Raw genomic sequence first — 43,834 nt, forward strand, 5'->3', positions numbered from 1 at the left:
CGATCCGACAACCGCTCACCCGCAGGCGACTTGACCTGCCCCACCCTCGCCACACCACAACCAACGAGGATCGGAGGACAAAGTCACTGGCATTGGACCTAGGACCCGAGGCCGGTGGGCCCACCCGCCCCGGGCACCGGGTCCGAGCGGCCCGGAGGCGAGCGGGCGAATAGCCACAGGGCGGCCCTCCCCTCCCGGGGAGAGCCGCCCTGTGCGGGGCGACGGGCGTCAGCCCTTCTGCATGACCTCCGGCTCGTGCCGGCGCTGCAGCCGGGTCACAATCACGCCGATGATGATCGAGATGACCACCAGTACGCTCGCGTCGATCGCCCACTGGGCGACGGAGTGCTTCCACAGCGGGTCGTAGTTCGGGTGCTGGAAGTCCTTGTTCCAGGGGCCCATGAGCTCCGACAGGTTGAGCGTGGTGGAGACGATGCCGGTGCCCCAGCGGGCGGGCATCAGCCAGGCGACCTGCTCCAGGCCGGGCTTGCCGAAGATCTGGAAGAGGCAGCCGGTGAAGACGACCTGGACGATGGCGAACATGACCAGCAGCGGCATGGTCTTCTCGGCGGTCTTCACCAGCGCGGAGATCATCAGGCCGAACATCATCGCGGCGAAGCTCAGCAGGATCATGCCGATGGTCATCTCGATCATCGGCATGTTCTGGACGATCAGGCCGTGCTCGGGGAGCTTGCGCGGCAGGAAGCCGACCGCGGAGATGATCGCGCCCTGGATCACGGAGAAGATGCCCAGCACGATGATCTTGGACATCATGTACGCCGAGCGGGACAGGCCGGTGGCCCGTTCCCGTTCGTAGATCGCCCGTTCCTTGATCAGTTCGCGGACCGAGTTGGCCGCCCCGGAGAAGCAGGCGCCGATCGCCAGGATCAGCAGGATCGTCGCGGCCCCGTTGTTGAGGTGGAGTTGCGTCTTCGGGTTGGGTGCGAGCCCCGGTTCGTTGGGGATCAGCACGCTGACCGCGCCGATGACCGCGGGCAGCAGTACCGACAGCGCCAGGAAGCCGCGGTCGGAGGCGAGCACCGACATGTAGCGGCGCATCAGCGTCCACAGCTGCGAGCCCCAACTCTGGGGCTTGGGCGGCTTGATGGCCTCCTGGGAGACCTGGACGTGCTGCACCTCGCCGGCCTCGACGGTCGCGGCGGAGTACTGCTGGTAGTGCACCGAGCCTCGGTAGCGGCCGGCCCAGTCGTGGTCCGGGTAGTTCTCGAAGGCCTGGAAGACGTCCGCCCAGGTCTCGTACCCGAAGAAGTGCAGGGCCTCGTCCGGCGGGCCGAAGTAGGCCACCGAGCCGCCCGGCGCCATGACCAACAGCCGGTCGCAGAGCGCGAGTTCGGCGACCGAGTGGGTGACGACCAGGATCGTGCGGCCGTCGTCGGCGAGGCCGCGCAGCATCTGCATGACCTCGCGGTCCATGCCCGGGTCGAGGCCCGAGGTGGGCTCGTCCAGGAAGATCAGCGAAGGCTTGGTGAGCAGCTCCAGCGCGACCGAAACGCGCTTCTGCTGACCGCCGGAGAGCGCGGTGATCTTGTTGTCGGCGCGCTTGTCCAGACGCAGCTCGTACAGCACCTCGTCGATCCGGGCCTCGCGCTCGCGGGCCTCGGTGTCGCCGGGGAAGCGCAGCCGGGCCGCGTACTTGAGGCCCTTGCGGACGGTGAGTTCGCGGTGCAGGATCTCCGACTGCGGCACCAGGCCGATGCGGGAGCGCAGCTCCGCGAACTGCTTGTAGAGGTTGCGGCCGTCGTACAGCACCTCGCCGCGGTCGGCCGGGCGGTAGCCGGTGAGAGCGCGCAGCAGGGTCGACTTGCCGGAGCCGGACGGGCCGATGACGGCCACCAGGGACTTCTCCGGGACGCCGAAGCTGACGTCGTTGAGCAGGATCTTCTTGGCGCCCTTGTGCTCGACCTCGACGGTCAGGTGGCGGGCGGAGAAGGAGACCGCGCCGGTGTCGACGAACTCCTGCAGCTGGTCGCCGACCAGCACGAAGCTGGAGTGGCCGACGGTCAGCCGGTCCTGCGGGCCCATCAGCTGGCGCTGCACCGGCTGGCCGTTGAGGAAGATGCCGTTGTGGCTGCCGAGGTCGACGATCTCGTAGCGGCCGTCCGGCAGCTGGCGCAGCTCGGCGTGGTGGCGGGAGACCTGGAGGTCGGACACCACGATGTCGTTGTCCAGCGCACGACCGATCCTGACGGTACGCATGCCGGCCGTCAGGTTGCGGATCATCGTCGGCTGCGGGCCGCCGGCCCCGCCGTGCTGCGGCGCGGCCGGGAAGCCCTGCTGCTGCGGGGGCGCGAAGGCCTGCTGCTGGGGGAACCCGCCTTGCTGCGGCGGCTGCTGGCTCTGGGGCTGCGGCGGGTACGGCTGCTGCGGCGGCGCGTACTGCTGCGGGGGCTGGGCCGGCCAGGCCTGTTGCGGCTGCTGGTACGGGTCCTGACCCGGCCAGGGCTGCTGGGGGGCGGACTGCTGGGGCGTCGGGCCGGGACTGCGGCTGGTGACGGCCTCGTGCACCGGGGAGGGCTGCGGGGCGGCGGCGTGCGCGGGCGCGGAGAAAGCGAGTCGGGGCCCGTTCTCCGGGTTGCCCAGGTTGACCACGCCACCGGGGAACAGCTGGGCCTGCATCGTGCGGGCACCGGCCACGTACGTGCCGTTGGTGCTCCCGTGGTCGTCCAGCTGCCAACCGCTGCCGTTGAAGCTGATGGTCCCGTGCTGCCAGGAGACCCTGGCATCGTCGAACGGGAAGTCCGACTGCGGGTTGCGTCCGATGGTGTAGGACCGCCCGGGCTCAAGAGTCCGCTGCTGTCCGTTGATCTCAATGACGAGTTGCGGCACTGCTCGCCTGCCCCGCTCTCTCGGTTCCCCCGAATTCGGCCCCCGGCCGGGGTGCGCTGTTCCTCTGACTGACGGGGGGAATCATTCCAGTCCGCCGTCCGCCGATGAAAGTCACCCCGGGTGACTGTGACCAGCCTGCTACCGGCGGCCGCCGACCGGACTCTCGGGCGCGCGCGTCCCGCGACGTGGGACGGGTGCCCTCGGCCCGGCGACCGACGGGTAGCGTGGGAGTCACCATGAACGCATCGCCCTTGGCCGCTGAGCCCCTCCCCGCCGCCCAGCCCCGGACCGCGGACGAGCGCACCCTGCTCGTCAAGGTGTTCGGCAAGGACCGCCCCGGCATCACCGCCGGCCTCTTCGCCACCCTGGCCGGCTTCGGCGTCGACGTGATCGACATCGAGCAGGTCGTCACCCGCGGCCGCATCACGCTGTGCGCCCTGGTCACCCCGCCCCGCGCGCCCGGCGCCGAGGGCGGCCTGCGGGCCACCGTGCACCGCTGGGCCGAGGAGCAGAAGCTGCAGGCCGAGATCCTCTCCGGCATCGGCGACAACCGGCCGCGCCGCGAGGGCCGTTCGCACGTGACGGTGCTCGGCAACCCGCTGACCGCCGCCGCCGTGTCCGCGCTGACCTCCCGGATCACCGCGGCGGGCGGCAACATCGACCGCGTCTTCCGCCTCGCCAAGTACCCGGTGACGGCGGTCGAACTGGCCGTCTCCGGCGTGGCCACCGAGGAGCTGCGGGCCGAGCTGGCCCAGGAGGCGGCCACGCAGCGGGTGGACGTCGCGGTGGTGGCCGCCGGGCTGGAACGCCGGGCCAAGCGCCTGATCGTGATGGACGTGGACTCCACGCTGATCCAGGACGAGGTGATCGAGCTGTTCGCCGCCCACGCGGGCTGCGAGGAGCAGGTGGCCGAGGTGACGGCGGCGGCGATGCGCGGCGAGCTGGACTTCGCCGAGTCGCTGCGCGCCCGGGTCGCGCTGCTGGCCGGACTGGACGCCTCGGTGACCGAGAAGGTCCGCGCCGAGGTCCGCTTCACCCCGGGCGCGCGCACCCTGATCCGCACGCTGCAGCGCCTGGGCTTCCAGGTCGCGGTGGTCTCCGGCGGCTTCACCCAGGTCACCGACCACCTGGTGGAGCAGCTGGGGCTGGACTTCGCGGCGGCCAACACCCTGGAGGTGGTGGACGGGAAGTTCACCGGCCGGGTGGTCGGCGAGATCGTGGACCGGGCCGGCAAGGCCCGCTGGCTGGCCCGGTTCGCCGAGCAGGCGAAGGTGCCGCTGGAGCAGACGGTGGCGATCGGCGACGGCGCCAACGACCTGGACATGCTGAACGCGGCCGGCCTCGGGGTCGCCTTCAACGCCAAGCCGGTGGTGCGCGAGGCCGCCGACACCGCGGTGAACGTGCCCTTCCTGGACACCGTGCTCTACCTGCTGGGCATCACCCGCGAGGAGGTCGAGGCGGCCGACGGCCTCCCGATCGAGTAGGTCAGCCGATCGAGTGGTCCGGCAGGGCCTGCGGACGTACGCGAGGGGCGTTTGGATCGATCCGCGCGCCCCTCGCGTGCGTCGGCCGTCAGTCCTGCGGCGTGTGGTACGAGACCAGCTCGGCCACGCCGGGCTCGACGCCCTTCCAGGAGCCGCTGAAGCTGAGCACCGCGATCGCCGCCGTCGGGAAGCCGCCCAGGCGCAGCCGCTCCAGCGCGTCCTGGTCGCCGGCGTCCCCGGCCAGCACCTGGGTCAGCCCCAGCACCCCGGGGTTGTGGCCGACCAGCACCACGTCCGGGTACTCCTCCGGGGTCTCCTGGAGCACGGTGATGATCTCGCCCGGGCTGGCCTCGTAGATCCGGTCCTCGTACACCGTCTTGCGCGGCCGCTTGGGCAACTCGTGCGCCGCCAGCTTCCAGGTCTCCCGGGTGCGCAGGGCGGTGGAGCAGAGCACGAAGCCGGGGTTGATCCCGGAGTCGGCCAGCCAGCGGCCGGCGTCCGGGGCCTGGTGGCGGCCCCGGTCGGCCAGCGGCCGCTCGTGGTCGTCCACGCCGTTCGGCCAGTCGGCCTTGGCGTGACGGAGAACGATGATCCTGCGGGGCGTGTCGGCGCTCATACCCAGCAAGCTTGGCAGAAAAGCGGCCCGGGGGCGCGGTGCCCCCGGCCGCCGCCACTCCCCGGAGGGTCAGCCCATCGAGGTGGCGACGGTGGCGACGATCGCCACCAGTACCACGATGGCGCCGAAGGCGAGGGCGATGCGGCCGAGCTGCTTGCGGCCGTCGGTGGGATTCGGGTCCAGAACGGGCATGTCGGGAATTCTCCCACCCCGAACACACCCGCCCTCCGCCGGCCCCACCGCCTTGGCCGGGCCTTGACCTTGCCGGTCAGGCCTTGCCCCGGGGCCGTCCGGGGGAAGTCCGGCGGTCAGGCCTCGACCCGTCGCCCGGCCGGGTGGACGGCCTCGTCCTCGATGTGCCGGGCCCGCGCGGCCCGCAGGCCGAACAGCATCTGCGGCACCAGCAGCAGCACCAGGAAGCCCAGCGGCCCGTACCACCGGCCGGTGGCCTGGTAGATCCGGCCGACCAGGATCGGGCCCGGGATGGAGATCAGGTAGCCGACGCCCTGGGCGAAGGCGGACAGCTGCGCCACTCCGCCCGCGGTCCGGGCGCGCAGCCCGATCATGGTCAGCACCAGCGGGAAGGCGCAGTTGGACAGGCCCACCAGGACCGCCCAGACCCACGCGCCCCCGGCCGGGGCCAGCGCCAGTCCGGCGTACCCGGCGATGCCGCAGGAGGCCAGCACCACCACGAACAGCCGCTGGTCGCCGCGCCGGGCGGCCAGGTTGGGCAGCACGAAGGAGACCGGCACGCCGATCACCATGGTGACCGCGAGCAGCACCCCGGAGGTGCCCTTGTCGACGCCGGCGTCCTGGAAGATCTTCGGCAGCCAGCCCATCACCACGTACGCGCCGGTGGCCTGGAGGCCGAAGAAGCAGGCCATCGCCCACGCGGTGCGGCTGCGGGTGATCGGCAGCCTGGCGGGGGCGGCGACGCCGCCCGCCTGCTCGCCGCGTTCGCGCTTGGCGACCAGCACCGGCAGCCAGAGCAGCAGCGCGAGCGCGCCCAGGGCGGCCCAGACGCCCAGGCCGTAGCGCCAGTCGCCGCCCAGCGTGCTGGTCAGCGGCACGGTGACGGCGGCGGCCAGCGCGGTGCCCGCGGACAGCGCCATGGAGTACAGGCCGATCATCGGACCGACCTTCTCCGGGAAGTACCGCTTGATCACCACCGGCAGGAGCACGTTGGAGACCGCCACGCCGGCCAGGGCGAGCGCGGTGAGCAGCAGGAACACCGCGGTGCCGTCGGCGAAGGAGCGGGCCAGCACGCCCGCGGTGATCGCGCCCATGCCGGCCGTGACCACCGCGATCGGGCCGATCCGGCGGGCCGCCGCGGGGGCCGCGAAGCCGAACAGCGCGAAGCACAGCGAGGGGACGGCGGTGAGCAGTCCGGCCAGGGTGGGGTTCATCCCGAGGTCGGCGCGGACCTGGTCGAGCAACGGCCCGAGGCTGGTGACCACGGGACGCAGGTTGACGGCGGCGGCGGCGATCGCGACGGCGAACAGCACGCCGAGGTACTTGGCGGGGGCGGAGGGCCGCTCGGTCTGCGGCCGGAGCTCGGTCCGTGGGGAGGCGGTGGTGTCTGCTGCGGGAGGCATGTGGGCCATCATAGAATGATGGGATGAATTGATGCACCTCGGAATTGGCATGATGGGCCCACCCGTTCATCCACCGGTCACCTCCCTCCAGGGGCCACCCACCCCGTAGTCGCAAGGAGTCCCCGTGGCGCTGTCCTCGCCGAGGCGCACCCCGCTGTCCGACCAGGTGATCGCGCAGCTGCGCGCCCAGATCACCTCCGGGGAGTGGCCCGTCGGCTCGCGCATCCCCACCGAGGCCGCCCTGGTCGAGCAGCTGGGGGTGGCCCGCAACACCGTCCGCGAGGCCGTCCGCGCCCTCGCCCACAACGGGCTGCTCGACATCCGCCAGGGCTCCGGCACGTACGTGCTCGCCACCAGCGAACTGGCCGGGGTGATGCACCGCCGCTTCGCCGACGCCGACCAGGCGCAGGTCGCCGAGCTGCGGGCGGCCCTGGAGACCTCCGCGGCCGGCCTGGCCGCCGTCCGCCGCACCGACCGCGACCTCGAACTGCTGGAGGCCGCGCTGGAGCGGCGCGAGGCCGCCTGGCGCTCCGGCGACGCCGAGGACTTCGTCCAGGCCGACGCCGCCTTCCACCAGGTCGTGGTGGCCGCCGCCCACAACGACGTGCTGCTGGCCGTCTACTCCGACCTCGGCGAGGTCACCCGCGAGCACCTGCGCAACGACGTCGGCCCCGAGCTGATCGCCGAACGCTACATCGGCCACGACACCATCCGGGACGCCATCCGGGACCGCGACGCCCAGCGCGCGTCGGTCGAGGCCGGCCGGGCCATCGGCGCCTGCGCGACCTCCGAGGCCTGAGTCACTGTGACTCGCCCGCCCCCCGGGCGCTCCTGACCCGACGCCGACGGGCGGCGCGCCCTCGGTCCTCCCCTGCGGCGCCGGCGCGCCCTTCGGCTCGGGACGGGGAAACGCCGCTGCCCGGCACCCCCAGGAGGGGATGCCGGGCAGCGGCGGTCTCAGCCGATCAGGCGCCGATGGCGTGCAGGCCGCCGTCCACGTGGATGATCTCGCCGGTGGTCTTCGGGAACCACTCCGACAGCAGCGCGACGATGGCGCGGCCGGCCGGCTCCGGGTCGCTCAGGTCCCACTTCAGCGGGGAGCGGTGGTTCCAGGTGTCGGCCAGGTCGCCGAAGCCCGGGATGGACTTGGCGGCCATCGAACCGAGCGGGCCGGCCGAGACCAGGTTGCAGCGGATGTCCCGCTCGCCGAGGTAGCGGGCCAGATAGCGGTTGGTCGCCTCCAGCGCGGCCTTGGCCGGGCCCATCCAGTCGTACTGCGGCCAGGCGAACTGCGCGTCGAAGGTCAGGCCGACGACCGCGCCGCCGTCCTGCATCAGCGGCAGCAGCGCCATGGTCAGCGACTTCAGCGAGTACGCCGAGACGTGCATCGCGGTGGCCACGGACTCCCACGGGGTGTCCAGGAAGTTGCCGCCCAGCGCGTCCTGCGGGGCGAAGCCGATCGAGTGGACGATGCCGTCCAGGGTCGGCAGGGTCTCGCGGACCTGGTCGGCGATGCCGGCCAGCTGCTCCGGGTTGGAGACGTCCAGCTCCAGCACCTTGACCGGCTTCGGCAGCTTCTTGGCGATCCGCTCGGTCAGGCTCGGGCGCGGGAAGGCGGTGAGGATGATCTCCGCGCCCTGCTCCTGCGCGAGCTTGGCGGCGTGGAACGCGATGGAGGACTCCATCAGCACGCCGGTGATCAGGATCCGCTTGCCTTCGAGGATTCCACTCATGATCAGTGACCCATGCCCAATCCGCCGTCGACGGGAATGACGGCTCCGGTGATGTACGCGGCCTCGTCCGACGAGAGGAACCGCACGGTGGAGGCGACCTCGGCGGGCGCCGCGTAGCGGCCCAGCGGCACGCCCGAGACGATCTCCGCGCGGCGCTCGTCGCTGAGCACGGCGGTCATGTCGGTGTCGACGAAGCCGGGGGCGACCACGTTGACGGTGATGTTGCGCGGGCCGAGCTCGCGCGCCAGCGAGCGGGCGAAGCCGACCAGGCCGGCCTTCGAGGCGGCGTAGTTGGCCTGGCCCGGCGAGCCGGAGAGGCCCACCACGGAGGAGATCAGCACCATGCGGCCCTTCTTGGCCCGCATCATCAGCTTCGACGCGCGCTTGACCACCCGGAAGGTGCCGGTCAGGTTGGTGTCGACGACGGAGGTGAAGTCCTCCTCGGACATCCGCAGCAGCAGGGTGTCGTTGGTGATGCCGGCGTTGGCGACCAGCACCTCGACCGCGCCGTGCTTCTGCTCGATCTCGGTGAAGGCGGCGTCGACCTGGGCGGCGTCCGTGATGTCGCAGCGCACCGCGAGGACGTCGTACTTGGCCAGCGCCTCGGGCACCTCGCCCGAGCGGCTGGTGACGGCCACCTTGTCGCCCGCCTCGGCGAAGGCCTGGGCGATCGCGAGGCCGATGCCCCGGTTTCCTCCGGTGACGAGAACCGAGCGGCTCAACGATCCACCTCTCTCCGTGTGTGAGCGGGTACGTCGGAATGCGTACGCAGTGTGACGCTATCGGGCGGTCGGCGGCGGCGGCGAATCGGGCTCCCACAGCGCCGCACCGGCGGAACTGTCGCAATCCGACAATCCGTACCCGTGCCACCGGGCGTCCCGGGGCCGTCCGCCGCAGGCCGGGGCCCCGCCCCGATCGGGGTGGGCTGTCCGGGAACAACACGGGCGGGCGTGCCCGTTGCCCCCCTGGTGCGAACCGCCCCGGGGCCGGCCGTACCCTTCCCCGAAGAGTCCCGGCGAGGAAACGAAGGCAGGGCGCATGACCAAGGTACGGCCCGGGAGCACCCACCGACGCGGACGACTGCTCGCGCTCACCGCCCTGGCGGCGGGCCTGGGCGCCACCGCCTGGTCGCTGCGCGACCTGCCCGCGGCGTTCGGGCGCCGCCCGGACGGCGAGCGCGAGGAGCGGGTGCGCAACTCCCCCCAGTACCGCGACGGCGTCTTCCACAACGCGCCCTCCACCCTGGCCCGGGCCGGCAGCACCCCGGACCTCGACCGCGACACCGTCCGCCGGATGCTGTTCCAGCGCGAGGGCCGCGTCCCGGCCAACCCGGTGCCCACCGTGCGCCCCGCCGCCGCGACCGGCCCGGCCGCCGAGGGCGTGGAGATCACCTGGTACGGCCACGCCTCCGCGCTGGTGGAGATCGAGGGCTCGCGCGTCCTGCTCGACCCGGTCTGGAGCGACCGCTGCTCCCCCTCCGCCCATGTCGGCCCCAAGCGGCTGCACCCGGTGCCGGTCGAGCTGGAGGAACTGCCGCCGGTCGACGCGGTGCTGATCTCGCACGACCACTACGACCACCTCGACATGGCCACCGTCAAGCGCCTGGTGCGCAGCCAGTCCGCGCCCTTCGCGGTGCCACTGGGCATCGGCGGCCACCTGCGCCGCTGGGGCGTCCCCGAGCACCGGATCATCGAGCTGGACTGGGACGAGACCTGCACCCTGGGCGAGCTGGTGCTCACCCTCACCTCCGCGCACCACTTCTCCGGCCGCGGCCTGACCCGCAACACCACCCTGTGGGGCTCCTGGGTGATCGCCGGCCCCCGCCGCAAGGTCTTCTACACCGGCGACTCCGGCTACTTCGAGGGCTACGCCCGGATCGGCGAGCAGCACGGCCCCTTCGACGCCGCCCTGGTGCAGATCGGCGCCTACGACGCGGCCTGGGCGGACATCCACATGACCCCCGAGGACGCCGTCCTCGCCCACCGGGACCTCCGGGCCGGACTCCTGGTGCCGGTCCACTGGTGCACCTTCAACCTGGGCCTGCACCCGTGGGCCGAGCCGATCGAACGGCTGGTCAAGGAGGCCAAGACCCAGGCCGTCCCGCTGGCCGTCCCGCGCCCCGGCGAGCGGGTCGACGTGGACAACCCGCCGGAGCTGGACGGCTGGTGGGAGGCCGTCGCCTGACGGCAGCGGCGCACTCTGGCCGAAACGGCCACGCATCGGGCCGAATACGCTGGCCGGAAGCCCTGTGGACGGGAAATGATGCGGTGCGGACGCCCCTGCGGCGCCCGCACCGCCACCCTCCGCGACCTGGGAGCCCGATTGCCTCCGATCCCTCCGGCCGACACCGTCGGCGCCGCGCACGAGCGCGCCGTCGACCCGCTGTTCCTCGCCCTTCCGCTGCGCTCGCTCGCCGACGCCGCCCTCACCCGGGCCCGTGAACTGGGCGCCGGTCACGCCGACTTCCGCCTGGAGCGGGTCCGCAGCGCCTCCTGGCGGCTGCGCGACGCCCGGCCGGCCGGCACCTCCGACAGCGTGCAGCTGGGCTTCGCCGTCCGGGTGCTGCTGGACGGCGCCTGGGGCTTCGCCGCCGGGGTGGACCTCACCCCCGAGGCCGCGGCGGAGGTCGCCGCCCAGGCCGTCGCGGTGGCTCGGCTGTCCGGCGGGATCAGCCGGGCGGCCGGCTCCACCGAGCGGGTCGAGCTGGCCGACGAGCCCGTCCACCGGGACGTCACCTGGGTCTCCGCGTACGAGGTCAACCCCTTCGAGGTGCCGGACGCCGAGAAGACCGCCCTGCTCGCCGAACGCAGCTCCCGGCTGCTGGCCGCCCCGGGCGTCTCGCACGTCCGGGCCGCCCTGCTGACGGTGCAGGAGAACAAGTTCTACGCCGACACCGCGGGCACCATGACGACCCAGCAGCGGATCCGGCTCTACTCCGACCTGGAGGCCACCTCGGTCGACGAGCGCACCGGCGCCTTCGACTCGATGCGCACCCTGGCCCCACCGGTCGGCCGCGGCTACGAGCACCTCACCGGCGGCGGGTGGGACTGGGACGCGGAGCTCGCCGAACTGCCCGTCCTGCTGGCCGAGAAGATGAAGGCCCCGAGCGTCCGGGCGGGCCGCTACGACCTGGTCGTCGACCCGTCCAACCTCTGGCTGACCATCCACGAGTCGATCGGCCACGCCACCGAGCTGGACCGCGCGCTCGGCTACGAGGCCGCCTACGCCGGCACCTCCTTCGCCACCTTCGACCAGCTCGGCAGTCTCCGCTACGGTTCCGACCTGATGCACGTCACCGGCGACCGCACCGCCGAACACGGCCTGTCCACCATCGGCTACGACGACGAGGGCGTCGCCACCCAGTCCTGGGACCTGATCAGGGACGGCGTCCTGGTCGGCTACCAACTCGACCGGGGCATGGCCAAGTTGAAGGGCTTCGAGCGCTCCAACGGCTGCGCCTTCGCGGACTCCCCCGCGCACGTCCCGGTCCAGCGGATGGCCAACGTCTCGCTCCAGCCCGCCGCCGACGGCCCCGACACCGAGGGCCTGTTCGCCGGGGTGGAGAACGGCCTGTACATCGTCGGCGACCGCTCCTGGTCGATCGACATGCAGCGCTACAACTTCCAGTTCACCGGCCAGCGCGCCTACGCCATCAAGAACGGTGAACTCGCCGGCCAGGTCAAGGACTTCGCCTACCAGGCCACCACCACCGACTTCTGGGGGTCGATGACGGCGGTCGGCGGCCCGCAGACCTACGTCCTCGGCGGCGCCTTCAACTGCGGTAAGGCGCAGCCCGGCCAGGTCGCGGCGGTCAGCCACGGCTGCCCGTCGGCACTGTTCCGCAACGTCAACGTGCTCAACACCCAGCAGGAGGCGGGTCACTGATGACCGCGACGCAGCCCCACGAACTCGTCGAGCTGGCACTCGGCCTCTCCCGCGCCGACGGCTGCGTGGTGATCGCCGACGAGGAGTCCACCGCCAACCTGCGCTGGGCCGGCAACGCCCTGACCACCAACGGCGTCACCCGCGGCCGCCGCCTCACCGTGATCGCCACCGTGGCCGGCGCCGAGGGCACCGCCTCCGGAGTGGTCTCCCGTGAGGCCGTCACCGCCGAGGACGTCGAAGGCCTGGTCCGGGCCGCCGAGGAGGCCGCCCGCGCGGCCGGTCCCGCCGAGGACGCCCAGCCGCTGGTCACCGACCGGCCGTCGTCCCCGGACTTCGCCGCGCCGCCCGGGGAGACCTCGATCGAGGTGTTCGACGCCTTCGGCCCGGCCCTCGGCGAGGCCTTCGCCCGCGCCGCCGCCCAGGGCGAACTGCTCTACGGTTTCGCCCGGCACGAGGTCACCACCAGCTACCTGGGCAGTTCCACCGGCCTGCGGCTGCGCCACGACCAGCCCACCGGCACGGTCGAGATCAACGGCAAGACGGCCGACCTCACCGGCTCGGCCTGGGTCGGCGCCGCCACCCGGGACTTCACCGACGTCGACGTCCCGGCCCTGCACGCCGAGCTCACCAAGCGCCTCGGCTGGGGCGCCCGCAGGATCGACCTGCCGGCCGGCCGCTACGAGACCCTGCTGCCGCCCTCGGCCGTCGCCGACCTGATGATCTACCTCCACTGGTCCTCCGGCGGCCGGGACGCCCACGAGGGCCGGACGGTCTTCTCCAAGCCCGGCGGCGGCACCCGGGTCGGCGACAAGCTCGCCGGCCTGCCGCTGACCCTGCGCGCCGACCCGGACGAGCCCGGCCTGGAGGCCGCCCCGTTCGTGCTGGCGCACAGCTCCGGCGGCGACGTCTCGGTCTTCGACAACGGCGCGCCGATCACCGCCACCGACTGGATCCGCGAGGGCGTGCTGACCGACCTGATCACGAGCCGCCACGCGGCCGGCCTCACCGGCCTGCCGCTGCGCCCGGCGGTCGACAACCTGGTGCTGGAGACGGCCGACCAGGAGTCCGCGCCGACCCTGGACGAGATGATCGCCCGCACCGAGCGCGGCCTGCTGCTCACCTGCCTCTGGTACATCCGCGAGGTGGACCCGGCGACGCTGCTGCTCACCGGGCTCACCCGGGACGGCGTCTACCTGGTGGAGAACGGCGAAGTGGTCGGCGCCGTCAACAACTTCCGGTTCAACGAGTCCCCGGTCGACCTGCTCGGCCGGATCACCGAGGCGGGCCGCACCGAACGCTGCCTGCCCCGCGAGTGGAGCGACTACTTCACCCGCACCGCGATGCCACCTGTGCGTGTCGCGGACTTCAACATGAGTTCGGTCAGCCAGGCCTCATAGCCGCTGGCCGACGGGGGGATACCAAGAACATGATGGACGAGAAGCGGCTGGTCAGGTCGAGCAAGATGCTGTCGCGCATCCTGCGCCACGAGCCGGAGCTGGTGGGCATCACGCTGGACGGCTCCGGCTGGGTCCGGGTCGAGGTCCTGCTCGACGCCCTCGCGGCGAAGGGCAGGCCGCTCACCAGGGCCGAGCTGGACCACGTCGTGGCCACCAACAACAAGCGCCGCTTCGGCTTCTCGCCGGACGGCCTCTCCATCCGCGCCAACCAGGGCCACACGGTGGCGGTCGACCTCGGTCTGACCGCCACCGTGCCGCCCCACGTGCTCTACCACGGCACCGCCGACCGCCACCTGGCGTCGATCTTCCGCGAGGGCCTGCGCCCGATGACCCGGCAGGACGTGCACCTCTCGGCGGACACCGAGACCGCGACCCGGGTCGGCGCCAGGCACGGCCGCCCGGTCGTGCTGACCGTGAACGCGGCCGCGATGGCGGCGGCCGGCCACGAGTTCCGGCTCAGCGAGAACGGCGTCTGGCTCACCGACGCCGTACCCCCGCGGTACCTCTCCCGGCGCTCCTGACGGCGGATGGGCCCGTACGGCCCTCCCACCACGTCCGACCGGGTGGGCCCCGCCCACCCGGTCTCGTCGTCCCCGGCGCCCGGGCGTACCGTGAGGAGGCCGCGCGGAACGGCGCGCGGGTGCGTGGACGAGGGCGGTAGGACACATGGGCAAGAGCGCCGAAGGCGGACGGGTCTACCGGATCACGGGGGCGCGCAGCAGCCTCACCGAAGACGTCCGGGGACGCCAGCGCCGCTACGTCATCTCGATGCTGGTCCGCACCCTCTGCGTGCTGCTCGCGGTGGCGCTGTGGGACGTCCAGCGCTGGCTCGCCTTCGCGGCACTGGCGGGCGGCGTGCTGCTGCCGTACTTCGCGGTGCTGGTCGCCAACGCGGGCCGGGAGCGGGCGCCGTCGCTGCCGAGCACCTTCGACTTCCCCTCCGAGACCCCGCTGATGCTCGGCCCGGGTGGTACGGGTGGGGCTGGCGTGCCCAGTGGTACAGGACAGGCAAAGACCGCTGGCACCGAAACTTCACAGGGCACGGACTGACCGCCCGGTTCACGGCGGTTGAGCCCGAATCAGCTGGGCGAAAGCTCAAAAGAAGCTCAGATTAATCATGCAAGACCTCCCCATCCGGGGGTCCCGGCGTGACATACTGCGTACGCGCTCCGCATCCCCCGTCGGAGCGACGGACCGACGCCGGGCGGCTCCCCCCGTGGCTGCCCGGCGTCGCCATGCCCGGATCCGGGCGGCCCCGGACGACGCACCGCAGCGGCGTGACAGACTGGCGGTGACGACGCGCCCGCCGAGCACCGAGGACGGCCCCCGATGGACACCCCGCAGACCCCGATCTGCTCCGCCAAGGGCTGCCGGGCGGACGCCCGTTGGGTGCTGGTGTGGAACAACCCCAAGCTGCACACCCCGGACCGCCGCAAGACCTGGCTGGCCTGCGAGGAGCACCGCGAGCACCTGTCCCAGTTCCTCGGCGTGCGCGGCTTCCTCAAGGAGGTCGTCGCCTTCGCCGACTGGGCGCCCGAGGAGGACTAGCCGCCGATCGCCGACATCGGCCGCTCGGGCTGGTGGAACTCCGGGTCGTCGATCCCGGCCCCGGCCTTCTTGCCCCACATCGCCGCCCGCCACAGGGCGGCCAGCTCCGCGTCGTCCGCCCCCGAGCGCAGCACGGTGCGCAGGTCGGTCTCCCCGGTCGCGAACAGGCAGTTGCGCACCTGCCCGTCCGCGGTCAGCCGGGTCCGGTCGCAGGCCCGGCAGAACGGGCGGGTGACGGAGGCGATCACGCCGACCCGGCCCGGGCCGCCGTCCACCACCCAGCGCTCGGCCGGGGCCGCGCCCCGGCGCGCGGAAGGCTCGGGGGTGAGCTCGAAGCGGGCGCCCAGCAGGTCGAGGATCTCGCCCGCGGTGACCATCGACGAGCGGTCCCAGCCGTGCTGGGCGTCCAGCGGCATCTGCTCGATGAAGCGCAGCTCGTAGCCCCGCTCCAGGCACCAGGCCAGCAGGTCGGCCGCCTCGTGGTCGTTGACCCCGCGCATCAGCACCGCGTTCAGCTTCACCGGCGCCAGCCCGGCCGCCTCGGCGGCGGCCAGCCCGTCCAGCACGTCCTGGTGGCGCCTGCGGCGGGTGAGGGTGAGGAACACCTCGGGGTCGAGAGTGTCCAGCGAGACGTTGACCCGGTCCAGCCCGGCCTCGCGCAACGCGGCGGCCGTCCGGGCCAGCCCGATGCCGTTGGTGGTCAGCGACAGCTCGGGGCGCGGTTCCAGCTCCGAGCAGGCGGCCACGATCGCGACCAGTCCGGGGCGCAGCAGGGGCTCGCCGCCGGTGAAGCGGACCTCGCGCACGCCCAGGTCGCGCACTGCCACGGTGACCAGCCGGACGATCTCCTCGTCGGTCAGGAGGTCGGGCTTGGCCAGCCACTGGAGGCCCTCCTCCGGCATGCAGTACGTGCAGCGGAGGTTGCACCGGTCGGTCAGGGAGACCCGCAGGTCGACGGCCTGTCGTCCGAAGGTGTCGAGCAGCACGTGGCTTCCCTTTCCCGAGTAGCGGCCGGCTTCCGGGGAAAGCAGCCGGCCCGGCCACCGTCGCGGCGGAGCCGGGCCAGCATAGTCATGCCGCAACGATCAGTGGGCGCCCAGTCCGGTGAGCGAGCGGACCTCCAGTTCAGCGTACTTCGCCGGGTCGGGGCGTTCCTTGGACAGGAGGGTGCCCAGCCAGCCGGCCAGGAAGCCGATGGGGATGGAGACCAGGCCGGGGTTCTCCAGCGGGAACCAGTGGAAGTCGGAGTGCGGGAAGAGCGAGGTCGCCTTGCCCGACACCACTGGGGAGAAGACCACCAGCAGCACGGAGCTGATCAGCCCGGCGTAGACCGAGCTGACCGCGCCGGTGGTGGTGAAGCGCTTCCAGAACAGCGAGTAGAGCAGCGTCGGCAGGTTCGCCGAGGCCGCCACCGCGAAGGCCAGGGCGACCAGGGCGGCGGTGTTGAGCTTGTCCGCGTAGAGGCTGAGCACGATCGAGACCGCGCCGATCCCGACGGCCGCCCACTTGGCCGAGCGCACCTCCTCCCGCTCGCTCGCCTTCCCGCGCCGGATCACGTTGGCGTACAGGTCGTGCGCGAACGAGGCGGAGGAGGCCAGGGTTAGCCCGGCGACCACGGCCAGGATGGTGGCGAAGGCGACCGCCGAGATCACCGCGAGCAGGATCGCCCCGCCGGTGCTGCCGCTGCCGCCGCCGAGCACCTCGGCCAGCTGAGGGGCGGCCGTGTTGCCGGCCGCATTGGCCGCCTTGATCTGCTTGGAACCGACCAGCGCCGCCGCGCCGAAGCCGAGCGCCAGGGTCATCAGGTAGAAGACGCCGATGATGCCGATCGCCCAGAGCACCGACTTCCGGGCCGCCTTGGCGGTGGGCACGGTGTAGAAGCGGACCAGGATGTGCGGCAGGCCGGCGGTGCCGAGGACCAGCGCGATGCCGAGGCTGATGAAGTCGAGCCTGGCGGTGCCGGTGCCGTACTTCTGCCCGGGCTGGAGGAAGGCCTCGCCCTTGCCGCTGGCGCTCGCCGCCGCGCCGAGCAGTTCGGAGGGGTTGAAGTGGTACTTGGCCAGCACCAGGACGGTCATCAGCGCGGCGCCGGCGATCAGCAGCACGGCCTTGACGATCTGCACCCAGGTGGTGCCCTTCATCCCTCCTATCACCACGTAGATGATCATCAGCGCGCCGACCGCGACGACGGTCCAGCGCTTGGCGGCGCTCCCCTCGACCCCGAGCAGCAGGGCCACCAGCGTCCCGGCACCGACCATCTGGGCCAGCAGGTAGAAGATCGACACCACGATGGTGGACACGCCCGCGGCGGTGCGCACCGGGCGCTGGCGCATCCGGAAGGCGAGCACGTCCGCCATGGTGAACCGGCCGGAGTTGCGCAGCGGCTCGGCGATCAGCAGCAGCGCGACCAGCCAGGCGACCAGGAAGCCGATCGAGTACAGGAAGCCGTCGTACCCCGCGAGCGCGATGGTGCCGGCGATGCCGAGGAAGGAGGCGGCGGACATGTAGTCGCCGGAGATGGCCAGGCCGTTCTGGAAGCCGGTGAAGCCGCGGCCGCCCGCGTAGAAGTCGGCGGCGCTGCGGTTCTGCCGCCCGGCCCAGAGGGTGATGGCCAGGGTCGTCAGCACGAAGAGTCCGAACAGGGCCATCGTCAGGCCGCGGTGATCGGTGGCGGAGCTGGCGAGCAAGGTCATTCGGCGGCCTCCCGGGGAGCGTGGACGACGGCGCCGCGGGCCTCGCGGATCGCGGCGGCGGGCGGGTCGATCCTCCGGTCCGCGTAGCGGGCGTACCAGCCGGCGATGACGAAGGTGGTGGCGAACTGCAGCAGCCCGAGCACCAGGGCCACGTTGATGTGCCCGAGGACCTTGGTGCCCATCAGGCCGGGGGCGTAGCAGGAGAGCAGGACGTACAGCAGGTACCAGAGCACGAAACCGATGGTGACCGGGAAGGCGAAGCTCCGGAACGAGCGCCGCAGGGTGCGGAACTCCTCGCTGTCGTCGATGAGTTGGACTTCCGTGGCAGTAGTGGTGATCGGCGGCGAATCCACTCTGTCTCCTCACTCCTTCGGCGTAGCGGTCACACGAGGGGAAGAATCGAACGTGAGGGGCGACACATTCCTCGTGCGCGCCGCGCAATGCTAGGAGCGTCGCGCCCACCCCGGAAGGGGTTGACCGCGATCAGCCGGTCGTTCACCCCCTCGCACTATCCAATTGGCTGAAAAGCATCCTTCCCGTCACTCATGGATCCGGGCCCGACAACCGAAGAGGGCGGCACCGTCCAACGGTGCCGCCCTTGTTGACGAAGCGTCAGAACGCGATCCGGACCTTCAGCGCGGAGCGGTCGTCCATCGCCCGGTAGCCGTCCGGCACGCCGTCCAGGTCCACCGTCCGGTCGAAGACCAGGCCGGGCTCGATCGCGCCCGAGAGGACATCCGGAAGGAGCTCGGGAATGTACGCCCTGGCCGGAGCGACGCCACCGTTGAGCGAAACGTTTCGGCCGAACATCTGACCGATGTCGACGCCCGCGCTGCCGCCGTGCGGCACACCCACGTAACCGACCGCGCCGCCGTCCCGGGTGATCGAGATCGCCGTCCGCATCGACTCCTCGGTGCCCACCGCCTCCAGCACCGCGTGCGCGCCCAGACCGCCGGTCAGCTCCTTCACCGCCTCGATCGCGGCCTCGCCGCGCTCGGCCACCACGTCCGTCGCCCCGAAACGCCGGGCCAGCTCGGTCCGGGCGGGGTGCCGGCCCAGCGCGATGATCCGGCCCGCGCCCAGCCGGTTCGCCGCCAGCACGCCGCACAGGCCCACCGCGCCGTCGCCGACCACCGCGACCGTCGCACCGGGGCGCACCCGCGCCGACACGGCCGCGTGGTGCCCGGTGGACATCACGTCGGACAGCGCCAGCAGCCCCGGCAGCAACTTCTCGTCACCCGCCGCCTCCTTGGGCAGCTTCACCAGCGTCCCGTCCGCGAACGGCACCCGGACCGCCTCCCCCTGACCGCCGTCCGAGCCGACCTGCCCCCAGAACCCGCCGTGCGGGCAGGACGTCTGCAGCCCTTCGAGACAGAACTCACAGACGCCGTCCGACCAGACGAAGGGGGCGACCACCAGGTCGCCCTTCGCGAAGCCGCGGACCTCGGCGCCGACCTCCTCGACCACGCCCAGGAACTCGTGCCCGATCCGCTGCCCGGCCACCCGCTCGGCCACTCCGCGGTAGGCCCACAGGTCGCTGCCGCAGATGCAGGCGTTCACCACCCGCAGCACCACGTCCGTCGGGTGCTGGATGACCGGGTCCGGTACCTCTTCGATCCGGATGTCGTTCGGTCCGTGGATCACCGTGGCGCGCATGCGTTCTTCCTCACACAAATCCGACCGAGCGGCCGGAAACGATCTCGACCAGATGTACGACACCCCCGCCGCCCACTCTATTCCGGCCGTCGGGCCGGAACATTCCGACCGGACCCCGCCGGCCCGCCCCTTATCCTGTTGGACCATGCAACCGATCCAGCCCGAGACGTACGGCGCGCCGCGGACCGCCCCGGTCCCCGCCCAGCGCTCCGCCGCCCCCGCCGAGGGCTTCGCGGTCGTCGACGTCGAGACCACCGGTCTCGGCCGCTCCGACCGCGTCATCTCGGCGGGCGTCTACCAGCTGGACCAGGACGGAGAGGTCACCGACCACTGGTACACCCTGGTCAACCCCGAGCGGGACCCGGGCCCGGTCTGGATCCACGGCCTCACCGCCGAACTGCTCTCCGGCGCGCCTACCTTCCCCGAGATCGCCGACGAGTTCGCCGCGCGCCTGGAGAACCGCGTGCTGGTCGCGCACAACGCGCTCTTCGACTGGAACATGATCTCCCGCGAGTTCTCCCGGGCCGGCCTCCGCGCCCCGGTCGAACAGCGGCTGTGCACCATGGTGCTCTCCCGCGACCTGCGCCTTCCGCTGCCCAACGGCAAGCTCGCCTCGCTCGCCGCCCACTTCGGCGTCCAGCAGCGCCAGGCCCACAACGCCCTGGACGACGCCCGGGTGCTCGCCGAGGCCTTCCGCCCCAGCCTCCGCCTGGCCCGCCTGGCCGGCCTCCCGCTGCCGCTGCAGACCTGTGTCGCGGTCACCGACCTCGGCGAGGACGAGCCCGCCGCCCCCGGCCGCGGCAACTGGACCGGCTCCCAGTACCGCCAGGCCAAGAAGCGCCCGCCCTGCCCCTACCCCAACCCGGGGCGCTGGGAGGACGGCAAGCCGCTGGTCCAGGGCATGCGGGTGGCCTTCACCGGCGACACCGCCACCGACCGCGAGGTGCTGGAGGACCGCGCCGTGGAGGCCGGCCTGCACATCGCCACCTCGGTCAGCCGGCTCACCAGTCTGCTGGTCACCAACGAGCCGACCAGCTGGAGCGGCAAGGCCCGCAAGGCCCGCGACGTCGGCACCCCGGTCGTCACCGAGGACGCCTTCCTCCAGCTGCTGCGCGAGGTCGCCCCGCACCCCGGTGCGTGAGCCGGTTGTGAGGTCGGCGTACCGTTCCCATGTGTACCGATTTCTGCTGACCCGCCAGTGGCTGATCACCATGCTGATCGCGCTGCTGCTGATCCCCGCGACGATCAAGCTGGGCTTCTGGCAGCTGCACCGCCACGAGGCGCGGGTGGCCCGGAACGAGCTGGTCGGCAGGGCCCTCAAGGCGTCGCCGGTGCCCTTCGACACCCTGTCGCCGAGCCCCGGCGCCGCGGTGCCCTCCGCCCTCACCTGGCACGCCGTGACGGCCACCGGACAGTACGACCCGGCACACGAGTTCGTGGTCCGCAAGCGGACCGACTCCAACGGCACCCTCGGCTACTTCGTCGTCACCCCGCTGAAGCTCTCCGACGGCAAGGGCACCGTACTGGTCAACCGCGGCTGGGTCCCCTCCGGCGACGGTGCCACCGAGTACCCGCCCGTCCCGGCCGCCCCGGCTGGCGAGGTCACCCTCACCGGCCGGCTGCGGGCCGACGAGACCACGGGCAGCAGCGGCGGCTGGGTCAAGGACCGGGCCGGCCTCCCCGCCCGCCAGTTCAACCTGATCAACACCGAGCAGCAGGCCAAGGAGAGCGGCACCACCCTCCTCGGCGGCTACCTGGAGCTCACCGCCACCACCCCGGCCCCGGCCGACCAGCCCGAGCTGGTCCCCGAGCCCAACCACTCGGACATCGGCCCGCACATGGCCTACGCCGTCCAGTGGTGGCTGTTCACCGCGATGATCCCGGTCGGCGTCTGGGTGCTCGTGCGGCGCGAGGCCAAGGACCGCGCCAAGCAGGCCGCCGAGCCCGAGGCCGAGCTCGACGCCCTGCCCGCCTGAGGGCCCGGCGGCGCCGGCGGACGTCTGGCTAGAGAACGTCCTCCAGCTCCCGCAGCAGCCTCGCCTTCGCCCGGGCACCCACCACCGACCGCACCGGCAGCCCGCCCCGGAACAGCATCAGCGTCGGCATCGACAGCACGCCGTACGCCGCCTGGGTCCGGGGGTTGCGGTCCACGTCGACGCTCACCACCCGCAGGCGGTGGGCCTCCTCCCGGGCGACGTCCGCCAGTACCGGCGCCATCATCCGGCACGGCGGGCACCAGTCCGCCGTGAAGTCGACCAGCACCGGCCCCTCGGCCGCCAGCACCTCCGCCGCGAAGGTCTCGTCCGTCACCGCCGGCACACCCGCGATCCGCACCATCGTCTACTCCTCCGTCAGTTCACACAGGGGCGGCTGCTCGGAGACCGCGAGTTCGTCCCGCGCCCGGACGGCGCGGGCGAACTGCCCGGCCACCTGCTCGCGCACCTCCTGGAGCCGCGCGATGCACTCGTCCAGTTCGGCGAGCTTGCGGCGGTAGACCTCCAGCGAGGCCGGGCAGGAATCCCCGTCCGGGTGCCCGGCCCGCAGGCACTCCACGAACGGCCGGGTCTCCTCCAGGCCGAAGCCGAAGTCCTGGAGCATCCGGATCTCCCGCAGCAGCCGCAGGTCCCCCTCGTCGTACGCCCGGTACCCGTTGCCCGCCCGCCGGGCCGGCAACAGCCCCAACTGCTCGTAGTACCGCAGCGCCCGCGTGGTCGTCCCCGCCCGCTCCGCCAACTCCCCGATCCGCACGCCGAACCACTCCTCCCGAACAACCGGCACCGACGGTAAACCTTCCCCCGGACGTCAACGCCAGTGCGAACCCGCGGGCCCGGGGCCAGCCGGACGTACCCTCGCCCGGCAAGATGTCCCCATGGATCTCGGACTGAAGAACAAGGCCTACATCGTCACCGGCGCCACCCGGGGCCTCGGCCTCGCCGCCGCCCGCGAACTCGTCGCCGACGGCGCCCACGTGCTCGTCAGCGGCCGCACCCAGGAGGCCGTCGACGCCGCCGTCGACGAGCTCGGCACCCTCGGCACCGCCCACGGCCTGGTCGCCGACAACGCCGCCCCGGACACCGCCGAGCGCCTGGTCGCCGAGGCGAACCAGCGCTTCGGCCGCTTCGACGGCATCCTGATCAGCGTCGGCGGCCCCCAGGCCGGCCCGGTCGAGACCACCCTCGAATCCGCCTGGCGCGACGCCTTCGAGTCCGTCTTCCTCGGCGCCCTCCGCCTCGCCCGGACCGCGGCCGCCGCCCTGCCCTCCGGCGGCGTGATCGGCTTCGTGCTCTCCAGCTCCGTCCGTCAGCCGATCCCCGGCCTCGGCATCTCCAACGGCCTGCGTCCCGGCCTCGCCATGGCCGCCAAGTCCCTCGCCGACGAGCTCGGCCCGCGCGGTATCCGGGTGCTCGGCCTGCTCCCCGCCCGGATCGACACCGACCGGGTCCGCGAGCTCGACGCCCTCGCGCCCGACCCGGAGGCGGCCCGCGCCGAGGCCTCCGCCGGCATCCCGCTGCGCCGCTACGGCACCCCGGAGGAGTTCGGCAAGGTCGCCGCGTTCCTGCTCTCCCCCGCCGCGTCCTACCTGACCGGGCTGATGGTCCCCGTGGACGGCGGCGCGCTCCGCTCGCTCTGACCTACTCCAGCCGGCGGTGCCCCCGCCGACCGCGGCGCCGCTTCCCGGCGGGGGCCTCCTGCAGCACCCGGATCCGCAGCTCGGCCGGCAGCTCCGCCAGTCCCAGGCTCCGGACGGCGTCCGTCCGGGGCCCGTCCTCGAAGTGCTCCACCAGCCCCACCGGGTCCCCGCCCGGCGTCAGCCGCACGGCCCCGCGCAGCCGGGGGCGTCCGGCCGCGCGCACCAGTCGCACCCCGGCTCGCTCGACCTCCGGCAGCACCGCCGTGCCCTGCTCCAGCGCCTCCTCCAGCGCCCTCGCGCTCACCTTCAGCCGCAGGCCGCCCGCTCCCGGGGTCAGCACCTCGATCCCGGGCAGCCCGGTCCGCCGCAGCTGCGCGACCAGCCACCACCCCGCCCCCAGCACCAGCACCGACAGTCCGCCGATCACCGTCGGCCACCACCAGGAGGTCCCCACCCACCGCTCCCGGGAGCGGGTACTGACCACCGGTTGGTCCGGCGACGTCAGCGGCCACCAGCCCGGCGGATCGACGCCCAGCCGCCGGTACAGGTCCAGCCCGCCCGCCAGCACCAGCACCCCGACCCCCAGCAGCACCGCCCCCAACAGTCCCAGCAGCACCCGGTTGACGACCGACCGCCTCACCCCGAGGCCTCCCCCGCCCCGTGGGCCGGCTGCTCGGACGGCGTCCCGTCGGCCGGCTGCTCGGGCGGCGCCCCGTCGGCCCCCGTGCCGGCCGCCCCCCGCCAGGACCGCACGTCCAGCCGCAGCGGCCGCGCCAGGCCCACCCGCCCCAACTCCTCCCGCAGCTGCCGCTGCACCAGCGCCGGATCCACCGGCCCGCTCACCGACACCCGCACCCGCCGCCGCCCGACCCTGATCCGCAGGCGGTCGACGCCCGTCAGCCCGGCGGCCCGGTCCGTCAGCAGGTGCCCGATCCCGGCCCGCTCGATCGCCGCCTCCGTCCCCCCGTACGGCCGCAGCACCAGCCACCGCCGCAGCCCGGGCGCGATCGCCAGCCACAGCAGCCACCCGCCCAGCAGGATCGACACTCCGGCCCCCACCAGCACCCACAGGTCGTCCAGGTGACGCGTGGCCAGCTCGTCCGCGACCTGTGCCCGCCACCGCCGGGCCGGCTGCCCGGCCCGCACCGCGACCACGTCGTACAGCAGCGCCCCCACCGCCACCAGCACCGCCGTGGCGACCAGCGCCGCCGTCACCGCCCGCCCGGCCCGCGGCCGGGGCACCTTCCGCGCCGCGCCGGCCACCGGGCCGGTCGGCTCCGGGACCCGGCTCACCACGTTCCCCCGGCGACCAACTTCTCGACCTCCACGACCACTTCGGACACCCTGGTCCCGGTCAGCCCGAGCACCCGCCCGGCCACCCGCTCCCGGACACGCCGGGCGAGGGCCGCCAGGTCGGCGGGGAAGGGCGCGTCGACGGCCACCCGGACGGTCACCGTGCTGCCCGGCCGGGCCACCGACACCCGGGGCGGCACACCCTTGACCGACCGCCCGGCCCACGCCTCGGCGAGCACTTCCCGGGCCGCCTTCCCCGCGATCCGCGCGTACACCCGGTCGGCGACCCGGAGCCGCCCCCGGCGGGCCGCACCGGGGGCGGGGGCGGGAACCGAGGCCGTCATCAGCGCCGCCGGTCGCGGCCGCGGAGCAGGTCGCCGAGATCGCCGAGGTCGATGTCCCCCTCCAGCAGCCGCCCGGCCACGAAGCCGACCAGCCCGAGGGCGGCCACCAGCAGGAACGCCGCGAACCCGCCGAAGTACCCGGCGAAGCCGAGGGCCATGCCCACCACCAGGCCGACGATGGCCAGGTTCATCCGCTACTCCCTCGTCCTCCGCAGGGTGCTACTTGAGCTTGGGCCGATGCCCGGGTGCCGTGGCCTGCTCCTCTTCCTCCTCGAACTCCGGTTCGTCCGGGAGGTGGACGTCGTTGACCGCGATGTTGACCTCGACGACCTCCAGGCCGGTCATCCGCTCGACCGCGTCGATGATGTTCTCCCGCACCTGGCGGGCGAGTTCGGGGATCACCACGCCGTACTCCACCACCAGGGCGATGTCGATCGCAGTCTGCTTCTCGCCGATCTCGGCCTTGATCCCGCGCCCGACGCTGGACTTGCCGCCGGGCACCCGGTCCCGCATCGCGCCGAAGGTGCGGGCGAGCCCGGAACCCAGCGCGTGGATGCCGGAGACCTCCCGGGCGGCCATCCCGGCGATCTTCTCCACCACGCCGACGGCAAGTGCCGTGTGGCCGCGTTCACCGGCTGTGTGTCCGCCGGCCCCGGCCGCACCGGGCACGGACCTGGCGCCGACGGGCGGCCCGGGCGTCGGTGCCCCGCCGGGGCTCTTGTGCATGGTCGCGGGCGTCGGAGTTTCAGGCATGGGGCGCATCTCCCTCGTAGCGGCTCCAGCTATATCGCAAACCTCCCCAACTGTGGCATTTCGCCACGGCCCCCGCCCGTCGAGCGCGCCCCGGGAACGCCGAAGGCCCGGTCCCGGGGCTCTCCCGGACCGGGCCTCCCAGCGGATGCGCGGCGGTCAGTCGCCGATGCCCGCGAGCTCCCGCAGTCGCCGCGCCTGCGCCGCCCGTTCGGCCGAACGCTGCTCGTCGTACGACCGTCCGGAGGCACCCTGCAGCAGCGCCTTGGTCTCGGTCACGGCCCCGCGGGGAGCGGCCAGCAGGGCGGCGGCGAGGTCCCGGGCGGCGGAGTCCAGCTCCCCGCCGGGGACGGCCAGATTGGCCAGCCCGATAGCGGCGGCCTCCTCCGCGCCGACCCAGCGGCCGGTCGCGCAGATCTCCAGCGCCCGGGCGTAGCCGACGAGTTCGACCAGCGGCTTGGTCCCGGCCAGGTCGGGGACGAGCCCGAGCGAGGTCTCCTTCATCGCGAACTGGACGTCGTCGGCGACCACCCGCAGGTCGCAGCCGAGCGCGAGCTGGAAGCCCGCTCCCACGGCGTGGCCCTGGACGACGGCGATGGAGACCAGGTCGGCGCGGCGCCACCAGGTGAAGGCCTCCTGGTACGAGGCGATGGCGTCGTCCAGTTCCTTGTCCGCGGAGCCGGCCAGCTGCAGGAAGGTGGGCTCGCCGGAGATGCCCTCGGGGGTGAACATGGCCCGGTCCAGGCCGGCGGAGAAGGAGACTCCCTCGGCTCGCAGCAGCACCACCCGCACGCTGCCGGGCAGTTCGCGCCCGGCCTGGGCGAGGGCGCGCCATAGCGCGGGCGACTGGGCGTTGCGCCGCTTGGGCTGACAGAGGGTGACGACGGCGAGCTCGCCGTCGAGCTCCAGGCGGACGCCGTCCCGCTCCCAGCTCGGGGCCTGCGGGTCGGTGGCGGGGGCGGTCATGCGGGAACCTCCGGTGGCGGGGACGTGGCTACCGGAGAGTAACAAACCTGGGCGCGAACGGGCAGGGCCCGCGGCCCGGAAAGATCGGAACGGGAAAGGGACCGGGGTCCGGACATGACGATCGGCGGCCGGTCCACTCGACCCGAGGGCGGACGCCCAGCTGTGGTCAGCCGTCGTCTCCTCGGCCGGCGTCCTGCCGCCGCGCCACCCAGCTCAGAGCCGACGGGCCGTCAGGAACCGGCCGCGGCAGTCGCCTTGTTCTTGCCCCGCGTGGCACCACCGCGGCCCCGGAGGATCACTCCGGACTCGCTCAGCATCCGGTGCACGAAGCCGTACGAACGACCGGTCTCCTCCGCGAGAGCGCGAATGCTCGCCCCGGAGTCGTACTTCTTCTTGAGATCGGCCGCGAGCTTCTCACGCGCGGCACCGGTCACCCGGCTGCCCTTTTTCAGAGTCTCGGCCACCCGTGCCTCCTCGTAGCGTTGCTCGGTCAGATTCCCATGATCACCCATCGACCGCGTCCTGGCCACCCATTCGACAAGGTCGATGTCGCAAATGCGTGGTCCTGCGGTGGTGATCCGAGTGCACCGGGGCGCTCACGCAGAGTGCACGCCCCCGGCCGGGTGCCGCCGGGTGACGAGAAAGAGCTGATCAGCAGCGTCGGCCCGACCACGATCGAGTGGCGGGCCGACGGGAAGTGCTTAAACGGAATCCGGGTCTTCTTCATTCCCGGACACGCCGAAAGGACTAGATTTTCTGGTCCGAAAAGCGGACGGGGCGTCTACTTCCGGTCAGGCCAGCGAGACCAGGTCGGCGTACGACGGGTTCCACAGGTCCTCCACGCCGTCGGGCAGCAGGATGATCCGCTCCGGGTCGAGCGCCTCGACCGCGCCCTCGTCGTGGGTGACCAGCACGACCGCACCGGAGAACTCGCGCAGCGCGCCCAGGATCTCCTCGCGGCTGGCCGGGTCGAGGTTGTTGGTGGGCTCGTCCAGCAGCAGCACGTTGGCGGAGGAGACCACCAGGGTCGCCAGGGCCAGACGGGTCTTCTCACCGCCGGAGAGCACCCCGGCCGGCTTGTCCACGTCGTCGCCGGAGAACAGGAACGACCCGAGGATCTTGCGGATCTGCACGAGGTCGGTGTCCGGCGCGGCCGAGCGCATGTTCTCCAGGACGCTGCGCTCCGGGTCGAGCGTCTCGTGCTCCTGGGCGTAGTAGCCGATCTTCAGGCCGTGGCCCGGGATCACCTCTCCGGTGTCCGGCGCCTCCACCCCGGCCAGCATCCGCAGCAGGGTGGTCTTGCCGGCGCCGTTGAAGCCGAGCACGACGACCCGGGAGCCGCGGTCGATCGCCAGGTCGACGTCGGTGAAGATCTCCAGCGAGCCGTAGGACTTGGACAGGCCGCTGGCGGTCAGCGGGGTCTTGCCGCAGGGGGCCGGCTCCGGGAACCGCAGCTTGGCGACCTTGTCGTTCACCCGGACCTGCTCCAGTCCGGCGAGCAGCTTGTCGGCGCGGCGGGCCATGTTCTGCGCGGCCACCGTCTTGGTCGCCTTGGCGCGCATCTTGTCGGCCTGGGCGTTCAGGGTCGCGGCCTTCTTCTCGGCGTTGGCCCGCTCGCGCTTGCGGCGCTTCTCGTCGTCCTCGCGCTGCTGCTGGTACTGCTTCCAGCCCATGTTGTAGACGTCGATGCAGGAGCGGTTGGCGTCCAGGTAGAAGACCTTGTTGACGACCGTCTCGACCAGGTCGACGTCGTGCGAGATGACGATGAAGCCGCCCTTGTAGGTCTTCAGGAAGTCCCGCAGCCAGACGATCGAGTCAGCGTCCAGGTGGTTGGTGGGCTCGTCGAGCAGCAGTACGTCGGAGTCCGAGAACAGGATCCGGGCCAGCTCGACCCGGCGGCGCTGACCACCGGAGAGGGTGTGCAGCGGCTGGCCGAGGATGCGGTCCGGCAGGCCCAGCGCGGCGGCGATGGTCGCGGCCTCGGCCTCGGCGGCGTACCCGCCCTTGGTGAGGAACTCGGTCTCCAGGCGCGCGTACTTCTTCATCGCGTTCTCCCGGGTGGCGCCCTTGCCGTTGGCCATCCGGTCCTCGTTCTCGCGCATCTTCTTCAGCACGGTGTCGAGGCCGCGGGCGGAGAGGATGCGGTCCTTGGCGAGGACGTCCAGGTCACCGGTGCGCGGGTCCTGCGGGAGGTAGCCGACCTCGCCCGAACGGGTGACCGTGCCGGCGGCGGGCAGGCCCTCGCCGGCCAGCACCTTGGTGAGCGTGGTCTTGCCGGCGCCGTTGCGCCCGACCAGGCCGATCCGGTCGCCTGCGGCGACCTTGAAGCTCGCGGACTCGATCAGGATCCGGGCACCGGCACGCAACTCAAGGGCGTTGGCGGAAATCATGGCTGGGACTACTCCTGGGACGTGGGCGGGCGGCCGGGTACGGGCCCGGGCAGCGGGAAGTGGGGCTTCATCGGCGGTCGGCGCGGTGGAACTGGGCGCCGCCGCCCGCTATTGCCCGGAGAAGATAGCCATGACGGCCAGTCTACCGGGCCGCGCGAAACGCCCCGGGGCACTACCTCCCCGGGGTACCCGCCGGGGTCCGGTTACTGCTGCGCGGCCGCCTGGTCGGTCGCGGACGCCGTCGGGGCGGCCGGGGTCGGCGGGACGGTCGCCGGGCTCGCCGACGGGTCGGCGCAGCCACTCTTCGGGCGGACCGCGGCGAACGGGGCGTCCACGCTGGAGCAGGCCGTCTCGGGAGCCGCCGCCTTGGTGTCGAAGACCTTGGGCGGCACGATCGGGCCGTCGGTGATCTCCACCCGGCTGCGGTCCAGCACCTTCACGGTCGCGGCCGGGCCGGTGATCGTCGACCAGCCGTTGCTGTCCAACCGGTAGCCGGTGATGCCCCCGGAGACGGCCACCCCGGCGCTGTTGGTGCAGGTACGCGGGATGAGCACGGCGTAGTCGGTGTGGACGGTGCGCAGCGGGTCGTAGAGGCAGCCGTTGGAGGGCCGGTCGTTGTAGCGCAGGTCCCCGTCGGCGTCGCGCAGGCCCATGGTCAGGTTCGGCGTCACCACGGCCAGCCAGGGCGATCCGTCCCGCTGGACGGTGTGCAGCGCGGCCGCGGCCCGCTGTACGGCGGTGTCCTTGCGCTGGGCGTCGGTCCGCTTGTCCGCGCCCGGTTCGCCGTCGCCGCGCAGGTAGTCCGCCAGGCCCGGCACGGCGCGGTGCCAGCGCACCTCGTGGTCGCCCGGGCGCACCGAGGTGACCAGGCCGTCGTCCCAGACCACGATCGCGTTGTCGCCGGCCATCGCCAGGTAGAGCGCCTCGGCGCCCTCGCGGCGGTACGTCCAGGCCCGCTCGCCGGTCTGCTTGTGGTACGCCTCCAGGCCGGGGCCGACCACCTTGACGTCCAGGTCGGCCGAGCTGACCGACTGGGAGTTCACCGGGGTCGCGTCCGCGTCGGCGGGCCCCGCCACCCGGTCGCCGAACGGAACCGGCTTGTTCGCGTGCGCCGCCGCACCGGCCGCAAGGACCAGCATCACCGCCAGGGCAGGCAGGATCGAGCGGGGGGTGAGGACACGCGGCGGCTTCCAGGACACGGCCGGAGCGTACCTTTCACCGGGCGCGCGAGTCAGCCGGAATCGCCCCGGGGCCGTCCCGCCCACCGCACGCCCGATCGTGCGCGCCCGTCCCGTACGCCCGCCCGCCCACCTGCGCCGTCGGCACCCGGCCGGTCGGCCGGACCCTCCGCGGCGGGCTCCGTGAGCCCCGCCGGACCGTTACAGAGCTGATACACGCGGCGGCGCCGGTGGGAGGTTGCGGCAGACGGCGTTCGAATATCGCCCACTTTAGGGTGACATTCGGCTTTTCCTTCCGTCGCCGGGCCTACTGTCGGCGAGCGTGGCGCCACCGCCCGTCGACGCGGTCACCGCCCGCCCCGCCCCGCGACGTCCGGAGGACAGACCATGCGCATCGGCCGCCTGACGCTGGCCGCCGCCTCCCTGCTGCTGATGGCCACCGCCAGCGTCCCGGCCGGGACGCCGCTCAGCCGGACCGAACGGCACGCCCTCTCCTCGGGCGCCTCCGAGCCGCGCGGCGCGGCCCCCCGCCCACCGGTCCAGCGGCCCAAGCACGAGCCGCCGTTCGGCGCCTTCGTCGGCTCCTGGGACAAGTACATCCCGCAGATCGGCGAGTACTCCCAGTGGCTCGGCAACGCGAACCTCCAGGTCGGCCACACCTATCTGGCGGGCAACGGCTGGGCGGACGTCGAGGGCGAGCCGGTGGTGCTCGGCATGTGGTCGCAGTGGCGGCTGGCCGACCCGTCCCGGCTGCTGGTGCTCGGCGTGCCGATGCTGGTGCCCAACGAGGCGCAGGTGCCGGACGGCGAGGTCGCCCGGCTGCTCGGCCAGGGCGCGCGCGGGGACTTCGACAGCCACTTCCTCCGGCTCGCCCGCCGGCTGGTGGCGCTCGGCGGCGCGGACACCGTGCTCACCCTCGGCTGGGAGATGAACGGCATCACCTACACCCACCGCTGCAAGCCCGATCCCTCCGCCTGGAAGGCGTACTGGCGGCGGATCGTCGGGGTGATGCGATCGGTCCCCGGGCAGCGGTTCCGCTTCGACTTCGCCCCCAACCGGGGCCTGGACGCCATCCCGTGGACCAAGTGCTACCCCGGCGACGACGTGGTCGACATCATCGGCACGGACAGCTACGACCAGCCCGCCGGCAGCACCTTCGACGACTACGTGCGCGAGCCGTACGGCCTGCAGGACCAGGTGGAGTTCGCGGCCAAGCGCGGCAAGCCGGTCTCCTACCCGGAGTGGGGGCTGTTCCGCAACGGCGACAACCCGGAGTTCGTCCGGCGGATGGTCGACTGGATGCGCACCCACGACACCGCCTACCAGACCGTCACCGACTACTGCCCGCACGGCTTCTTCCAGTGCCGCGACAATCCGCGCTCGACCGCGGTGTTCAAGCAGCTGATGAACGGTTCGCCGGGGGCGCCGCTCGTGCTGCCGACGGCGCCACCGGCCCCGATCGTGCCGGTGGCGCCGAGCGCCCCCACCCCGCCGACCACGCCGACCGCGCCGACCACGCCGAGCGCCCCCACCCCGCCGACCACGCCGACCGGGCCGGGCGCGACCGCGAGTCCTTTCGCCCCCGCGTCGCCGAGCCCGTCCGCGACCCGGACGCCGTCGCGGCGCTGAGCGGCGGTCAGGCCCGGCGGCGGGCCAGCAGCCTCGCCTTGAGCCGGGGGAAGCGGGTGCGCAGCTGGTGCACCGCCGCCTGCCGGGCGCGCACCGCGCCGGCCCGGGCGGCGGCCGCCGGGGCCGCCCCGGCCGGGCCCAGCAGCAGGCGCTGGTTGGACAGCCGGTCCGGCCGCCAGCGCTGCTTGTACGGTTCCTGGCCGCGCAGCAGGCCGAGCACCGGGATGCCCGCGCCGACCGTCTCGTCCAGGGCCGCGCCGAACAGCAGCCCGGCGATGTCCAGCCGCTCGCGCAGCCCGGGATGGGCTCCGTACATGTACAGCCCGCCGAAGGAGGGGCAGAGCAGCAGCAGGTTGACCGCGACCAACTCGCCGTCCAGGTGGAACCGGTGAACCGCCGCCCGGCCGGTGGCGACCAGGCCGACGGTGGACTCGGTCAGGTGCCGGGCGAAGCGCTCGGTGCGGTGCTCCGCGGTGACGCCGCGCTCCTCCCACTGCTGGAAGTGCAGCCGCAGCAGCCCCTCCAGGGCGGCCGGCACCTCGTCCACCGGTGTGGAGCTGACCCGCACCCCGGCCTCGGCGATCTTGCGCAGCTTCACCCGGCTGCGCTGGGCGGTCTTGCCGGGCACCCGCTTGAGCAGCCGCTCCATCGGGACGGCCGGGAGGTACTGGCACAGCGAGTCCTCGTGGCGGCGGCGGGAGCCGCGCCAGTGCTCGTACACCCGCTGCACCGCCGCCTCCGGGTGCACCTCGCGCAGTTCCAGCCAGTGCCAGGGGCGGGTGAGCGGGAGGGCGGCGGCGAACTCGGCGGCGGCCCGGTCGGCGCAGTCGTCGTCGAGCAGGACGTCGCCGTAGTCGACCAGCCCGGCGCCGAGGCCGGTGAGACCGCCGAACGGGCCGCCGCGCCGCATGAAGGCGCCCGCGCCGACCAGCCGGCCGTCCCGGCGGACCAGCACCACCAGCAGCGCGCCGGGGCGGCCGTAGTGGCGCCACCAGGAGCGCTGCCAGGCGGCGGCCTGGAAGAAGGTGGCGGTGCGGCAGCGGGCCGCCAGGTCGTCCCACTCCTCGGCGACGGCGTCGAGGGCGTCGTCCTCGCGGCGCAACTCGGTGGACCAGACCGGCGCGGCCGACTGGGCCGGCAGGCCGGCGGCGCGGGCCTCGGTGCTCATCGCCCGCTCCCAGCGGTGGCCTTCGCCTCTGTCCGGGGCTCGGACTCCGCCTCGGGCTTGCCGCCCGGGCGCGTGCCGGCCTTCGCGGCGGTCCTGGCGGCGGTCTTCGGCTCGGTCCTGGAGTCTTCCCCGGTCCCGGTCCCGGTCTTCGGCCGGGTCCGGCCGGTCTGCGCCGCGCTGCGCGGGCGGGGTGCGGCCGGGGCCGGAACCGGGGCCGCCTCGGCCGGCTCGGCCGGCTCGGGAACCTCCGGTGCCGCGGTCGCCGCGGTCGCCGCCGGAGCCTCGGGGGCCTGCGCCCCCGCGTCGGCCGCGCCGCCGCGCCGACGGGTCATCAGCACCAGCGAGCCGAGGAGCAGCCCGGCCGCGGCGCCGACCGCGACGTCCAGCTCGGCGGAGGGCGTGGTCGGCTTGTCCGGCTCGGCGGCCGGGGCCAGCGTCACCAGCCGGACGTTGGTGTCCCTGGTGCTGGTGTTGGCGAAGGCGACCAGCGAACGGACCACCGCGTCGGCGGTCCGGGCGGCATCCTGGGCGCGGGGCCCGGTGCCGGTGATCTCGATCACCGGGGCGTCCGGGGAGGTCGTCCCGGACACCAGGGACTCCAGCTCGGCCCGGGTGCGGCCGGTCTCGGCGGCCGCGACCGCGAGCACCTGGGGCTGGCCCGCGAGCCGCCCGTAGGCCTGGGCGAAGTTGGTCGCGGTCCCCGACTCCCCCGGGCTCTGCGGCACCACGAGGACGTAGGCGCTGGCCGAGTACGAGGGGGGCGAGACGACGGCGTACCCGGCGCCGGCCGCGGCGCCCAGCGGCACCGCGAGCGCCACCGGCCACCAACGGCGGACCAGGTGGCGGGCGCTTCGGCGCGGTGTGGTCATGGGTGTGACTCCTTGGGTCTGGAACAGCGGTACCGGCGGCGGGCGGTCAGACGCGGGCCAGTCGGTCGTAGAGGGCGCCCAGGTCGGCGGCGACCCGGGCGATGTCGTAGTGGCCGACGGCCGGGGGATGCGGCAGCGGGTCGGCGATGTGGCCGCTCAGCTGCCGCAGGTCGCGCAGCGCGGCGGCGTACGCGGCGGGCTCGGAGGGGATGCGTCGGGCCTGCGGGGCGGCGCTGGGCGGCAGTTCGTCCAGCGCCGGGCAGGCGCTGTGCCGCACCGGCAGCCCGGCCGCGAGGCCCTCCAGGACGCCGAGGCCGAAGGTCTCCACGGTGGAGGGGGCGGCCAGCACGTCCATGGCGGCCAGCAGATCGGGCACGTCGTCGCGCTCCCCGGTGAGCACCAGCCGCTCCCGGACCCCGAGTTCGGTGGCCCGGCGCTCCAGCTCGGCCCGCTCGGGGCCCTCGCCGACCAGCACCAGCCGGGTCGCCGGATCGAGGTCGACGAGCGCCGCCAGCAGCACCTCGAAGCGCTTGCCGGGGACCAGCCGGCCGACCCCGCCGACCACCCAACTGCCCTCCGGGAGCCCGAGTTCGGCCCGGACCCGACCGCGGACGGCGGACCGCTCGGCCGGCGGGCGACGGTAGCCGGCGGTGTCGATGCCGTTGGGGATCAGCTCGATCCGGGCCGGTGGGACACCCCAGGAGCGCAGTGTCTGGGCGACCTGCCGGGAGACCGCGACGGTGGTGCTGCCGAGCCGCTCGGCGGCGAGGTAGAGGCCCTTGACCCCCCGGGTGACCGGCCGGCCCTCGATCACCCCGGCGTGCAGCGAGTGCTCGGTGGAGACCACCGCCCGCACCCCGGCCAGCCGCGCGGCCAGCCGGCCGTACAGCTGGGCGCGGTAGAGGTGGGTGTGCACGAGGTCGTAGCGGCCGGCCCGGACCAGCCGGACCAGCCGGGGCAGCGCGCCGAGGTCCCGGTTGCCGCTCATGCCGAGGTGGTGGACGGTCACCCCGTCCGCGCGCAGCGCCTCGGCGACCGTGCCGGGGTTGGTCAGGGTGAGCACCTCGCAGCGCTGGTGCGGCGGCAAGTGGCGTAGCATCAGGTGCAGTTGGCGCTCGGCGCCGCCCGAGGCGAGCCCGGTGACGATGTGCAGCACCCTCACGGCCGGCGCTCCGTGACCGCCCGCTCGGCGAGGATCCGACGGCCGTGCCTCAGCTCGGTGACGGCGTCCCGCAGCCGGTGCCGGCCCCTCTTGGCGCGCAGCCGCCAGGCGCCGTCGCGGTCGCCGACGTAGCAGCGGGGCAGGGCGAAGCGGCCGGTGAGCGCTGAGTGGGCGATGGCGCAGGCGTAGTCGTACCCGGCGTCGCGCACGGCCAGGGCGGCGGGCGCGTCGACGGCGCCGTACGGGTAGCAGAATCCGGTGACCGGGCCGCCGACCACCTCCTCCAGCAGCCGCCTGCTCTCCCGGGTCTGCACCGCGATGACGTCGGCGGGCAGGCCGGGCAGCGCCTGGTGGCCGAGGCCGTGCGAGCCGATCTCCCAACCCGCGGCCGCCAGTTCGGTGACCTCCTCGACGGTGAGCAGCTTCTTGCGCGGGCCCTCGACGTCCCAGCCGTTGTCCTGGCCGAGGAGGTCGGCGACCACGTACGCGGTGGCGGTGAAGCCGTACGCCTGCAGAATCGGAACGGCGTAGCGGGCGAAGTCCGCGTAGCCGTCGTCGAAGGTGAGGCCGACCAGCTTGTCGCCCCGCCCGTGGGCCCGGGCCCGCATCAGCTCCCGGACCGAGACCCCGCGCCGCCCGCGTCTGTGCAGCCACGCGATCTGCTCGGCGAACCGCTCGGGGCTGACGGTGAGTTGGTACGGATCCTCCTCCTCGACGGCCACCGAGTGGTACATCAGGATCCACGGCGAGGAGGAGCCGGGGTCGGCGGGTTCGCCGACCGGGCGGCGGCTCCTGGGCAGTCGCGCCCGGTCGAGCGGGGCGTTGGTGACGCCCGCCCGGGCCGAACGGAGGGTTCCCCGTTCATTGTCCATGGGGAAACTTCCCTTCATCGGCGACGATTGGCGGGTCCAGGGCCTCTCCGGCGGATCTCGCCGGATCGGCGACTGACGACGATGCGGCGAGCGGCGTGCTCGGACGCCGCGGGCCCGGCGAGGTCCGCCCGAGGGGCCCCCGCCCCATGACCCGGGCGGCCGCGAGGACGGGGCCGCGCACCTCGCGCGCACCGAGTCCGGCCCCGAGGGCGGCGAAGGCCAGCACCACGGTGAGGCCCCCGACGAGGGTCGAGAGCAGCGGACCGGTGGCCAGGCCGGCGGCTGCGGCACCCAGGGCGGTGGCCCCGGTGGCGGTGCCGGCCAGCCGGGCGTGGCCGCCGAGCACCCGGCGCAGCCGCAGCGGGATGCCGCGCAACACCAGGCCGCGCAGCAGAAGCGCGGCGGCGGTGGTGATCCCGGCCGCGTTGCCGGCGGCCAGGCCGAGGGCGCCGAAGCGGGGCGTGGCGAGCAGGCCGACGGTGACGGTCACGGCGAGGCCCAGCAGCATCGCGGCGAGCGGGTACCAGTCCAGCAGCCGGCGGCCGCCGCCCTCGGCACGCGGGTCCCCGGCCCTGCGGACGACCGGGCGCAGCGAGAAGTACGGGCGGATCATCACGCCGGTCAGCGCCTGGGCGGGCAGGCCGAAGCTGTACACCCGGATGACGGCCGCGGTGGCGGCGGTGTCGGGGGGGCCGAAGGCGCCGCGCTGGAACAGCAGCGACACCACCGAGGGGGCGCAGGCCATCAGGAAGGCGGTGCCGAGCAGGACGACCGCGGCGGCCTGGCCGAGGTCCTTCTCGACCCGGTCGCGGGCGGCCGTGAGGTCCCCCGCCGCGAGTGCCCGGGCGACCAGCGGGAAGGTGACGGTGCAGATCAGGATGCCCGCCGTCATGGCGAGTTGGGAGACCTTGGCGGCGTAGTTGAGGTGCGAGATGGTGCCGGGCGGCAGCGCCGAGCCGAGGTAGCGCTCGACGAAGACCTGGCACTGGCGGGTCAGGGTGAACGCCGCGACCGGCAGCAGGGCCAGCGGCATCAGCACCAGGGTGTTGCGGCCGCGCCGGCCGCGGCCGGCGCCGGTCCGGCCGGTCCGCAGGCAGCGCAGGAACGGGCCGACCAGCAGACCGGCCATCAGCAGGCTGCCGAGCGCCACGCCGAGCGCGGCGGAGCGCACGCCGAGCAGTCCGTGGAAGCCGAACAGCAGGGCCAGGATGCCGAGGTTGTAGGCGACGTAGATGGCGGCGGGGGCGGTGAAGCCGTGGTGGGCGCGCAGCGCGGCGGCCAGGTAGCCGGCCACCCCGAAGGGCAGCACGGTGATCGCGGTGATCCGGGTGCAGACGACGGCCAGGCCCGGGTCGGGCAGGCCGGGAGCCAGCAGTTCGACCAGTTGGGGGGCGCCCAGGGCGGCGACCAGGGCCAGCCCGCTGAGCGCCAGCAGCAGCCAGGGCAGGGTGGCGCGGACCAGGTGGCGGACCGGGTCGGGGGCGTCCGGGTCCTCCTCGCGCAGCACCAGGGCGAGGGCGAAGGCGGGCACCATGAGGAAGGACATGGCGTCCTCGATCAGCAGAGGGGCCGCCGTCTCGGGGACGGTCCAGGCGACCAGGAAGGCGTCGGTGCCCTGGCTGGCGCCGAAGTAGCGGGCCAGCAGCAGGTCGCGCAGCAGCCCGAGGCCGGAACCGGCCGCGCTGAGCACGGCGGTGATGCCGAAGGCCTTGACGAGGAAGCCGCCCCGGGGAGAGCGGCCGGCCTCGGGGGCGGCAGCACCGACGTGGGCGCTGCGGGGGGCGGGGAGGGCGGAGGCGAGGACGGCGGGCTGGTCCGTGCTCACAGTGCCACCACCCGCTCGTCGCTCCGGACGGGTTCGGGGCGGGGCGCCTCCTGGAGGGCCGCGCGGGCCGCCAGGCCGAGGACGACGGAGGTCAGCACGGTGGTGGTGCCACCGATGTCGGCGTAGAGGAAGTCGACCAGCACCCAGGTGAGCAGGGCGAGGGCGGCGAGGACCGCGCCCCGGCGGTGGCGGAGGCAGCCGAGCAGCAGTGCCAGGAACAGCGCGGCGTAGGCGGTGATGCCGATCAGGCCCTGCTCGCTGAGCACCAGGAAGTACATGTTGTGCGGGGAGAGCAGCGGTTCGCGCTGGAAGCCGATGGTGGAGTCGGCGGCGTCGCTGCCGGAGGACAGCCGCAGCGGGGCGTGGCTGTCGCGCAGCCGGGGGAAGGCCTTCGGGCCGGCGCCGTGGACGGGGTGGTCCTGCCAGATCCGCCCGGCGGTGGTCCAGAGGTCGTAGCGGTCGGAGACGGACTGGTCGGGCGCGGCGGAGACCGAACCGATCGAACTGAGCCGCTCGGTGACGCCGGAGGCGCCGAGGCCGAGGCCGCCGATCAGGACGACGGCGGCGGCCAGGCCCAGCACGGCGCCGCGGACCAGCAGCCGGGCGTCGGCGCGCAGCAGCAGCACGGTGGCGGCGACGCCGGTGGCGATCCAGCTGCCGCGGCTGAAGGAGACGGCGAGCGGGAAGACGAGGAAGGCGGCTGCGGCGAACATCGCCCGGCGGAGCCGGGCGTTGCCGTCCTCCTCGCGTTCGCCGAGGGCCAGGGCGAGGGCGGCGAGCAGTCCGTAGCCGACCACGGTGGACATCGCCATGATGTCCAGCGCGCCGAAGGTGCCGACGGCCCGGATCGGCTGGCCGGTGTAGGAGGCGCCGGTGCGGGTGAGGTACTGGTTCGCGCCGACCACGCCCTGGATCAGGGCGGCGAGCACGAAGGAGCCGAGGACCAGCCGCTGGTCGGTGCGGTCGCGCAGCGAGCAGAGCACGGCGACGGGCACCAGGACGAACACCTGGGTGAGCCGGACGAAGCCGGTCAGGCTGGTGGCCGGGTCGATCGAGCCGGCGGTGGCGACGGCGGCGGCGACCACGACGCCGCCGAACAGCACGCCGGCGGTGCGGCTGATCGCGGGCAGCCGTCGGCGCAGCAGGTTGAGCGCGGTGAGCGCGACCAGGGCGAGCGAGGCGACGTCGGCGGCGGTGACGTGGACGGCCGCGGTGACGTCCTTCTCCCCGGCGGGCACGCAGACCAGCAGGACGGTCGCCGCGGCGAGCAGGCTCGGCCGGTCCGCGAGCGCGGGCAGGGCCCGCCGTAAGGCAGTCACTCGCCCGCTCGCCCCCGGGGCGCTCGGGCCCGCCGCCCTTCGACTCGGGGCGGGATCGGCCGGAAGGGTCAGGTCCACGACGGGTCAGCTCCCGTCCGGGTGGAGCATCAGGACCGCGGTGCGGCAGAGGATCTTGACGTCCTGCCAGAAGCTCCAGCTCTCGATGTAGCGGTTGTCGAAGCGGGCCCGGTCCTCGATCGAGGTGTCCCCGCGCAGGCCGTTGACCTGGGCGAGACCGGTCAGGCCGACCGGGACGCGGTGGCGGTCGGCGTACTCGGGGTAGGCCTGGCTGAACCGCATGACGAAGTACGGGCGTTCGGGGCGCGGGCCGACCAGGCTCATGTCGCCCCGCAGGACGTTCCACAGCTGCGGCAGCTCGTCCAGCGAGCTCTTGCGCAGCAGGCGGCCGACGGCGCCCATCCGCTGGTCCTGGGCGATGGTCCAGCGGGTCGCCGACTCGTGCTCGTTGCTGGGGCGCAGGGTGCGGAACTTCAGGACGGTGAAGACCCGCCCGTCCAGGCCGGTGCGCTGCTGGCGGAAGAGCACGCCGGGGCCGGTGTCGAAGCGGACGGCGAGGGCGCACAGCGCGAGGACGGGGGCGAGCAGCAGCAGGCCGAGCCCGGCGGCGGTGACGTCCAGGGCGCGCTTGACGGCCCAGCCGGGGCGGCGCGTGGCCGGGCTGCCGAGCCGCAGGCAGGGGAAGCCCCACAGGTGGTCGGCGCCGACGATCGGGGCGGTGGGCAGCGAGCCGTACTCGCGCAGCGCGGGCACCAGCCAGACCTGGCAGCCGAGCCGGACGGCGTCGCGCAGGGTGGCGGCGGTCTCGGTCTCGTCGGCGGCTCCGGCGGTGGCGATCACGTGGTGGATCCGGTACCGGCGGATCTCGCGCTCCAGCACCTCGCGGCCGCCGAGAACGGGCAGGTCGGTGTCGCCGGCCAGCAGCGGCGGGTCGGCGTCCAGGAAGCCGACCGGGCGCATGCCGTACTCGCCGTGCGCACGCAGGGCGGCGGCGACCGTGCGGCCGAGCTGACCGGCGCCGAGCACCAGGACGGGGCTGGGGCGGCTGCGGCGGATCCGCCGGACCAGGTGGTAGAGGACACCGCGGCCGACGGAGGCGATCAGGAGCTGGGCACCGAGCAGGACGGTGAGGCGGGCCGGAGTGGCCGGGCCGCAGTCGGGCCAGCGGCCTTCCAGGCAGCCGGCCAGGGTGACGGCGAAGGCGGTGGCGACCACGGCCCGGACGGCCAGGGCGGGCAGTTCGTCCAGGACGGAGAGGGTGAGCCGGGTGCGATAGAGGCCGCCGGCCAGGTTGAGCAGCAGGAGCAGGGGCAGGACGGCGGCGGCACCGAGCAGCGGGGCGAGCGGGACGGTCGGGTCGATCGCCCGGTTGGCGATGCCGGTGCCGGTGCACAGCGCGATCGCGTCGACCTGGACCAGCGCGAGCGGCAGGGCGAGCCGGGAGCGGGCCGCCCTGCGGTGCCGACGGGGCGGCGGCACGGCCCGGGTGTACGCCGCCCCGGTCGGCCGGTCGAGCAGCCCGGTGGCGGGCAGACGAGGTCCGGACAGGGGCCCGCCGGATCGCGGCACACTCTCGTGGTCAATGGTCATCAGCGCACGAACTCCCCTGCTGTGTGCCCGGGGTGACGTCCCCCCGGCACCGATCGGCGAGGAGCGGCCGTCCCGGCCCGGTGGGCGCGGTCCTGACAGCACCTGCCATCGCTGGCGGCTCTCGGTGGTCCCGCGGAGGGGCCGATCGCAGAACCGCCGGTCACCTTGGAAGCGGCCGCGAGGGGCCCGGACGCGAATTTCCGGGATGAAAGAGAAACGAAACAGGCAGAATCCGACAATACCGAACCATTCCATGCGGGCAGGAAGGTGACTTGCCGTTTCATTCCAGCCGCCCATTAATAGGTATTTCGGATTGAACGCCTCGCCCATATCCGGTTGAGGGTGCGAATACTCCGGCACCGGAACGGCGGGGATTCACGGCATGTGAAACGATCAGATCCGCTCTGGGACACGGGCCCGGCGCCGTCCGACCGCCGGCCCGGCACCCAGCAGGTCGCGGTACAGGGCGTCCACCTGTTCGACCACGGTGCGGACGTCGTGCCGGGCCACCACGTGGTTCCGCAACCGGGCACCGCGCCGCTCGCACTCGATCGGATCGGACAGCGCTTCGGCCATCCGGGTGGCGAGCGCCTCCGCCTCCTCGGGCGGCACCACCGACTGCGCCCGCTCGGTCTGCGGCAGGCACTCCCGGGCGCCCGGCACGTCGGTCAGCAGCACCGGACGGGCGGCCGCCATCGCCTCCAGCGGGGCCAGCGCCATGCCCTCCCAGCGCGAGGGCAGCACCACCAGGTCGGCCGCCGCCAGCCACGGGCGCGGATCCGGCACGTCCCCGACCAGCCGGACCCGGCACGGCTCGGCCGACTCCCGGACCGTCTCCGCCACCCGCTGCTCCTCCGGCCCGCCACCGACCAGCGCCAGCCGGGCCTGCGGCACCCGGCGCAGCACCTCCGGCCAGGCGGCCAGCAGCACGTCCTGGCCCTTCTGCCGGCACAGCCGCCCGACACAGACCGCCAGCGGGGCGTCCAGGTCCAGCCCGAGCGCGATCCGGGCGGCCCGGCGGTCGGCCGGCGCGTAGTGGCGGACGTCGACGCCGTTGGGCACCACCGCCCAGTCGGCGTGCACCCCGGCGGCCACCCCGTCCACCCGTTCCCGGACGCTGACGCACAGCAGCCGGTGCGCCCAGCGGGTCGCGAAGCGCTCCCAGCGCAGGGTGGCGGAGGCCATCGGGCCCTCCACGGCGGCGAAGGACCAGGCGTGCGGCTGGAAGACGGTCGGCACCGCGCCGCGCACGGCCAGCCGGCCGGCCAGCCCGGCCTTGGCACTGTGCAGGTGGACCACGTCGGGCGCGGCGGCCCGGACGATCCGGCGCAGCCGCCAGGCCTCGGCGGCGGTGGCCGGGCCGGGCGAGCGGTCGGCGGGCCAGTCCCGGACCAGCGCGCCCGCCGCGGCAGCCCCCTCGGCCAGCCGCCCGCCGCGCGGACAGGCGACCAGCACCCGGTGCCCGGCCTCGCGCTGCCCCCGGACCAGATCGACGACGACGCGGGCGACTCCGCCGTCCACCGGCTGCGAAACATGAAGGATCGTCATATGCACGGCGGCGAGCCTAGGGTGGCTCCCCCGCGCCGCGGGACGCCCGTCACCCGCAGGTGGTGGGCCGTCCACCCGTACGGCTTGCCGCTCGTACGGGCAGACGAGCCGCTCGAAACTCCGGGCGATTCACCCGGTCCATCGGAACGGCTGGTACTCCGCGCGGGTCAGCGGACCTCGGCGGCCAGGTTGGCCAGCACCTGGTCGTGGACCCGGTTCAGGCCCTTGGGGGCGAAGGTGCGCTCGAAGAAGCCGCCGATGCCGGTCGCGCCCTGCCAGGTCGCGGTGACGGTGACCTTGGAGCGGCCCTCGCCGGCGGCCGAGACGGTCCAGGTGATCACCATGCTGGAGTTGGCGTCCTTCTCCACCAGCTGGTCCGGCTTCGGCGCCGAGACGGTGAACAGGCAGTCGCGCACCCGCTTCTCGGTGGCCTGCAGCTTCCAGTGCACCTGGGTGCCGGCACCGGTGCCGCCGACCCGCACCTCGTACTCGCTGTACTGCGCCGGCAGCAGCTTCGGGCGGGTCACCTGGTAGTCGGCCAGCGCCTCGTACACCCGCTCGGGGGCGGCGTCGTAGACCCGCTCGGTGGTGGCCTGCACCTGTCCCATGACCTTGCTCTCCTCGTGTGGTGGGTACCGGTCTGGCGGACCGTTCTCACCGGCAAGCCAATCACAGCGGCGCGGCGCTCACGCGGCGGGCCGGTCCGCGGACTCCCGTCGCCCGTGCCGCGGGCGGGAGCCGGCGGACCGGCCCGGGAGGATAGGGTGGCCGGTGTGCTCGATCTGGTGACTGCGCTGCGCTACGTGGACCCGCTGCGGGCGGGGGGTTCGGTACCGGGCGTCGTGGAGACCGACGACCTGGGGACGTACGTGGTCAAGTTCACCGGTGCCGCCCAGGGGCGCAAGGCGCTGGTGGCCGAGGTGATCGTCGGTGAGCTGGCCCGGCGGCTCGGGCTGCGGGTTCCGGAGCTGCGGCTGGTGGACTTCGATCCGGTGGTGGCCGCGGACGAGCCGGACACCGAGATCCAGGACATGCTCAGGGCGAGCGCCGGGCTCAACCTCGGGATGGACCTGCTGCCCGGGGCCGCGGACTACCAGCCGGGGACGGTCCCGGTGGACTCCGCCGAGGCCGGGCGGGTGGTCTGGCTGGACGCGCTCACCGGCAACGTCGACCGCACCGTCCACAACCCCAACCTGGTGGTCTGGCACCGGCGGCTCTGGCTGATCGACAACGGCGCCGCGCTGATCTTCCACCACCGCTGGGCCACCGCGGAGGCGTCCGTCGGCAAGCGGTACGACCTCAGCGCCCACGCGCTCGGCGCCTGCGCCCCGGACGTCCGACTGGCCGACGAGGACCTCGGGCCGCTGGTCACGGTCGAGCTGCTGGAGCAGGTGGTGGCGCTGGTCCCGGACGAGTGGCTGGCCGACGAGCCCGGCTTCGACTCGGTGGACGCCGTCCGGCACGCGTACGTCGACCACCTGGCCGCCCGGGCGGTGCTCTCCGAGGAGTGGCTGCCGGAGGGCTTCGCCACCCCCGAGCAGCTGCGCGAGGCGGAGCTGCGGCGTGCGGCCCGCACCTGGGCCGGTCGGCCGGCCTGGTTGCAGGAGGTGCCGGACCTGCACGGCAAGCCGTCGGTGGAGACGGTCTGGGAGCACCACTTCGAGGACTGAAGCGCCTCCGGGCCCTGATGCCGAACGCAGCCGGGGAGCGGGGGCCCGGGGCCCGCGCCCCCGCGGCGGGTTCGGTGGTCAGCGCTCGGGGGTGAACG

Annotated in this window: 43 protein-coding genes; 13 read left to right on the forward strand and 30 right to left on the reverse strand. The window is 73.6% G+C overall.

Annotated features, from left to right (window positions below):
• Positions 1-228: 228 nt before the first annotated feature.
• The gene (locus tag ACFV1W_RS03900; protein WP_380412834.1) at positions 229-2,847 is read right to left on the reverse strand and encodes an FHA domain-containing protein; all 2,619 of its coding nucleotides are present in this window, start codon (positions 2,845-2,847) and stop codon (positions 229-231) included.
• Between the two features lie 236 nt (positions 2,848-3,083).
• Here ACFV1W_RS03900 and serB point away from each other — a divergent pair, with 236 nt between their 5' ends.
• Positions 3,084-4,331 (forward strand): phosphoserine phosphatase SerB, encoded by a 1,248-nt coding sequence (gene serB, locus ACFV1W_RS03905; protein ID WP_380412836.1) that lies wholly within the window; start codon positions 3,084-3,086, stop codon positions 4,329-4,331.
• An 88-nt stretch (positions 4,332-4,419) separates the two neighbouring features.
• On the opposite strand, the gene ACFV1W_RS03910 is transcribed toward serB, so the two are convergent.
• The 3 genes from ACFV1W_RS03910 to ACFV1W_RS03920 all read right to left on the reverse strand — a co-directional run bounded on the left by ACFV1W_RS03910 (position 4,420) and on the right by ACFV1W_RS03920 (position 6,542).
• Positions 4,420-4,947: a SixA phosphatase family protein gene (locus ACFV1W_RS03910; protein WP_380412838.1), complete on the reverse strand. Its 528-nt coding sequence runs from the start codon at positions 4,945-4,947 to the stop codon at positions 4,420-4,422.
• 69 nt (positions 4,948-5,016) lie between these two features.
• Complete coding sequence (locus ACFV1W_RS03915) at positions 5,017-5,139, reverse strand: SGM_5486 family transporter-associated protein (protein WP_380412840.1); 123 nt, start codon at positions 5,137-5,139, stop codon at positions 5,017-5,019.
• Between the two features lie 116 nt (positions 5,140-5,255).
• Positions 5,256-6,542, reverse strand: a complete 1,287-nt coding sequence (locus tag ACFV1W_RS03920; RefSeq protein ID WP_380412841.1) for a CynX/NimT family MFS transporter — start codon at positions 6,540-6,542, stop codon at positions 5,256-5,258.
• Positions 6,543-6,666: 124 nt separating this feature from the next.
• On the opposite strand from ACFV1W_RS03920, the gene ACFV1W_RS03925 reads away from it, so the two are divergent.
• Positions 6,667-7,341, forward strand: a complete 675-nt coding sequence (locus tag ACFV1W_RS03925; RefSeq protein WP_380412843.1) for a FadR/GntR family transcriptional regulator — start codon at positions 6,667-6,669, stop codon at positions 7,339-7,341.
• Between the two features lie 166 nt (positions 7,342-7,507).
• Here ACFV1W_RS03925 and fabI read toward each other — a convergent pair whose 3' ends face one another.
• Complete coding sequence (gene fabI, locus ACFV1W_RS03930; protein ID WP_380412844.1) at positions 7,508-8,275, reverse strand: enoyl-ACP reductase FabI; 768 nt, start codon at positions 8,273-8,275, stop codon at positions 7,508-7,510.
• Positions 8,276-8,277: 2 nt separating this feature from the next.
• Positions 8,278-8,997, reverse strand: a complete 720-nt coding sequence (gene fabG, locus ACFV1W_RS03935; protein ID WP_030285693.1) for a 3-oxoacyl-[acyl-carrier-protein] reductase — start codon at positions 8,995-8,997, stop codon at positions 8,278-8,280.
• Between the two features lie 316 nt (positions 8,998-9,313).
• On the opposite strand from fabG, the gene ACFV1W_RS03940 reads away from it, so the two are divergent.
• The 6 genes from ACFV1W_RS03940 (at position 9,314) to ACFV1W_RS03965 (ending at position 15,165) form a co-directional block, all read left to right on the forward strand.
• Positions 9,314-10,459, forward strand: a complete 1,146-nt coding sequence (locus ACFV1W_RS03940) for an MBL fold metallo-hydrolase (protein ID WP_380412846.1) — start codon at positions 9,314-9,316, stop codon at positions 10,457-10,459.
• A gap of 138 nt (positions 10,460-10,597) precedes the next feature.
• Positions 10,598-12,160, forward strand: coding sequence for a TldD/PmbA family protein (locus ACFV1W_RS03945; protein WP_380412848.1), 1,563 nt, complete (start codon positions 10,598-10,600; stop codon positions 12,158-12,160).
• Positions 12,160-13,557 carry a metallopeptidase TldD-related protein gene (locus ACFV1W_RS03950; protein ID WP_380412849.1) on the forward strand — a complete coding sequence of 466 codons (1,398 nt, stop codon included), beginning with the start codon at positions 12,160-12,162 and terminating at the stop codon, positions 13,555-13,557. The genes ACFV1W_RS03945 and ACFV1W_RS03950 overlap by 1 nt, the downstream gene beginning before the upstream one ends.
• Before the next feature lie 32 nt (positions 13,558-13,589).
• Complete coding sequence (locus tag ACFV1W_RS03955) at positions 13,590-14,138, forward strand: RNA 2'-phosphotransferase (RefSeq protein WP_380413158.1); 549 nt, start codon at positions 13,590-13,592, stop codon at positions 14,136-14,138.
• Between the two features lie 145 nt (positions 14,139-14,283).
• Positions 14,284-14,667, forward strand: coding sequence for a DUF3099 domain-containing protein (locus ACFV1W_RS03960; RefSeq protein WP_380412850.1), 384 nt, complete (start codon positions 14,284-14,286; stop codon positions 14,665-14,667).
• A gap of 279 nt (positions 14,668-14,946) precedes the next feature.
• The gene (locus ACFV1W_RS03965; RefSeq protein ID WP_380412851.1) at positions 14,947-15,165 is read left to right on the forward strand and encodes a hypothetical protein; all 219 of its coding nucleotides are present in this window, start codon (positions 14,947-14,949) and stop codon (positions 15,163-15,165) included.
• Here ACFV1W_RS03965 and moaA read toward each other — a convergent pair.
• The 4 genes from moaA to ACFV1W_RS03985 all read right to left on the reverse strand — a co-directional run bounded on the left by moaA (position 15,162) and on the right by ACFV1W_RS03985 (position 19,514).
• Complete coding sequence (gene moaA, locus ACFV1W_RS03970; RefSeq protein WP_380412853.1) at positions 15,162-16,151, reverse strand: GTP 3',8-cyclase MoaA; 990 nt, start codon at positions 16,149-16,151, stop codon at positions 15,162-15,164. The two genes, ACFV1W_RS03965 and moaA, sit on opposite strands and share 4 nt — an antisense overlap.
• 99 nt (positions 16,152-16,250) lie before the next feature.
• A complete protein-coding gene (locus ACFV1W_RS03975; RefSeq protein WP_380412854.1) occupies positions 16,251-17,858 on the reverse strand; it encodes a cation acetate symporter in 1,608 nt (535 codons plus the stop codon).
• Positions 17,855-18,211: a DUF485 domain-containing protein gene (locus ACFV1W_RS03980; RefSeq protein WP_380412856.1), complete on the reverse strand. Its 357-nt coding sequence runs from the start codon at positions 18,209-18,211 to the stop codon at positions 17,855-17,857. Before ACFV1W_RS03980 ends, ACFV1W_RS03975 begins: the two co-directional genes overlap by 4 nt.
• Before the next feature lie 259 nt (positions 18,212-18,470).
• A complete protein-coding gene (locus ACFV1W_RS03985; RefSeq protein WP_380412858.1) occupies positions 18,471-19,514 on the reverse strand; it encodes a zinc-dependent alcohol dehydrogenase family protein in 1,044 nt (347 codons plus the stop codon).
• A gap of 145 nt (positions 19,515-19,659) precedes the next feature.
• Here ACFV1W_RS03985 and ACFV1W_RS03990 point away from each other — a divergent pair, with 145 nt between their 5' ends.
• Complete coding sequence (locus ACFV1W_RS03990) at positions 19,660-20,655, forward strand: DEDDh family exonuclease (protein WP_380412860.1); 996 nt, start codon at positions 19,660-19,662, stop codon at positions 20,653-20,655.
• Positions 20,656-20,686: 31 nt separating this feature from the next.
• The gene (locus tag ACFV1W_RS03995) at positions 20,687-21,490 is read left to right on the forward strand and encodes an SURF1 family protein (protein ID WP_380412862.1); all 804 of its coding nucleotides are present in this window, start codon (positions 20,687-20,689) and stop codon (positions 21,488-21,490) included.
• A gap of 28 nt (positions 21,491-21,518) precedes the next feature.
• Here the strand turns inward: ACFV1W_RS03995 and trxA are convergent, their stop codons facing one another.
• Both trxA and ACFV1W_RS04005 read right to left on the reverse strand, forming a co-directional pair.
• A complete protein-coding gene (trxA, locus tag ACFV1W_RS04000) occupies positions 21,519-21,851 on the reverse strand; it encodes a thioredoxin (RefSeq protein WP_380412863.1) in 333 nt (110 codons plus the stop codon).
• 3 nt (positions 21,852-21,854) lie between these two features.
• Positions 21,855-22,262, reverse strand: coding sequence for a MerR family transcriptional regulator (locus ACFV1W_RS04005; protein WP_380413160.1), 408 nt, complete (start codon positions 22,260-22,262; stop codon positions 21,855-21,857).
• A 121-nt stretch (positions 22,263-22,383) separates the two neighbouring features.
• Between ACFV1W_RS04005 and ACFV1W_RS04010 the strand changes: the two genes are divergently transcribed.
• A complete protein-coding gene (locus tag ACFV1W_RS04010; RefSeq protein ID WP_380412865.1) occupies positions 22,384-23,145 on the forward strand; it encodes an SDR family oxidoreductase in 762 nt (253 codons plus the stop codon).
• Position 23,146: 1 nt separating this feature from the next.
• Here ACFV1W_RS04010 and ACFV1W_RS04015 read toward each other — a convergent pair whose 3' ends face one another.
• The 9 genes from ACFV1W_RS04015 to ACFV1W_RS04055 all read right to left on the reverse strand — a co-directional run bounded on the left by ACFV1W_RS04015 (position 23,147) and on the right by ACFV1W_RS04055 (position 30,087).
• Positions 23,147-23,785, reverse strand: a complete 639-nt coding sequence (locus ACFV1W_RS04015) for an alkaline shock response membrane anchor protein AmaP (protein WP_380412866.1) — start codon at positions 23,783-23,785, stop codon at positions 23,147-23,149.
• A complete protein-coding gene (locus tag ACFV1W_RS04020) occupies positions 23,782-24,438 on the reverse strand; it encodes a DUF6286 domain-containing protein (protein ID WP_380412868.1) in 657 nt (218 codons plus the stop codon). Before ACFV1W_RS04020 ends, ACFV1W_RS04015 begins: the two co-directional genes overlap by 4 nt.
• The gene (locus ACFV1W_RS04025; RefSeq protein ID WP_380412870.1) at positions 24,435-24,782 is read right to left on the reverse strand and encodes a hypothetical protein; all 348 of its coding nucleotides are present in this window, start codon (positions 24,780-24,782) and stop codon (positions 24,435-24,437) included. Before ACFV1W_RS04025 ends, ACFV1W_RS04020 begins: the two co-directional genes overlap by 4 nt.
• Complete coding sequence (locus tag ACFV1W_RS04030; protein ID WP_380412872.1) at positions 24,782-24,973, reverse strand: hypothetical protein; 192 nt, start codon at positions 24,971-24,973, stop codon at positions 24,782-24,784. The genes ACFV1W_RS04025 and ACFV1W_RS04030 overlap by 1 nt, the downstream gene beginning before the upstream one ends.
• Before the next feature lie 28 nt (positions 24,974-25,001).
• The gene (locus ACFV1W_RS04035) at positions 25,002-25,535 is read right to left on the reverse strand and encodes an Asp23/Gls24 family envelope stress response protein (protein WP_380412874.1); all 534 of its coding nucleotides are present in this window, start codon (positions 25,533-25,535) and stop codon (positions 25,002-25,004) included.
• A 156-nt stretch (positions 25,536-25,691) separates the two neighbouring features.
• Positions 25,692-26,498 carry an enoyl-CoA hydratase/isomerase family protein gene (locus ACFV1W_RS04040; RefSeq protein ID WP_380412875.1) on the reverse strand — a complete coding sequence of 269 codons (807 nt, stop codon included), beginning with the start codon at positions 26,496-26,498 and terminating at the stop codon, positions 25,692-25,694.
• A gap of 230 nt (positions 26,499-26,728) precedes the next feature.
• Positions 26,729-26,962, reverse strand: coding sequence for a helix-turn-helix domain-containing protein (locus ACFV1W_RS04045; RefSeq protein WP_030285640.1), 234 nt, complete (start codon positions 26,960-26,962; stop codon positions 26,729-26,731).
• Positions 26,963-27,289: 327 nt separating this feature from the next.
• Positions 27,290-28,888, reverse strand: coding sequence for an ABC-F family ATP-binding cassette domain-containing protein (locus tag ACFV1W_RS04050; protein WP_380412877.1), 1,599 nt, complete (start codon positions 28,886-28,888; stop codon positions 27,290-27,292).
• Between the two features lie 203 nt (positions 28,889-29,091).
• Entirely contained in the window at positions 29,092-30,087 is a 996-nt protein-coding gene (locus tag ACFV1W_RS04055) for a hypothetical protein (protein WP_380412879.1), read from the reverse strand.
• Positions 30,088-30,453: 366 nt separating this feature from the next.
• Here ACFV1W_RS04055 and ACFV1W_RS04060 point away from each other — a divergent pair, with 366 nt between their 5' ends.
• Positions 30,454-31,695 carry a glycoside hydrolase family 26 protein gene (locus tag ACFV1W_RS04060; protein ID WP_380412881.1) on the forward strand — a complete coding sequence of 414 codons (1,242 nt, stop codon included), beginning with the start codon at positions 30,454-30,456 and terminating at the stop codon, positions 31,693-31,695.
• A 7-nt stretch (positions 31,696-31,702) separates the two neighbouring features.
• Here ACFV1W_RS04060 and ACFV1W_RS04065 read toward each other — a convergent pair whose 3' ends face one another.
• The 9 genes from ACFV1W_RS04065 to ACFV1W_RS04105 all read right to left on the reverse strand — a co-directional run bounded on the left by ACFV1W_RS04065 (position 31,703) and on the right by ACFV1W_RS04105 (position 42,674).
• Positions 31,703-32,863, reverse strand: coding sequence for a GNAT family N-acetyltransferase (locus tag ACFV1W_RS04065; RefSeq protein WP_380412883.1), 1,161 nt, complete (start codon positions 32,861-32,863; stop codon positions 31,703-31,705).
• Complete coding sequence (locus ACFV1W_RS04070; protein WP_380412885.1) at positions 32,860-33,732, reverse strand: Wzz/FepE/Etk N-terminal domain-containing protein; 873 nt, start codon at positions 33,730-33,732, stop codon at positions 32,860-32,862. Before ACFV1W_RS04070 ends, ACFV1W_RS04065 begins: the two co-directional genes overlap by 4 nt.
• Positions 33,733-33,778: 46 nt before the next feature.
• Positions 33,779-34,894, reverse strand: coding sequence for a glycosyltransferase (locus ACFV1W_RS04075; protein WP_380412887.1), 1,116 nt, complete (start codon positions 34,892-34,894; stop codon positions 33,779-33,781).
• The gene (locus ACFV1W_RS04080) at positions 34,891-35,766 is read right to left on the reverse strand and encodes a polysaccharide deacetylase family protein (RefSeq protein WP_380412889.1); all 876 of its coding nucleotides are present in this window, start codon (positions 35,764-35,766) and stop codon (positions 34,891-34,893) included. Before ACFV1W_RS04080 ends, ACFV1W_RS04075 begins: the two co-directional genes overlap by 4 nt.
• A complete protein-coding gene (locus tag ACFV1W_RS04085; protein ID WP_380412891.1) occupies positions 35,756-37,591 on the reverse strand; it encodes a lipid II flippase MurJ in 1,836 nt (611 codons plus the stop codon). Before ACFV1W_RS04085 ends, ACFV1W_RS04080 begins: the two co-directional genes overlap by 11 nt.
• Positions 37,588-38,910 carry an O-antigen ligase family protein gene (locus tag ACFV1W_RS04090; RefSeq protein WP_380412893.1) on the reverse strand — a complete coding sequence of 441 codons (1,323 nt, stop codon included), beginning with the start codon at positions 38,908-38,910 and terminating at the stop codon, positions 37,588-37,590. The genes ACFV1W_RS04085 and ACFV1W_RS04090 overlap by 4 nt, the downstream gene beginning before the upstream one ends.
• 84 nt (positions 38,911-38,994) lie before the next feature.
• Positions 38,995-40,518: an exopolysaccharide biosynthesis polyprenyl glycosylphosphotransferase gene (locus ACFV1W_RS04095; RefSeq protein WP_380412895.1), complete on the reverse strand. Its 1,524-nt coding sequence runs from the start codon at positions 40,516-40,518 to the stop codon at positions 38,995-38,997.
• Positions 40,519-40,911: 393 nt separating this feature from the next.
• On the reverse strand, positions 40,912-42,066 hold the full coding sequence (locus ACFV1W_RS04100; protein ID WP_380413161.1) for a glycosyltransferase: 1,155 nt from the start codon (positions 42,064-42,066) through the stop codon (positions 40,912-40,914).
• A gap of 167 nt (positions 42,067-42,233) precedes the next feature.
• A complete protein-coding gene (locus ACFV1W_RS04105) occupies positions 42,234-42,674 on the reverse strand; it encodes an SRPBCC family protein (RefSeq protein WP_380412897.1) in 441 nt (146 codons plus the stop codon).
• Positions 42,675-42,839: 165 nt separating this feature from the next.
• Between ACFV1W_RS04105 and ACFV1W_RS04110 the strand changes: the two genes are divergently transcribed.
• Positions 42,840-43,736 (forward strand): HipA family kinase, encoded by an 897-nt coding sequence (locus ACFV1W_RS04110; protein ID WP_380412899.1) that lies wholly within the window; start codon positions 42,840-42,842, stop codon positions 43,734-43,736.
• The last annotated feature ends 98 nt before the right edge of the window (positions 43,737-43,834 follow it).

It is taken from the genome of Kitasatospora sp. NPDC059648 (genome assembly GCF_042734825.1).
GTDB lineage: Bacteria > Actinomycetota > Actinomycetes > Streptomycetales > Streptomycetaceae > Kitasatospora.

Bases quoted from the DNA above. Each gene is read 5' to 3' on its own strand.
- ACFV1W_RS04105 (WP_380412897.1), bottom strand. From the start codon at position 42,674: ATGGGACAGGTGCAGGCCACCACCGAGCGGGTCTACGACGCCGCCCCC.
- ACFV1W_RS04100 (WP_380413161.1), bottom strand. From the start codon at position 42,066: ATGACGATCCTTCATGTTTCGCAGCCGGTGGACGGCGGAGTCGCCCGC.
- fabI (WP_380412844.1), bottom strand. From the start codon at position 8,275: ATGAGTGGAATCCTCGAAGGCAAGCGGATCCTGATCACCGGCGTGCTG.
- ACFV1W_RS03915 (WP_380412840.1), bottom strand. From the start codon at position 5,139: ATGCCCGTTCTGGACCCGAATCCCACCGACGGCCGCAAGCAGCTCGGC.
- ACFV1W_RS04065 (WP_380412883.1), bottom strand. From the start codon at position 32,863: ATGAGCACCGAGGCCCGCGCCGCCGGCCTGCCGGCCCAGTCGGCCGCG.
- ACFV1W_RS04030 (WP_380412872.1), bottom strand. From the start codon at position 24,973: ATGAACCTGGCCATCGTCGGCCTGGTGGTGGGCATGGCCCTCGGCTTC.
- serB (WP_380412836.1), top strand. From the start codon at position 3,084: ATGAACGCATCGCCCTTGGCCGCTGAGCCCCTCCCCGCCGCCCAGCCC.
- ACFV1W_RS03990 (WP_380412860.1), top strand. From the start codon at position 19,660: ATGCAACCGATCCAGCCCGAGACGTACGGCGCGCCGCGGACCGCCCCG.
- ACFV1W_RS04095 (WP_380412895.1), bottom strand. From the start codon at position 40,518: ATGACCATTGACCACGAGAGTGTGCCGCGATCCGGCGGGCCCCTGTCC.
- ACFV1W_RS03940 (WP_380412846.1), top strand. From the start codon at position 9,314: ATGACCAAGGTACGGCCCGGGAGCACCCACCGACGCGGACGACTGCTC.
- ACFV1W_RS04060 (WP_380412881.1), top strand. From the start codon at position 30,454: ATGCGCATCGGCCGCCTGACGCTGGCCGCCGCCTCCCTGCTGCTGATG.
- ACFV1W_RS03960 (WP_380412850.1), top strand. From the start codon at position 14,284: ATGGGCAAGAGCGCCGAAGGCGGACGGGTCTACCGGATCACGGGGGCG.
- ACFV1W_RS04070 (WP_380412885.1), bottom strand. From the start codon at position 33,732: ATGACCACACCGCGCCGAAGCGCCCGCCACCTGGTCCGCCGTTGGTGG.
- ACFV1W_RS03910 (WP_380412838.1), bottom strand. From the start codon at position 4,947: ATGAGCGCCGACACGCCCCGCAGGATCATCGTTCTCCGTCACGCCAAG.
- ACFV1W_RS03985 (WP_380412858.1), bottom strand. From the start codon at position 19,514: ATGCGCGCCACGGTGATCCACGGACCGAACGACATCCGGATCGAAGAG.
- ACFV1W_RS03950 (WP_380412849.1), top strand. From the start codon at position 12,160: ATGACCGCGACGCAGCCCCACGAACTCGTCGAGCTGGCACTCGGCCTC.
- ACFV1W_RS03965 (WP_380412851.1), top strand. From the start codon at position 14,947: ATGGACACCCCGCAGACCCCGATCTGCTCCGCCAAGGGCTGCCGGGCG.
- ACFV1W_RS03975 (WP_380412854.1), bottom strand. From the start codon at position 17,858: ATGACCTTGCTCGCCAGCTCCGCCACCGATCACCGCGGCCTGACGATG.
- trxA (WP_380412863.1), bottom strand. From the start codon at position 21,851: ATGGTGCGGATCGCGGGTGTGCCGGCGGTGACGGACGAGACCTTCGCG.
- ACFV1W_RS04010 (WP_380412865.1), top strand. From the start codon at position 22,384: ATGGATCTCGGACTGAAGAACAAGGCCTACATCGTCACCGGCGCCACC.
- ACFV1W_RS04080 (WP_380412889.1), bottom strand. From the start codon at position 35,766: ATGGACAATGAACGGGGAACCCTCCGTTCGGCCCGGGCGGGCGTCACC.
- ACFV1W_RS04050 (WP_380412877.1), bottom strand. From the start codon at position 28,888: ATGATTTCCGCCAACGCCCTTGAGTTGCGTGCCGGTGCCCGGATCCTG.
- ACFV1W_RS03920 (WP_380412841.1), bottom strand. From the start codon at position 6,542: ATGCCTCCCGCAGCAGACACCACCGCCTCCCCACGGACCGAGCTCCGG.
- ACFV1W_RS04025 (WP_380412870.1), bottom strand. From the start codon at position 24,782: ATGACGGCCTCGGTTCCCGCCCCCGCCCCCGGTGCGGCCCGCCGGGGG.
- ACFV1W_RS04035 (WP_380412874.1), bottom strand. From the start codon at position 25,535: ATGCCTGAAACTCCGACGCCCGCGACCATGCACAAGAGCCCCGGCGGG.
- ACFV1W_RS04040 (WP_380412875.1), bottom strand. From the start codon at position 26,498: ATGACCGCCCCCGCCACCGACCCGCAGGCCCCGAGCTGGGAGCGGGAC.
- ACFV1W_RS03955 (WP_380413158.1), top strand. From the start codon at position 13,590: ATGGACGAGAAGCGGCTGGTCAGGTCGAGCAAGATGCTGTCGCGCATC.